Below are 54,989 nucleotides of genomic sequence, written 5' to 3'. Positions count from 1 at the left end.
TCCAGCGGGTGGGGGCCGTCGGGGAGTACGTGCGCGCCGGGACCGAGGGGTCCGACGCGATGTACGAGGCCGCGCGGCAGGCGGCCCACGACCTGGTGGGCTCGCTCGGCAGCTACGGCCATCCCGAGGGCAGCGTGCTGGCCGCACGCCTGGAGGAGCTGCTCGGCGACCGCCCGGGCGCGATGAGCGCCGCGGCCCGCAGCGAGGCGCAGACCCTGGTCGCGTCGCTCGAGCAGGAGGTCGGACGGTGAGCCCGGCACCGCGGGCCATCCCGTCGGTCGCCGGGGCCGCGGCCGACGCCCCGGGCCGGGCGGTCGGTCGCTACGCCGAGCTCGAGGGCTACCGCGGGCTCGCCGCGCTCGCGATCGTCGTCTTCCACGTCAACCAGTACGCCGTGACCGGGGTCCCGGAGCTCTTCGGTCCCCGGTCGGGCCTGACCCCCCGGCTGCTGCACGGCCTCGACGCGTTCGTCGAGCTCTTCTTCGTGCTCTCCGCCTTCCTCCTCACGCTCCCGTACGCGCGCAGCGCGCTCGCCGGTGAGCCGTCGCCGAGCGGACGCGCGTTCGCCGTGCGCCGCGCGGCACGGATCGTCCCGCTGTACCTCGTGGCCGTCCTGGTCGTGTGGGCGTGGCGCAACCCGGTGCTCCCCGGCGACCTGGTCGACCTGGTCGAGCACCTCACGTTCACCCAGGTGTTCGACCAGCAGCGAATCTTCTGGACCATCGGGCCGGCCTGGTCGCTGGCGGTGGAGGTCCACTTCTACCTCCTGCTCGCGCTGCTCGGGGCGCTGGCCTGCCGGCTGTGCCGACGCGTGGGTCCCCGCGCGCGCCCCGCGGTGCTGCTGGGCGGGACCGCGCTGCTGGCCGGGTCGAGCCTGGCCTGGAAGGGCGTCGCCTGGCACGTGCTGGACGTGCCCGAGACCTCGTGGCCGACCTGGTTCACGTTGCCGGCGAAGCTCGACGTGTTCGCCCTCGGCATGGCGCTGGCCGTGGTGGTCGCCCTGGGCAGGACGACCCTGGGGCGCGGTGCGGCGCTGGCGGTGCGCGCCGCGTCGGTCGGTGTGCTGGCGCTCGCCGTGGCCACCCGGCCGCCGCAGGGCGAGGGGGAGCACGTGTGGTTCCACTCCCTCGCCGCGTTGGGGTTCGGGCTGCTGCTGGCCTCGAGCGTGCTGGGCCCCCGGGACCGCTGGGTGAGGATGCTCGGGGGCCCGGTGCCGTCGTTCCTCGGTGTCGTCAGCTACAGCCTGTACCTGTGGCACGAGCCGATCCTGCTGTGGCTCTCCGGTGCGGGGCTGCTGCCGCCGCAGGACTCACCGCTGGTGTTCCCGGTCGGCGTGGCGGTGCTCGTCCCGGCGTCCGTGCTGGTCGCCTGGGTCAGCTATCTCGTCATCGAGCGGCCGGCGGCGACGCTGGGCGTGCTCGTGGACCGCTCCGGGAAGCCGCGGGACTACTACGACGGGAGCTGACGCCCCCCGCGGTCAGACCGGCGCCTCGACCTCGCGCCGACGGTCCCACGGCTCGGCCCAGCCCAGGGCGTCGAAGAGCCGGTCCAGCACGATCGCGGTGAACCCCCACACCAGGTGCGGCCCGGCGAGGAACGCGGGGCTGCGGTAGACCAGGCCGCCGCTCCGGTGCCGGGTGGTGCGCCGGTTCTCCGGGTCGAGCAGGTCCGCGACGGGCGCCCGGAAGACGACGGACGACTCGCCGACGTCCACCACACCGACCGGCGACGGTCGTGACCACCACGCCAGCACCGGCGTCACGCGGTGGTTGCTGACCGGCACCGCCAGCTCGCCGAGCGTGCCGAGCACCTCGACGCCCGACGGGTCCAGACCCGTCTCCTCCACCGCCTCCCGCACGGCCGCCGCCTCGGGGCCGGCGTCGCCGGGATCGACCCGGCCGCCCGGGAAGGCCACCTGCCCGGAGTGGTGCCGCAGGGTGGACGCCCGCCCGACCAGCAGGACGTCCAGGTCGGCCGGGACGGCACGAGCGGGGTGCACGCCGGGGAGCCCGTCGAGCACGCCGAGGAGCACCAGGACGGCCGCCGGCCGTGCGCCGGTCTGCGCGGCGCGCCCGATGTACCCCTCCCAGCTCACGCCCCGGGTCACCAGGGCGCTCAGCTGCTCGCGCGCGGTCGACGTCCGCGGGCCGGGGGCGTCCATCGGCGAGGTCACCAGCCGGCGGGCAGCGGCCGGCCCTCGTCGTACCCGGCGGCGGACTGGATGCCCACCACGGCGCGCTCGGCGAGCTGCTCGAGGGTGGCGGCGCCGACGTAGGTGCACGCCGACCGCAGGCCGGAGGTGATCCGGTCCAGCAGGTCCTCCACGCCGGGGCGCTCGGGGTCGAGGTACATCCGCGAGCTGGAGATCCCCTCCTCGTACAGGCCCTTGAGCGCGCGGTCGAACGCGGAGCCGCCGCGGGTCCGGGCGGCCACCGCGCGGGCCGACGCCATCCCGAAGCTCTCCTTGTACAGCCGGCCGGAGCCGTCGTCGTGCAGGTCGCCGGGGCTCTCGTGCGTCCCGGCGAACCACGACCCGACCATGACCTGCGACGCGCCGGCGGCCAGGGCGAGCGCGACGTCGCGGGGGTGCCGCACGCCGCCGTCGGCCCACACGTGCTTGCCCAGGCGGCGGGCCTCGGCCGCGCAGTCCAGCACCGCGGAGAACTGCGGGCGCCCGACGGCGGTCATCATCCGGGTGGTGCACATCGCGCCCGGTCCGACGCCGACCTTCACGATGTCGGCGCCGGCCTCGACCAGGTCGCGGGTGCCCTCGGCGGTCACCACGTTGCCGGCGACGACGGGGACGTCGGGGGACAGGCTGCGCACCGCGGCGACGGCGTCGAGCATCTTGCGCTGGTGGCCGTGCGCGGTGTCGACGACGAGCACGTCGACCCCCGCCTCCAGGAGGGCGGCGGCCTTGCCGCGGACGTCGCCGTTGATCCCGACCGCCGCCGCGATCCGCAGGCGGCCGTGGTCGTCCAGCGCCGGCGGGTAGACGGAGGAGCGCAGGGCGCCGATCCGGGTCAGGACCCCGACGAGCCGCTTGTCGTCGTCGACGACGGGCGAGAAGCGGCGGCGGGACACGTGCAGCCGCTCGAACGCCGCCTCCAGGCCCCCGGGGCCGGACAGCACGTCGACGTCGACGACGGTCGGGTCGGTGGTCATCACCTCGGACACCTGGGTGAACCGGTCCACGCCCTCGCAGTCCGCGGCGCTCACGACGCCGACCGGCCGGCCGTCCACGACGACCACGGCGGCCCCGTGCGACCGCTTGCCGATGAGCGTCAGCGCGGTGTGGACCGTGTCGCTGGGGTCCACGACGACCGCGCTCTCCACCACGGTGTGCCGCGCCTTCACCGACGACACGACGTCGGCGACGACGTCGCCCGGGATGTCCTGCGGGATGACGGCCAGACCCCCGCGCCGCGCGACCGTCTCGGCCATGCGGCGCCCGGACACCGCGGTCATGTTGGCCACGACGATCGGGATGGTGGTGCCGGTCCCGTCGACGGTCGACAGGTCGACGTCGAACCGAGAGGTCACCTCCGAGCGGGACGGGACGAGGAACACGTCGCCGTAGGTGAGGTCGGACGTCGGCACGTGGCCAGGCAGGAAACGCATGGCGCCCAGTCTACGAAAGGCCCGGCCCGCCCCCGACGGGCGTCCGGGACCGGGGACGTCAGGGGGCGTCAGGCGGTCGGGGCGTGCCCGTGACGCACCGGACGCCGTCCAGGACGGTGGTCCGGGTGTCGAAACCGGCGCGCTCGAGGGCGGCGGCGGTCAGACGGGCCGGACGGTCGTCGTCCACCCCGTCCGGCGTCCGGAACAGCAGGTGCACCCGGCCGTCCTCCGCGACCAGGTCGCGCAGGCGCGCGGTCGCCGCGTCCGCCGGGCCGGTCCAGAAGAGGTTGACGTCGACGGCGAAGACGACGTCGTAGGGCCGCCCGTCACCGTGGAACGCCGTCAGGTCGCGGTGCTGGAGGTCGGCGGTCCCGTCGTCCAGCCGGCGGCGCAGCCGCTTCTCGGCGCGCTCGATCGCCGTGGCGGACCGGTCCAGCCCCGTGACGTGCCCGTCCACCAGCCGGTCGCAGAGGAGCGCCATCGCGACGCCGGGGCCGCACCCGACCTCCAGCACCCGGGCGTCGGGCGCCGGGTCGACGAGGTCGACGGCGACCCGGATCCGTGCCGGTACGCGGTCGGCCACGTGCCCTCCCCAGTGCGTGTGGTCCCCGGTGCCGCGCTCCGCCGGGACCGGGGTCCGCTGACGACGCAGCGTACGGCCCGACGATGCCCGTCAGGTGGGCCGCCTCGACCGGTGCTGTCGCCGGTGTCGTCGTCGGTCCGGCCCGTCGAGGTCCACGACGCACGCCGCCCTCCGTGCTCAGGCGCCGTGCCCCGTGATCCAGTACCGCCGCTTGGGGACGCCGTCCTCGCCGCTGCGGACGTCCTCCAGGACGCCGCCGCACGCCTCGATGACGGCGGCGGAGCCGACGTTGTCGTCGTCGCACGTGACCAGCACGCGGTCGACGCCGAGGGCCGCGAGCCGTTCGACGGACAGCTGGAGCATCCGTGTCGCGTACCCGTGACGGCGGTGCTCCGGCGCGACGGCGTAGCCCACGTGCCCGCCGACCTCGAGCAGGGCGTCGGTCAGGGTGTGCCGGATGGAGACCCGCCCCACCGGGACGCCGTCGACCTCCGCGACGAGGAAGTCCGCCCGGACCCGGCCCGGAGGAAGGCCCTCGCCGTGCGCCTCGCGCCGGAAGGTCTCCAGCACCTCGTCCCAGTCGCCGTCGGCCAGCAGGAAGGAGAAGCCCTCCTGCCGCAGCTGCGCGTGGATCGCCCGCAGGGCCGTCTCGTCGTCGTGCCGGGGTGGGCGCAGGGTCAGCGGCATGCGGGTCATCGTCCCCCGTCCGAGCACCTCGCCGGCCGACGCGGGGACGTCGGCGCCTCCTGCCGGGGGACTACCGGGCGTCGTCCGCCCCGTTGCTGGTGGAGCGGCGCGTGCTGCCGCCGTGCCACTCGAGCAGCAGCACGGCCGCGTCGTCCTGGACGCCGTCCCCGACCGTCTCGAGGAAGGTGCGGGAGATGTCCTGCGCGACGTTGCGCGGGTGCAGGTCGGCGGTGTCGCGCAGGGCACCGGCCAGGTCGAAGGCGGCGGCGCTGCGCTCGAACATGCCGTCGGTCATCAGGAGCAGCCGGTCGCCCGGGTACAGCTCGATCTCCTGCGTCCGGAACTCGTGCTCGTGCACGCCGAGCAGGGGGTTGTTGGACGGCGCGACGTTGCTGACCTGGCCGTCGTGCAGCAGGAGGGCGCCCGGATGTCCCGCGTTGACGACCCGGGCCGTCGTGCGACCGCTGGAGCCGTGCTCGTCACCGGACGAGCGGAGGTCGATCTCCAGGAGGATCCCCGTGGCGAACTGGTCGGCCTCGCCGTGGGCGAGCAGAGCCGTGTTCGCCGCGTGCGCCTGCTCGGTCAGGTCCGCGCCCCGTCGTCGGGCGTTGCGCAGGGCGTTGACCGTCAGCGTGGCGAGCAGGGCGGCGTTCAGGTCGTGGCCGACCGCGTCGGTGATCGTGGCGGTGAGCGTGTCGGCGGAGGCGACGTAGTCGAACGTGTCGCCGGCAGCGCTGGCGGAGGGCTCGAGCCAGCCGGCGATCGTGAACGAGCCCCCTTCGCACACGAATCCCAGCGGCAGCAGGCGGCGCTGGATCTCCCGGGCCAGGCTGAACTCGGCCGACCGCATGGCCGTCTCGTAGGTGTCGGTGTGCCGCTGGTTGGCCACCACGATGTACCCCAGCGCGTGCGCCACGGCCGCGAGCAGCCCCGCGGTCGCCGGGTCCAGCTCGCCGTCGTCACCCCGGGGGGCGTCCCGCTCGGCGCCCGGGGGCAGCTCCACCGCAAGGATTCCCAGCGCGTCGCCTCGCACGGTCACCGGCGCGTACGCCCGCCCGTTCCCGTCGTGCACCGTCCGCTGCTCGCGCCAGGCGCGCCCCGGGTCCGTGCCGTCCAGCCGGAACCGGGACCCGGGGTCCTGGTGGTCGACGAGCGTGTTGCCGGCGGCGTCGGCGATGAGGAACGTCGCCCACTGCACACCCAGGCTGCGGCGGAGCATGTCCGCAGCGGCGGACATCGCCTCGGACGGGGAGACCTCCTCGGCGGCCGCGAGCAGGGCGGAGATGTCGACGTCGGCTCGCTTCACCCGGCCACGATGGCACGACCCCGGCACCAGCGCGTCGGGTCGGGTCGGCGACGCGCGACGGTCGGGACGACGACCAGCACAGCGTCGCGACGGGCGGGCGCGCGGACATCTCGGCGAAGTCGGCCGAGCAGGCGGATCGTCGGGGACCCGGGGGCAGGGGTCGCCGTGTGGCCCGGCTGCACGGCCCGGCCCGGCCAGGCACGGCCTGTCCCGGACCCGAGCCGGCTCCCGGATCCCCCATGTCCACGCCGCGCCGCCGCTACCGTCGTCCCCGTGCGTGCCCGACGGACGCCGTGCGCACCTCACCAGGGCGCTCGTCCCGAGCGCGACGGACGACGAGGACGGGGCCGGCCATGACCGCCAGGGGGCAAGGACTCGCCGACCGGGTGCGCGCGCTGCTGCCCGCCGACCGGCCGGTGCGCGAGGTGCGGATGTTCGGGAAGCTGTCGTTCATGGTGGACGACGCCCTGGTGGTCGCGGCCGGGCGAGACGGCGACCTGCTCGTGCGCACCGACCCCGGTCGGCACGGGGAGCTCCTCGGGGTCCGCGGAGCAGAGCCCGCCGCGATGGGGGCCGGTCGCACCATGGGACCCGGATGGATCACCGTCACGGACGACGGCCTCGCCACCGACGAGCAGATCGCCTTCTGGATCGGCGTCGGGCTCCAGGCCCGCCCGCGCTGAGTCCGCCGCTCGGCGTCACGGGAGCGTGCGCGACGTCAGGGTGACGTTGGCCTGCGGCGGCGCCGTCCGGGGCTTTTCACCCGCGCGTGCGAGTGGTCGTCCGCGGAGCGGCACCTGGCGTGCGCCGCGTGCTGCACGATGTGGCGGGCCGGCGCCCGCCGGCGCCCGAACCCTCGTGCAGGCTGCGCCCGCGGCCGTGAGGAGATGACCCGTGAGCACCTCGGTCCGCACCCGGCGGTCGACCCGCCGGTCCCGACTCGTCCCGATCGCGTCGGTCGCCGGCCTGCTGCTCACGCTCGCCGGCCCCGCCGCCGCCGCCGTCCCCGCCGCGGCCGTCCCCGACCCTGTGGACGTCACGGTGCCGACCGGCTCGCCGACCGCGCGCGTGTTCGACGAGCGGTGGGTGGCCATGGGGCTGGCGCCCGCCCGGGAGATCCCGGCCGACGCGTCGTCCGTCCGCTTCGTCTTCCCCTCGCGGGTCACGACCGGCACCGACGTCGATCCCCGGACGCTGGAGCTGCACGCGATCAAGGGCGGCACGGCGGACCTGTGCCCCGCCGACGCCCAGGCCGCTCTGCGGATGGACGGATGGGACCTCGTCCTCGACCCCGCCGCGCTCCGCACCTGCGCTGCGGCCGAGGACTGGTACGTCCTGCAGCTGCGGGGCGCCGGCAGCCGTGACCGGGTCGATCTCGCCGTCGAGCTGGCGCTCGTGCCCGGCGGCGGAGCCGCGGAGCTCCGCGCGACCCTGGACCACCCGATCAGCTTCAACTCGGACGAGTTCCGCACCGCGGCGGTGCCGGCGGCGCCCGAGGGCGTGCTGATCCTGCACGCCGACGCAGGCTTCTTCGAGGACCAGTCGAACTTTCCCCGCCTGGAGGTGCTCGACGCCTGCGGCTTCGCGCTCGGGACCCTCGACCCCCGCACCGCGGTCCTGGACCACGGCGCGGACGCGCGGTCGGTGACCCTGCAGCTGCCGGCGGACCTGCCCGAGGCCGCCGCCGGCCTGCGGGTGTCGGCCGGGCGGTTCGGCGGCACGCGGCACACGACGGTCGTGCCCTTCGCCGCCACCGCCGAGCGGCCCGGCTTCGCCGACGTGGCTCTCGGATCGCCCTTCTTCTGCGACATCGACTGGCTGCGCACCAGCGGCATCACGACGGGGACCCAGCGACCGGACGGCTCGGTGCTCTTCGACCCCGGCGCGCCGGTGCGGCGCGAGGCCATGGCCGCCTTCCTCTACCGGTCCGCCGGTCGTCCGCCCTACACCCCGCCGACCACACCGCGCTTCGTCGACGTCCCCGTCGGCGCGCCGTTCTACGCCGAGATCTCGTGGTTGGCCGACCAGGCCATCTCCACCGGGACCGACCTCGGTGGCGGGCGCACCGAGTTCCGCCCCGCCGAGCCGGTCAGCCGCGAGGCGATGGCCGCGTTCCTGTACCGGGCCCTGGGCCGGCCACCGGTCGCGACGGGGGCGACGCCCTTCGTCGACGTCGCGCCCGGGAGGCCGTTCGCGACGGAGATCGCCTGGCTGGCGGAGGCCGGCATCTCGACCGGGACGGACCTCGGCGGCGGGCGCCGGGAGTTCCGTCCCGCCGACCCGGTCCGCCGGGAGGCGATGGCGGCCTTCCTGCACCGGGCCAGCGCGCTCGACTGAGCGGGGGCGTCGCCACGGGCCCGGTGCGGCCCGGATCGCCGGTGACCGACGTGCCCCGGACGGGCTCAGGCGGTGGGCTCGTGCACGAGGCCCCAGATGGCCGCTGCCTGCGCAGGGTCGAGCTCGAAGAAGCCGAACCGCAGACGTGAGACGGGCAGGTGGTCGCGGACCCGCTCCAACGGCACCGGCTCGATCTCGCGCAGGGAGGCCGCACGACGGAAGCCGCCGGCGATCACGTCGCTCGGCTCGGGTGCCTCACCGGTCACCTCCCCGACGATCGTGACGGCACGCAGCGGGGCTCCGTCCGGGTAGCTCGTCGTCGGCGAGTAGATCAGCACGCGGTCCCCGCGTGACATCCGCGCCAGGGGCGCCCGCCTGCCGTGGTTGGCCATCACGAAACCGGCAGCGACCCCGCGCCGCGCATGGTCACGCGAGGCGACGATCACCCAGTCCCGTCCGGTGCCCATCCCCGAACCGTAGGTCAGGGCACCGACACGACGTGGTCGTCAGCTGGTCGTGCCCGGACGCTCGCTCAGAGCTCGCGGAGCATGGTGTCGGAGCCCCCGTCGCGGCCGACGGTGACGAAGCCGTGCCGGACGTACAGCGCCCGGGCCGCGGAGTTCCCGTCCTCGACGCTCAGGCTCACGGCCCGCCGACCCGTCGCGCGGGCCTGACGGAGGCAGCCGGCGAGCAGGGCGGAGCCCACGCCTCGTCCGCGGTGCGCGGGCGCGACCGCCATGCCGAGCTCCGGGACGTCGTCGGCCACGTACCCGTAGCCGGGCGTGGCGGCAGGGAGGGCACGCGCCCAGATCGCGCCCAGCGGCGTCCGGCCGTCCACGGCGACGAGACCGAGGTCGCCCGGGCGCCGCCAGCCGCCGAGGTAGCGCGCGGTGTGGTCCGCCGCGAGCACCTCCTCGCGGGTGAAGCGAGGTGTCCCGTCCCAGGTGAAGGCGAGGAGGAGCATGTCGTGGAGCAGGTCGAGGTCGTCGCTGCCGGCGTCCCTCAGCTCCACGTCGGTGATCCTGGGACGCCGGGACCGGCCGGTCGGACCGTCCGGTCCGGACAGCCGGCGGGTGGTCGGCCCGGGGCGCGGGGTGGCGTCGTCATCGCACCCGGGCGCCGTCCGCGCCGCCGGGACCCGTGGGGGCGCCCAGCGCCGCCTCGACCAGCACCTGCGCGGCCCGGCGGGCCTGGCGCGCGGCGTCCGGTCGGCCGGAGATCGCCGCGGTGGTCTGCGCGCCCTCGGCGAGCAGGACCAGCTGGGCGGCGAGGTCCGCGTCGCCGCCGGCCTCCTCGGCCAGCGCCGCCACGTAGACCTGGAACGACTCCTTGTGCGCGCGGGCGGCCTGCGCCACCCCGGGGGACGTCGCACCCAGCTCCCCGAACGCGTTGATGAAGCCGCAGCCGCGGAACGTGTCGTCGGTGAACCACCGCTCGAGGAAGTCGTAGACCGCCAGCAGGCGGTCGCGCGGGGCGGCGATCCCGGCCGCGGCCGCCGTCAGACCGTCCTGCCACTGCCGGTGGCGGGCGTCGAGCACCGCGAGCACGAGCTGCTCCTTGCCCGGGAACTGCGTGTACAACCGCTTGAGGGAGACGCCCGCCGCCGCGCGGACCTCGTCCATGCCGACCGCCTGGATCCCGCGCCCGTAGAACAGCGCGTCCGCCGCGGCCACGATGCGCTGCCGGACGTCGTCCGCGGGGGCCACGGTGCCGGTCGTCGTGCCCGTCGTCGTCACGCTCCCACCGTCCTCCCTGTCGTCACCCGATGCCCGCCGAAGGTTCACCGGCACGCCTGTTGCGCTGAGAACGCTCGTTCTCTAGCGTAGGGCCTCCAGGCAGAGAACGATCGTTCTCGCCACGGCGAAGGGACGGACCATGGGTCGGATCACGGTCGGCACGGAGAACTCGGTCGACATCGAGCTGCACTACGAGGACAAGGGGTCGGGCCAGCCGGTCGTCCTCATCCACGGCTTCCCGCTCGACGGCAACTCCTGGGAGGGCCAGACGTCGGCGCTGCTGGACGCCGGGTACCGGGTCGTCACCTACGACCGCCGCGGGTTCGGCCGGTCGAGCCAGCCGTCGGTCGGCTACGACTACGACACCTTCGCCGCCGACCTCCGGACGGTGCTGGAGACCCTGGACCTGCACGACGTCGTCCTGGTCGGCTTCTCGATGGGCACGGGCGAGGTCGCGCGCTACCTCGCCACCTACGGCTCGGAGAGGGTCGCCAAGGCCGCGTTCCTCGCGTCGCTCGAGCCCTACCTGGCGATCACCGACGACAACCCCGACGGGGCCGCGCCGCTGTCCTTCTTCGAGGACGTCGCCGCGCAGGTCACGAAGGACCGGTACGCCTACTTCACGGCCTTCTACCAGGACTTCTTCAACCTCGACGAGAACCTCGGCTCGCGCATCAGCGAGGAGCAGGTCCGGCACGCGTGGGACGTCGCCGCCGGCTCGGGCTCGATCGCGTCGGCCGCCGCGCCGCTGACGTGGCCCACGGACTTCCGCGCCGACATCGCGAAGATCGACGTGCCCGCGCTGATCCTGCACGGCACCGCCGACCGCATCCTGCCGATCGACGCGTCGGGCCGCCGGTTCGCCAAGGAGCTCTCGTCCGCCGAGTACGTCGAGGTCGAGGGTGCGCCGCACGGGCTGCTCACGACCCACACGGCGGAGGTCAACGAGGCCCTGCTGGCCTTCCTGGCCCGCTGAGACGACGGGCGGGGCGTCCGGCACGCACCGGACGCCCCGTCCGGCCCGGCACGACGGCGGCCGTGAGCGCGTCGTCACACGGGGCTCGGGCGCGTGCTCCGCACCCGGCGAACTAGACTTGCGGGCGCACTCCGCCGGTCGTCATCCGTGCGGCGACGTCGCCTGACCACGGAGGGACACGTCATGGGGCTCCTGGACCGGATCACCACGCCCGCCGACCTGCGCCGGCTCACCCCTGCACAGGTCGACGAGCTCGCCGACGAGGTCCGCGAGTTCCTCGTGCAGTCGGTCTCCCGGACCGGCGGGCACCTGGGCCCCAACCTCGGGGTCGTCGAGCTGACGATCGCGATGCACCGGGTGTTCGAGTCCCCACGCGACACGATGGTCTTCGACACCGGCCACCAGGCCTACGTGCACAAGCTGCTCACGGGTCGGCAGGACTTCTCCGCCCTGCGCAAGCGCGGCGGGCTGTCCGGCTACCCCAGCCGCGGGGAGTCCGAGCACGACGTCGTGGAGAACTCGCACGCGTCCACCGCACTGAGCTGGGCGGACGGCATCGCCAAGGCGAACGTCGTGCAGGGCCGCACCGACCGCCACGTCGTCGCCGTCATCGGTGACGGGGCGCTGACCGGCGGGATGGCCTGGGAGGCGCTGAACAACATCGCCGAGGGCCACGACCGCCGGCTGGTCATCGTCGTCAACGACAACGGCCGCTCCTACGCCCCGACCATGGGCGGGCTCGCGTTCCACCTCGACACCCTGCGGACCACCCGCGGGTACGAGAGCTTCCTGTCCTGGGGCAAGCGCGCGCTGCACCGCACCGGCATGCCCGGCCGGTTCGCCTACGAGTGGCTGCACGGGCTGAAGAAGGGCCTGAAGGACGTCGTCGCCCCGCAGGGGATGTTCGAGGACCTGGGGATCAAGTACACCGGCCCGATCGACGGGCACGACACCGCCGCGGTCGAGGTCGCGCTGCGCCGGGCGAAGGCGTTCGGCGGTCCGGTCATCGTGCACGTCATGACCGAGAAGGGCCGCGGGTACAGCCCCGCGGAGCAGGACGTCGCCGACCGGTTCCACGCCGTCGGGCAGATCCACCCGGAGACCGGCCTGCCGCTCGCGCCGTCCCGCTTCGGCTGGACGTCGGTGTTCGCCGACGAGATGGTCCGCATCGGCCGTCGTCGTCCCGATGTCGTCGCGATCACCGCCGCCATGCTCGCCCCGGTCGGGCTGGCGCCGTTCGCCGCCGAGTTCCCGACCCGCACGTTCGACGTCGGCATCGCCGAGCAGCACGCGGCGACGTCCGCGGCAGGCATGGCCTTCGCCGGGCTGCACCCGGTGGTGGCCGTCTACGCCACGTTCCTCAACCGTGCGTTCGACCAGGTCCTCATGGACGTCGCGCTGCACCGCGCCGGCGTCACCTTCGTGCTCGACCGGGCCGGCATCACCGGCGACGACGGCGCCAGCCACAACGGCATGTGGGACATGGCCATGCTCTCCGTCGTCCCGGGCCTGCGCCTGGCCGCGCCGCGTGACGAGCCGACCCTGCGCGAGGCGCTGCGGGCGGCCGTGGACGTCGACGACGCCCCCACCGTGGTGCGCTACCCCAAGGGCTCGCTGGTGGACCCGATCCCCGCGCTGGAGACCGTCGACGGCGTCGACGTGCTGGCGCGGGTGGGGGAGCCCGGGGACCCGGAGGTGCTGGTCGTCGGCGTGGGCTCGATGGTGCCCACCGCGCTGCAGACCGCCGACCTGCTCGCCGCGCACGGCCTGCGGGTGACGGTCGTGGACCCCCGTTGGGTCCTGCCCGTGCCGTCCGCGCTGGTCAAGCTCGCCGGGGAGCACGCCCACGTCGTCACGATCGAGGACGGCCTGGTCGACGGCGGCGTCGGCGCGATGCTCGCCCAGCGCTCGCGGGAGGCGGGCGTGGCGACGCCGGTCCAGTCCATCGGCATCCCGCTGGGGTTCCTCGACCACGCCAGCCGCGAGCAGATCGTCGACGGCCTGCGGCTGCGCCCGCAGGACATCGCGCGCGACGTGCTGACCGCGCTGGCCGGCGCCTCGCGCTGACCGCCGGGGCGGCGGGTTTGACGGCTGCTTCACGCGCGCCCGGCACGGTCCTGCCTGTGAGCCGCCCCGTCCCGACCGCGCGCCGGCCGCTGCGCCGCGTGCTCGCGGTGGCTGCGGTGCTGCTCGGCTCCGCCGTCGCGGCGCACGGCGCCGGTGGCGGACCGGCGCCGTCCCTGGGCGCGCTCGTCGTCCCCGCCGGGCTGATGGTGGCCGTCGCGGCGGTGCTGACCGGCGGACGACCTCCGCGCCGCGTCTCGCTCGGCCTGGTGAGCGCGAGCCAGTACGTCGTCCACCACCTGCTGACGGTCAGCGCGTCGCACGCGCACGACCTGGCCGGCGGGACGAGCGCGGCCACGGCGTCCGGTCCGGGCCTCGGGTCGGTGCAGTCGGACGCGGTGATGCTCACCATGCACCTGGCCGCGACGCTCGCGGCGGCGCTGCTCCTCGCGCAGGGCGACCGGGTGCTGGGGTGGCTCGTCGCCGCGGTCCGGCCGGCCTGGCAGCGCTGCGCGGTCACCGTCCACCCGGTGCGCCTGCCGCGCCGGGTCGTGGTCGCGGCGCCGGTCGCCGTCCGCCCGGGACGGTGGTGGGTGAGGGGCCGACCGCGACGCGGACCACCTCGCGGGGTCGGCGTCGCCCTCCTCGTCACCGCCTGACCGGCCCTCGCGCCGGTCACGGCGGTCGTGGCGACGCCTTGTGCCGGAGCCCCGTGCCCGGCCGACGCCGTCCCCCTCCTGTGACCGGAAGAGAGCTCTGCCATGTCCACGTCCCTGAACACCCGCACCCCCCGCACCGCCCGGCGGTTGCCGGCCCTCGCACTCACCGCAACGGCGACCGCCGCGCTGCTGCTCGCACCGGCGTCCGCGGCGTCGGCGCACGTGCGCGTGCTGCCCGACAACACCACCGCCGGCGGCTTCGCGCAGCTGACGTTCCGCGTGCCGACCGAGTCCGACACCGCCGCGACCGTCGGGGTGCGCGTGGAGCTGCCGACCGACACCCCGCTGACGTCCGTGCGGACCAAGCCCGTGCCCGGCTGGACCGCCGTCGTGGAGCGCGGCGCGCTGCCGGCGCCCGTCGACCGGGAAGGCACGACGATCACCGAGGCCCCGACGGCCGTGGTGTGGACGGCCCAGCCGGGTGCCGAGGTGGGCCCCGGCCAGTACCAGGAGTTCTCCATCTCGGTGGGTCCGCTGCCCGAGGCGGGCACCGAGGTGCTCCTGCCGGCGACCCAGAGCTACTCCGACGGGGAGACCGTCCTGTGGTCCGAGGCACCGATGCCCGACGGCTCGGAGCCCGAGCTCCCGGCGCCGGTGCTGGTGACCACCGCCGCGGAGGAGGAGGGCGGCGACCACCACGGCGCCGCACCCGCCGCTGACGGCGGCACGGACGCCGACGAGGCCACGACCGACGGCACGACGGCCGACGCCGCCGCCGGCACGGCGACTGGCACGGCGGCGGGGTCGTCCCGCGACGACACCGGCGCCCGGTGGCTCGGCGGGACCGGCCTCGCGCTCGGTGCGGCGGCCCTCGTGACGGCGGCCGTCCGGCGTCGCCCGGCCGCCCCCGGCACCGCGTCCTGACCGAGGGTCGGCCCGCGGGACGCACCGGCGTCCCGCGGGCCGACCTGCCCGGGCCACGGTCCGGGCCTGCGTCGCGGCGCCGGACGGGGCGCCGGCGTCATGACGGACCGGTCACTCCCACACGGCCACGCTGCGGCGGGTCGGCACCGCCTCCGCGTTGGAGGCGAACAGGTCCGGTGAGCGCTCCCGGACCCGCTGGATGTCGGCGAACACGCGCCGCAGGTGCCCCTGCATGAGGGTGCGGGCCTCCTCGCGCCGTCCGGCGAGCAGGGCGTCGAGGACGTCGGCGTGCTGGGTGATGAACACCTGGGTGGAGGTCTCGCCCAGCCCCAGACGCCGGGCGCGATCCAGGTGCCCCTTGGCGGCCACGACCGTGGGCCAGACGTTCTCGTGCCCGGCGAGCCGCAGCAGCCCGTGGTGGAACGCCTCGTCCAGGCGGAAGAACTCCTCCACGTCGTCGGCAGCGAGGTGCTGCAGGGCGAGGTTCTCGCGCAGGTCCGCCACCGCAGCCGGGTCGGGGTCGGACGGCACGTCCGCCAGGGACGCCAGCTCGACCGCCTCCCGGAGGAACTGCGCGTCCGCGACCCGGTCGGGGTCGACGCGCGAGACGAACGACCCGACCTTGGCGAACACCTGCACCAGCCCCTCCTGCGACAGCAGGATCAGGCTCTCCCGGACGGGGGTCCGGGAGACGCCCAGCGCCGCGGCCAGCTCGTTCTCCGAGAGCGCCGCGCCCGGCGGGAGCTCCAGCGACAGCACGCGGCGCCGCAGCTCGTCGTAGACGGCGCGGCGGCTCGTGCGGGCTGGGGTGGGTGGCACGCGCCCACTGTAGCCAGCGGCCCGGGGTGCGCCAGGGGTTGACGACGTCTTGTGTCATGGGCTTACATACAAGCGCTGTACCGCACCTGCGGGCGGCGCGACAGAGCCGTCCGGAGGAGCCATGACCACGATCGATCGCGCCGAGGTCCTGGTCGCCGGACCGGGGCGCAACTTCGTCACCCTGCGTCTGACGACGTCCGACGGCGTCACCGGGCTCGGCGACGCCACCCTCAACGGGCGCGAGCTCGCCGTCGCCAGCTACCTGCGGGACCACGTCGTCCCGCTGCTGATCGGCCGGGACCCCGCGCGCATCGAGGACATGTGGCAGTACCTCTACCGTGGCCCGTACTGGCGCCGCGGCCCGGTCACCATGACCGCGATCGCGGCGGTGGACACCGCGCTGTGGGACATCAAGGGCAAGGTCGCCGGACTGCCCGTCTACCAGCTCCTCGGCGGCCGGTCGCGCGACGGTGTCATGGTCTACGGCCACGCCAGCGGGGCGGACACGGCGGCGCTGCTGGACGACGTCGCCCGCTTCCAGGAGCTGGGCTACCGCGCCATCCGCGCGCAGGCCGCCGTCCCGGAGGTCGGTGGCACGTACGGGGTGCGCAAGGGCGCCATCTACGAGCCCGCCGCGAGCGCCCTTCCGGACGAGCAGCCCTGGTCCACCGAGGCGTACCTGCAGTTCGCGCCGACGTACCTGCGGGCCGTCCGGGAGAAGCTCGGGTTCGGCTTCCACCTGCTGCACGACGTCCACCACCGACTCAGCCCGCTGGAGGCCGCGCAGTTCGGCAAGAGCGTGGAGGACGTCCGGCTGTTCTGGATGGAGGACCCCACGCCGGCGGAGAACCAGGAGGCGTTCCGCCTCATCCGCCAGCACACCACCACGCCGATCGCGGTCGGCGAGGTGCTCAACAGCATCTGGGACGTGCAGCACCTCATCACGAACCAGCTGATCGACTACGTGCGCACCACGGTCGTGCACGCCGGCGGGATCACCCACCTGCGTCGCATCTTCGACCTCGCGGCGCTCTACGGGGTCCGGACCGGCTCGCACGGCGCCACGGACCTCTCACCGGTCACCCTTGCGGCGGCCGTCCACCTGGACCTCACCGTGCCGAACTTCGGCATCCAGGAGTACATGGAGCACGCGCCGGAGACCATGGAGGTCTTCCGGAGCGCGGTCCGCCTCACCGACGGCATGCTGGATGTCGGCGAGGTACCGGGGCTGGGCGTCGAGTACGACGAGAAGGCCGCCGAGCGCTTCCCGTACGAGCCCCGCTACCTGCCGGTCGCCCGTCGCCTCGACGGCTCCGTGCACGACTGGTAGCCACGCCGGGCCTCGCGCCCGAGCCGTCGTCCGTCCCGTCCACCCGGGTCCCGCGTGCGCACCCCTGTGCCCGCACCAGACCTGTCCTCCGCTCGCGGGCCCCGCGAGCGAGCCAACGCATCGTCCGCGAGCCGCGGAGCAAGGGAGCACACGATGACGCAGGACCACCTCACCGCCCCGACACCCGCACCACACCACGGTCCGGCCGAGCGCACGACCAGCGACCTGAGGAAGGCCGCCGTCTCCGGCTGGCTGGGCACGGCCATGGAGTTCATGGACTTCCAGCTGTACTCGCTGGCCGCGGCGATCGTCTTCAACGAGATCTTCTTCCCCGAGATCGACCCGGCCGTCGGGCTGATCGCGGCCATGGCCACCTACGGCGTCGGGTACGTGGCCCGCCTCGCCGGGGCGATCTACTTCGGACGCATGGGCGACCGCATCGGTCGCAAGAGGGTCCTCTTCCTCACCATCGCGCTCATGGGGGCGTCGACGACGCTGATCGGCGTCCTGCCCACCTACGCCCAGGTCGGGCTCCTCGCGCCGATCCTGCTCGTCGTCCTGCGCCTGCTCCAGGGCTTCGGGGCAGGAGCGGAGATCGCCGGCGCCACCACGATGCTCGCGGAGTACGCACCCGTCAGGAAGCGCGGCGTCATCGCGTCGCTGGTCAGCCTCGGGACGAACACCGGCACGCTCGCCGCCACCGGCCTGTGGGCGATCCTGCTCGCGGTGCTGACGGAGGACCAGCTGCTCTCGTGGGGCTGGCGCCTGCCGTTCCTGTTCAGCTTCGTCCTGATGATCTTCGCGATCTGGATCCGGACGCACCTGAAGGAGAGCCCGGTCTTCGAGAACCGTGCCGACGTCACGGACGAGGGCGTCGCCCTCACCCGGGCCCAGCTCGAGGCCGCCGCGGCCAAGGAGAAGGACGCGAGCGTCCTGGAGGCCGCGCTCAAGCAGCGCAAGGGTCGGTCCTTCTTCATCGCCCTGGGTCTGCGGTTCGGTCAGGCCGGCAACTCGGGCCTGATCCAGACCTTCCTGGTCGGCTACCTCGCCACCACGCTGCTGCTGGACCGCAGCATCGCCACCAACGCGATCCTCATCAGCTCGGTCGTCGGGTTCGCCACCGTGCCGATCGTCGGACTGCTCGGCGACCGGTTCGGACGCCGCCCGATCTACATGGCCCTCACCGCGATCTCGGCCGTGCTGGCCTTCCCCCTGATCAACCTCATCCAGCAGGGCAACACGGTCGCGCTGACGATCTCCATGATCCTGCTGCACAACCTGGCGGTCCTCGGCCTGTTCTCGCTGGAGAGCGTCACGATGGCCGAGCTGTTCGGCGCCCGGACGCGATTCACCCAGCTCGCGCTCTCCAAGGAGATCGGCGGCATCCTGGCGACCGCCATCGGTCCGATCGTCGCCGCGGGCCTGACCGCGGCGACCGGCTCCTGGTGGCCGATCGCCGCGATGCTCGTCGTGTACTCGCTCATCACGCTGGTCTCGGCCGCCGTGTCGCCCGAGGTCCGTGGCCGCGACCTGGTCCGGCTCGAGGACGCGGTATGAGAGCCGTCGTCGTCCACGGCGCGGACGACCTGCGCGTCGACGAGGTCCCCGACCCCACGCCGGGGTCGGGGGAGGTCGTGGTCGCCATGGAGTGGGGTGGGATCTGCGGGTCCGACCTGGCGTACTGGCGCCACGGCCGCTCGGGTACCGCGGTCCTGCGGCACCCGATGGTCCTCGGGCACGAGGTGGCCGGTCGGGTCGCGGTCCTCGGGACGGGCGTGCGAGGACTGGAGGTGGGGCAGCCGGTGACGTTCCAGCCGGCGCAGCTCGTGGGCGACGGCGTCCTGCCCGACCGCCTCGCCGGACGCTCCAACCTCTACCCGCAGGTCCGGTACTTCGGGTCCGCCGCCCTCGACCCGCACACCGACGGGGGCTTCAGCGAGCTCCGGGCGGTCCGGGCCGAGCAGGTCCGGCCGCTGCCGGACGGCGTCGACACCCGGCGCGGCGCGCTCGCCGAGCCGCTCGCGGTCGCCCTGCACGCCGTCGGCCGGGTCTCCGACCTGACGGGACGCACGGTGCTCGTGAACGGCGCGGGGCCGATCGGGTCGCTGGTCGTGGCGGCCGCCAAGTTCGCCGGCGCCGGCACCGTGATCGCGGCCGACGTCGCCTCGTCCTCGCTCCTCGTCGCCAAGGCGATGGGGGCCGACGACGTCGTGGACGCCTCGGTCGACCCGCTCCCGCAGGACGTCGAGCTCGTGTTCGAGGCGTCCGGGGCGCCGGCCGCGCTGGGTGCCGTGCTGCGTGCGACGGCCAAGGGCGGCACGGTCGTCCAGGTCGGCAACCTGCCCGGCACGGCCGCGTCCGCGGTGCTCGGGGACCTGGTCACGCGCGAGCTCACCTGGATCGGCTCGTACCGGTTCTCCGAGGAGGTGGACGACGCGATCGCCGCCCTCGCCGCCGGGCTCGACGTGGACCCGCTGATGACCCACACGTTCGACCTCGACGACGCCGCGGAGGCCATGCGGGTGGCGGGGGACCGGTCCACCGGCAGCAGCAAGGTGATGCTGCGGCTCGGGTCCGGTACCGCCTGACGTCACCGTCCGAGATCGCCCGGCCGACATCGCCCGGCCGGCGCCCCGGGCGGTGACGTCCGGGCAGGTGTGACGACGGCCCGCCGACCACCGGGGTCGACGGGCCGTCGGGCGAAGGTCAGCGGGGGACGTCCGCGACGCCCGGCGCCAGCAGCCGGCGCCCCAGGACGCGCTGGGAGTACCCGGAACGGTCCAGGTACGGCGTCAGGCCGCCCAGGTGCAGCGGCCACCCGGCGCCGAGGATCATCGCCAGGTCGATCTGGTCGGCGGACCCGACGACGCCCTCGTCGAGCATCAGCCCCACCTCCTCGGTCAGGCCGGCCAGGACCGCGTCCAGGACTCCGGCCCCGTCCAGCGCGCCGGGAGGGCCGGGCTCGCCGAACACGTCCTGGATCGCCGGGTCGACGCCGTGCTCCGCGCCCCGGCCGTCCGGCTCCGGGACGACCCGGCGACCCTCGCGCGCCAGGCGGTCGAGCCCGGGCGACAGCGGGTAGCGGTCACCGAGGTCCTCGTGCAGCGACCCCAGGACGTGCAGCGCGACCGGGAGCCCGACGAGCTGGATGAGCGCGAACGGGCCCATCGGGAGCCCGAGCGGGCGCAGGGCGACGTCCGCGACGGTGACCGGGGTCCCGCCCTCCACGGCCGCCGCGACCTCGGCGAGCATCCGCAGCAGGAGCCGGTTGACCACGAACCCGGGCCGGTCCGCGACCCCGACGGCGGTCTTGCCCAGTGCCTTGGCCACCGCGAACGCCGTCGCCACCGCCTCGTCACCGGACGCGGGCGTGCGGACCACCTCCACGAGCGGCATCTGTGCGACCGGGTTGAAGAAGTGCAGGCCGACGACCCGCTCGGGGTGGCGCAGGTGGGCCGACATCTGCGCGACGGACAGCGCCGAGGTGTTCGTCGCCAGGACCGCGCGCTCCGCGACGACGTCCTCCAGCTCGGCGAAGACGCGCTGCTTGACGGCGAGCACCTCGGTGACCGCCTCGACCACGAGGTCGGCGCCCGCCAGGGCGTGCAGGTCCGTGCTGACCGTGACGGACGCCAGGATGCGGTTGGCCTCGCTCGGCGAGATCCGCCCCTTCGCGGCCATGCCGTCCACGAGCGTCCTGATGCCGGCGAGCCCGGCCGCGACGCGCTCGTCGTCGAGGTCGCGCAGCGCGACGGGGACCCGCAGCCGCCGGGCGACGAGGACCGCCAGCTGACCGGCCATGAGTCCTGCGCCGACGATCCCGACCGACCGCACGGGGACCGCCAGCTCCTCCGCGGGTGCGCCGGCGGGCTTGCGGGCCCGGCGGGTGGTCAGGTCGAACGCGTAGAGCCCGGCGCGCAGCTCGTCGGACATGATCAGCTCGGTGAGCACGTCGTCCTCGGCCGCGAACGCGGTGTCACGGTCGGCGGTGCGGGCCGCGGCCACGAGCTCCAGCGCGCGGTACGGGGCCTGCCTGGCGCCGTGCAGGCGCGCGTCCAGCCGACGCCGGGCGCCCGCGACGGCCGCGTCCCAGGTCGCCTCGTCGTCCAGCGGCGCCCGGGGGACGACGAGGTGGCCGGCGAGGACGTCGGCGGTCCACACGATCGACTGCTCGAGGAAGTCCGCCGGCTCCAGGACGGCGTCCACCAGGCCCAGCTCCAGGGCCTCGGCGGCGGTGGTCATCCGGTTGTTGGCGAGCGGCCGGGTCACGATGAGCTCGAGCGCGCGCTGCACCCCGACGAGCCGGGGGAGCAGGTAGCACCCGCCCCACCCCGGGACCAGGCCAAGGAATGTCTCGGGCAGGGCGAGGGCGGTCACCGCGGCCGAGACGGTCCGGTAGGTGCAGCCGAGCGCGAGCTCGAGGCCGCCGCCGAGGGCGACGCCGTTGACGTAGGCGAACGTCGGGACGTCCATCTCCCCCAGCAGCCGGAACGTGGCGTGCCCGAGCTCGGCCAGCGCGCGGGCGTCCCGCGCGTCGGTCATCGTCGCGGTCGCGGTCAGGTCCGCCCCCGCGGCGAGGTAGACGGGCTTGCCGGTGACGGCGACCGCGGCGAGCTCCCCGCGGGCGGCGCGTGCCTGCAGGCCGAGCAGAGCCTCGCGGAGCCCGGCGAGGCCCGCCGGGCCGAGCGTCGTGGGCTTGGTGTGGTCCAGGCCGTTGTCGAGGGTGACCAGCGCCAGCGTCCCGGCGCCGCCGGGCAGCTCGACGTCGCGCACGAGCGCCCGGGTGACGCGCTCGGGGCGGGCGGCCTGGCCGGGGGCGGCCGCGTCGGCGGGCCGGGCGGTCGTCGTCATCGCTGCTGCTCCTGCGCGGTGGTGGGGGTGGCCGAGGTGGCGGGCGCGAGGCCGTCGTAGTCGCGGTGGTGCGGGTTCTCCCAGATCACGGTGCCCCCCTGGCCCAGCCCCACGCACATCGTCGTCAGCCCGTACCGGACGTCGGGACGCGCGGCGAAGTGGCGGGCGAGCTGGGTCATCAGCCGCACGCCGGACGACGCCAGCGGGTGCCCGACGGCGATCGCGCCGCCGTCGGGGTTCACGCGCGGGTCGTCGTCGGCGATGCCGAGGTCGTCCAGGAACGCCAGCACCTGCACCGCGAACGCCTCGTTGACCTCCAGCAGGCCGATGTCGTCGATGGTCAGCCCGGCCCGGTCGAGCGCCTTGCGGGTGGCGGGCACGGGCCCGAGCCCCATGACGGCCGGGTCGACGCCCGCGTAGGCGAACGTCACCATCCGCATCCGGGGCGCCAGGCCCAGCTCCTCGGCGGTGTCCTCCGCGGCGAGCAGGCAGCTCGCGGCGCCGTCGGTGAGCGGTGCGGACGTCGCCGCGGTGACCCGCCCGCCGGCGCGGAACGGCGTCGGCAGGCCCCGGACGGCGTCGAGCGTCGTGCCCGGGCGCGGCGGCTCGTCCGCGGTCGCCAGGCCCCAGCCGCGCTCGGGGTCGCGGGTGGCGACGGGGACCAGGTCCGCGGTGATCCGTCCGGCGGCGAGGGCGGCGGCGAACCGCGCCTGGCTGGTGACCCCGTAGGCGTCGGCCCGCTCACGGGTGAGGGCGGGGTAGCGGTCGTGCAGGTTCTCCGCGGTCCTGCCCATCGCCAGCGCGTCGGCGCCGACGAGGCGCTCGGAGGCGAACCGCGGGTTCGGGTCGGCGTCGAGACCCATCGGGTGCCGCCCCATGTGCTCGACCCCGCCGGCCAGGGCGACGTCCTGCGCGCCGAAGCCGATCGCGCCCGCGGTCGTGGTGACGGCGGTCATCGCGCCGGCGCACATGCGGTCGATCGCGAACCCCGGCACGGAGCGGGGCAGCCCGGCGAGCACGCCCACCGTGCGGCCGAGCGTCAGCCCCTGGTCGCCGGACTGCGTGGTGGCGGCGATCGCGACCTCGTCGACGCGCTCGGGCGGCAGCTGGGGGTGCCGGCGCAGCAGCTCGCGGACGGTCCTGACGGCGAGGTCGTCGGCGCGGGTGTGCGCGTACAGGCCGTCCGGACGGGCACGGCCGAACGGCGTGCGGACGCCGTCGACGAAGACGACGGGTCGGACGGTGGGGCGCGACGACGCGGAGGGCATCGGATCTCTCCTCGGGTGGACGACGGTGTCCTGCGCCCGCCGGAACCGCGGGCCGACCGCCGACGCTACCCGCGCTCGCGCGCGCCGTCAGCCGAAGTTACTGCTCGGTAACCCAAGTGGCGGCCAGAGCCGGCGCGACGAGGCCGACCTGCCAGGGCCGCGCCCCGCCGGCCGCGAGGAAGGCGGCGATCGAGTCGACGTCGAGCTCGCCGGGCGGCGTCCAGCACAGCCGGCGCAGCAGGTCGGGCTGGAGCAGGTTCTCCACCGGCACCGTGTGCTCGGCGGACAGGGCGGCGACGACCTCCCGCGCCGCGGCCAGCCGGGCGGCGGCGTCCGGGTCGCGCTCGGCCCAGGCCCGCGGCGGCGGCGGGGCGTCGCTGCGCGGCCCGCGGACCGACGGCAGCTCGCGGTCGGGGGTGGCCAGACCGCGCTGGATCGCGGCCTGCCACACTGTGATCCGGCGTCGGGCGCCCTTGCCGGAGAAGGCGGGCAGCGCGGTCAGCGCCTCGACCGACCGCGGCAGGGCCTGCGCGGCGGCGACGATCGCGGTGTCGGGCAGGACACGGCCGGGGGAGATGTCGCGCTCGCGCGCGTTGCGGTCGCGCGCCTCCCACAGCTCGCGGACGACGGCGAGGCGGCGGGCGTCGCGCAGCGCGTGCACGCCGGACACGCGGCGCCACGGCTCGACGCGCGGAGGCGCCGGCGGCGTGAGACGCACGGCCTCGAACTCCTGCGCCGCCCACTCCGCCTTGCCGGCGACGGCGAGCCGCTCGGCCATCACCTCGCGGAGCTCCACCAGCACCTCCACGTCGAGGGCGGCGTACCGCAGCCACTCGACGGGCAGCGGCCGGGTCGACCAGTCCACCGCGGAGTGCTCCTTGGCGAGGCCCAGGCCGAGCAGGTCCGCGACGACGGCCGCGAGGCCGACGCGCTCCAGCCCGAGCAGGCGGGCGCCCAGCTCGGTGTCGAAGACCCGGCTCGGGCGCATGCCCTGCTCCGCGAGGCCGGGCAGGTCCTGCGACGACGCGTGCAGGATCCACTCCACCCCGACGAGCGCCTCGGAGAGCCCGGACAGGTCGGGCAGCGCGATGGGGTCGATGAGGGCGGTCCCCGCGCCTTCCCGGCGCAGCTGGACCAGGTAGGTCCGCTGGCCGTACCGGTAGCCCGAGGCCCGCTCGGCGTCGACGGCCACGGGCCCCGTGCCGGCCGCGAACGCCTCGACGACCGCGGCGAGCTCCTCGGGGGTCTGGGTGACCGGCGGGACACCCCCGACCGGCTCCACGAGCGGCACCACCGGGGACGTCGGCGCCTGGGGCTCGAGCGTCTCGTCGGTGAGCTCGGTCGTGACGGTCGACTGATCGGGCTCCATGGGGCCACCGTATGGCGTCGGCAGACGCCCGTCCGCCGGACCCGCGCAGGGGTCACCCACGGCGTGACCGGGGTCACGCCGTGGGTGGACAGATCAGGCGATCTTGCCGGCCCGGATGACGATGGCGACCAGCTCGGCCCGGTCGCCCGTCCCCAGCTTGCGGGAGATCCGCGCGAGGTGGCTCTTCACGGTGAGCGCGGACAGGCCGAGCTCCTCACCGATGCGACGGTTGGTGCGTCCGGCGGCGACGAGCTCGAGGACGCCGATCTCGCGGGCGGTCAGGTCGGGCAGCTCCGGAGCCGGGGCGGCCTCGGGCTCGGGCTCCGGCGCCGGGGCCGCGGGCGCTGCCGCGGTGCGGGCCTGCAGCGCCGCCAGACGGCGCGGGTCGGCGGTGACGCCGCCGCGGACGCCGCCGGCGAGGAGCTGGACGAGGTCACGGCGTGCGGCGTGGCGGGCCAGCAGGATGACCCGGGTGGAGCCACGGCGACCGAGGTTGTTCACCAGGGTCTCCCCGCCACCCTCGGCGAGCTCGTTGACGACGATGCACATGGGTCCGGTCGACCCGGGCCGGCGCACGGGGGAGACCGGAGCGACCGTGCGCTCGGCATGGGCGGTGGTGCGCAGGGTCTCGATGGTCACGGCTGTTCACTTTCCGAAGGAAGGGGCGTTTCTCTCTCCGGTGATATCGGACCGAAACGGGTATTCCTTGAGGATTTCGCGGGAGGTCGTGTGCGGGTGAAGCCGAGCTGCGGCGCCGGCCCGCCCGGAGGCGCGACGACGCCCCTGATCGACGCCTGACCTACCCGCGATCGCTGCTCGCTACGAGGACGGCGCGCGCTGCGCGGTGCTCGCTCGGCCGCGACCGCGGCCGGGTGTCAGCGGCGTCGGCCCAGGACCGAGACGCCGTCGGGCATGGGCGGCAGGCCCGCTGTGGTGCACAGCAGGGTCCCCCAGGCGGTCAGGTGCGGCTCGAGGTCGGCGTCCTGCGGCGTCCACGACGCGCGCAGCTCCACCTCGACCTCGTCGGGCCTGTCGGCCAGCGCACCGAAGCTCTGCGACAGCACCCGTGTGACGGTGCCGCCGGCGGCGTGCGGGACGACGCCGTTGGCGCCCAGGGCGTCGGTGAACCAGGTCCAGGCGACCTCGGCCAGGAGGGCGTCGGCCGCGAGCTCGGCCTCGAGGTTCGCGCGGACCAGCGTGACGACCCGGAAGACGCCGTCCCAGGCCTCCTGCCCGGCCGGGTCGTGCAGGACGACGAAGCGTCCCGACGCCAGGCCCTCCTCGGCGCGCGGCAGGCGCACCTCGGCGGTCAGCGCGACCGAGAACGGGGCGATCCGGCCCGGCCCCGGGACCTCCTCCAGGTGCACCTCGGGACGCAGCCGTGCCGCACGCAGCGTGTGCAGGGCGCGCACGAAGTCCGCGGGGACGTCGCCCTGCCCGGTCGTCATCACGCACGCGAGCGTACGGGCGCCCGCGGTCCGTCCCGGGATGTGGCGCGCCGGTCGGGGGTGTGCGCCCGCCGATAGGCTCGCACCGACGAGTCCCCCCGACGAAGGAGCTGCGACCCATGCCCGGAACTGAACCCGGAACTGCACAGATCGGTGTGACGGGTCTGGCCGTCATGGGCCGCAACCTGGCTCGGAACTTCGCCCGGCACGGGTACACGGTCGCGGTGCACAACCGCTCGAACTCCAAGACCCAGTCGCTGGTCGCCGACCACGGCCACGAGGGCACGTTCGTGGCGTCGGAGTCCATGGCGGACTTCGTGGCGTCGCTCGAGCGCCCCCGCAAGGTCGTCATCATGGTGAAGGCCGGCGGCCCCACGGACGCGGTCATCCAGGAGCTCATCCCGCTGCTGGAGCAGGGCGACATCGTCATCGACGCCGGCAACGCCCACTTCCCCGACACCATCCGCCGCGAGAACGAGCTCAAGGCGCACGGCCTGCACTTCGTCGGCTCGGGCGTGTCCGGCGGCGAGGAGGGCGCGCTGAACGGGCCGTCGATCATGCCCGGCGGCTCGCGCGAGTCCTACACGACGCTCGGCCCGATCCTGGAGGACATCTCCGCCAAGGTCGACGGCGTGCCGTGCTGCACGTACATCGGCCCGGACGGCGCCGGCCACTTCGTCAAGATGGTGCACAACGGCATCGAGTACGCCGACATGCAGCTCATCGCCGAGGCGTACGACCTGCTCAAGCAGGGCCTCGGCGCGAGCGCGGCCGAGATCGGGCAGATCTTCGCCGACTGGAACACCGGGGACCTGGAGTCCTTCCTCATCGAGATCACCGCCGACGTGCTCGCCCACGTCGACGCGGCGACCGGGCAGGCGTTCGTCGACGTCATCGAGGACCGCGCGGAGCAGAAGGGCACGGGCCGCTGGACGGTGCAGAACGCCCTCGACCTCGGGGTGCCGATCACCGGCATCGCCGAGGCCACGTTCGCCCGTGCGCTGTCCGGGTCCGTGCCGCAGCGCACCGCCGCCGTCGGCGTGCTGCCGGCGCACACCGCCGACTGGGACGTCAAGGACCGGGACGCATTCATCGAGGACGTCCGGCTCGCGCTGTACGCGTCGAAGGTCGTCGCGTACTCCCAGGGCTTCGACCAGATCGCCGCGGCGTCGGCCGAGTTCGGCTGGGACATCGACCGTGGCGCGATGGCGCGCATCTGGCGCGGCGGCTGCATCATCCGGGCGCGGTTCCTCAACCGCATCACCGAGGCCTACGAGCGCAACCCCCAGCTGCCCCTGCTGCTGGCGGACGAGTACTTCACCGGCGCTGTCGGCAACGGCGTCGCGGCGTGGCGGCGGATCGTGGCCGGTGCGGCGCAGAACGGCGTCCCGGTCCCGGCGTTCTCCTCCTCGCTGGCGTACTACGACGGCGTCCGCGCCGAGCGGCTGCCGGCCAACCTCATCCAGGCGCAGCGCGACTTCTTCGGGGCGCACACCTACCGCCGGGTCGACCGGGCGGGCACCTTCCACACCGAGTGGACCGGCGACCGCACCGAGACCGCTCAGTGAGCTCGGCCGCACCCGGTCCGGCCTCCGCGGGCGCGGGCTCCGGACCGGGCGCGCCGCCGGACCTCCCGCTCCAGCCGGTCATGCTCGGCGCCGACATCGGCGTGTACGCCCTGGCGCGCGCCTTCCACGAGGCCTACGGCGTGCGGTCGATCGTCGTCAGCGGGGCCGCGCTGGGCCCGGTGGCGCGCTCGCGCATCATCGAGAACGTGCTGCTGGGACCGGGCGCGTCCCCGCAGGAGATGGTCGACCGGCTCGTCACGCTGGCGGGGGAGCACCCCGGCAGGCGCCTGGTGCTGATGGCGAACTCCGACTGGCTCGTGCGGGTCGTCGTCCGGCACCGCGAGCAGCTCGAGCCCCACTACGTCGTGCCGTTCCTGTCGCAGGACCTGCTCGACCGGATCTCGGACAAGGCCGTGTTCGCCGAGATGTGCGCCGAGATGGACATCTCGGTGCCCCGGACGATCGTCCAGGACTTCGCGCGCGCGGCCGACGCCGGCTGGGCCCCGGTCCCCGTGGACCTGCCGTACCCGCTGATCGCCAAGGCGGCCAGCAGCGCGGACTACCAGGACGTGCACTTCGAGGGCAAGAAGAAGGTGTTCGAGATCGGCACCCCGGCCGAGCTCGACGCGCTGTGGACGTCGCTGCGCGGGGCGGGGTTCCGCGGGCGGTTCGTCGCCCAGGAGCTCGTCCCGGGCGACGACACCCAGATGCGGTCCATCACCGCGTACGTCGACTCCGCCGGGACGATCACGCTCCTGTGCTCGGCGCACGTGCTGCTCGAGGAGCACACGCCGTCAGGTCTGGGGAACCCGGCCGCGATGGTGACCGGACGGTTCGACGAGATGCTCGAGCAGGCGCGCCGGTTCCTGACCCGGACCGGCTACGTCGGGTTCGCCAACTTCGACGTCAAGGTTGACCCGCGGGACGGGGCGTTCCGCTTCTTCGAGGTCAACCCGCGGATCGGCCGCAACAACTACTACGTGACGGCGGCCGGCGCGAACCCCGTGCGGTTCCTCGTCGAGGACCGGGTCCACGGGCGGGCGGTGGAGCCGGTGGTCGTCGACCGCGAGGTGCTGTACTCGATCCTCCCGCACCGCCTGCTGCTGCGGTACGTGCGCGAGCCGGCGCTGCGGGCGAAGGTCCAGGGGCTGATCCGGTCCGGCGCGGTGGCCCACCCGCTGCGGTACCCGGCGGACGGGTCCGTCCAGCGGCGGGCGTACGTCGCCGCGGCCCTGCTCAACCAGGTGCGCAAGTTCCGGACGTACTACCCCGAGCCGACCGCGACCGGGTTCTGAGCCGGCTGCGGGGGCGACCGTGGTCGCCCCCGCAGCCACGGTCCGACCGAGCACCGGGCCGCCTGTCCGGCCGGTCCCGCCGCGCCTCGGTGCGCAGGACCGCCGGACCCTACGTGTGGCGTGGCCTGACGACGATCGTCGTCGTGCTGTGGAGATCGAGCGGCGCGTCCAGGTACTCGCCGCGGCTGTGGATGACGATCTCGTGGGTACCCGGCTGCAGACCGCGGACCGTCGCCACCCAGCCGTGGCCCACCGCCAGGCCCCTTCGGGCGTCACCGGTGAGACCGAACACGTTCGCCGCGGGCAGTCCGATCCGGAGGGGTCGCGTGGTGACCTCGGTGAGAGGCAGCGGCGCTCCGTCCAGGGTCGCTTCGACGGTGACGCCGGCGTCGATCCTCGCCGCGCAGGCACGCAGGTCGGCCTTGTCGGCGCCGAAGTAGTCGGTCCCTGCTTCGAAGGTGCTGCACTCCGAGCTCCAGGCGGCGACGAAGATCTTCGTCCCCTCCTCGACCGTGCACGTGAGCTCCTCACGGAGGCCGCCGAACGGCGCGACCGTTCGCCCGCGCAGGTCGACGCACGGGTCACCCTCGAGGACCGGGTTCTGCGCCGCGCCGCCCGGCGTCTCGAGCACCGACGACCACAGCTCCGCCAACCGGCTCTCCAGCCCCCCGGTCGGCTGCGCCACTGCGGGCGCCGCTGCGAGGAACATCGCGAACGCGCCGGTCACGACAATGCGTAGAGCACGCCACATCGGACACCTCCCGGTCGGCCGCGGGAGCGGGACACGTACCGCTGATACCAGCGCCCGCGCGTGCGGGAGGTCCTCACCGTCGAGCCGGTTCCCCGCACCTGGCACCCTACGACCCGAGTCTCTGCACCGTCGATGCACAGGTCGGTGCGCGTGCGACGGGACTCACCACCGTAGCCACGGGTGCGGCAGGTCCGCGCCCGACCGGGAAGCCATCGCGGTAGCCGGACGAGCGACCCGACCGGATGCACACGGATCGTCGCCGGCGTCCATGTGCCGGCTTCGGCGTGGGTCGTGCGCTGCACGACGTCTCACGGACCGCTCCGCACCGCGTAGCGCACGCAGATGACGCCGTTGCCGAAGCGGCGCTGGTCCAGCAGCTCGAGCTCGAGCCGGAGGTTCCGCGGCAGCGCCGGCTTGCCGCCGCCCACGGTCACGGGGCACAGCAGCAGCACGCACTCGTCGACCAGCCCGTGCCGGAAGGCCTCGGCCGCGATGGTCGCACCGCCGATGCTCAGGTCGGAGCCGGACGTCTCCTTGAGCCGTCGGACCGCCTCGGGGTCGAAGCGCCGCTCGATCCGGGTCCGCGCCGTCGACACCTCCGGCAGCGTCGAGGAGTAGACGACCTTGTCGGCGTCGCGCCAGATCCCCGCGTACTCGCGGACGACGGCCGGTTCGGTCGTCAGCCAGTCGTCGCTCTCCCAGACGCGCATCGTCTCGTACATGCGGCGGCCGTAGAGGGACGTGCCGACCTGTCGCTCGTGCTCGTTCCAGAAGGCGTGCACCTCCTCGTCGGGCTCCGACCAGTCGAAGGAGCCGGCCTCGTCCTCGAGGTAGCCGTCGAGCGAGGTGTTGGCTGCGTAGACCAGCGTGCCCATGAGTGCCTCCGACCGGACGGGCCTCCAGGGTCCAGCGTCACGGCGGCATCCTCAAGAGGCACCGATCGGTGCTTGCGCTCAGCCGCTGGGTTCAGGAGCGTGTGGACCGTGGACCTCGACGCCTGGTGGCCCCTGCTCGCACAGGCATCCCGTGACTGGCTGGTCGCGCACGCCGGCGAGGCCCTGACCGAGGCGGTCCTGGACGACATCGCACGGGTGGCCGGCTCGGTGCCGTCCGATGCGTGGTGGGGCGTCGAGCGGGGACCGGACGGCCTGCACCTGTCCGACGCGGGCGTGGACTGGATCGAGGCGGTCGCCAACGGGGAGTCGCCACAGGCCCCACCCGATCGGTGAGGGCCCCGCGCACGGCGTGCGTGAGGTGTCGGGCCGGCCACGACCGCCGTCACGCTCGCGGACCTGCCACGATGTCGGCATGGCCGGACCGACCGACTGGGTCAGCGGGGAGCGTGTGTTCGCGCCGCCGAAGGGCGTCCTCGACGTCGACTGGCTCGTGCCCGCCCTGCTGGAGGCGCTGCCCGGCGTGACGCCCGCCGAGGCGAGGAGCGCTCTGGCCGCCGCGTGGACGGACCACCGCAGCGCCCGGGTCCCGGACCGCGGCGACCCCCTGCGCGCGCGAGCCGCCGACGTCGTCGCCGCCGCGGTGCAGGCCTTCGGGGCCTGAGGAGCCGACCGGCCGCGGGGGAGAGCCCCGCGGGCCGCCGGACGCTCCGTCAGCCGAGCTCGCTGGTCCCCGCGTAGAGGTGCAGCACCGGCACCCGGAGCCGGTCGCGCGCCCGGGACGCCCAGTCGCGGTGGAACGTGTCCTCGACGGCGTGCGGGTAGGTGACCACGACGATCTCCCGGACACCGCCACGAGCGACCTCGTCGGTCAGCACCGGGATGGGGTCGTCGCCCACCACGGAGCCGTCGGCGACCTCACCGGCCGCCCCGAACGCGGCCAGGCTGCCGGCGAGCTGGTCGGACGCCTGCGCCCTGGCCTCCGCCGGGTGCGGCTCGCGCCCGAGCACCTCGTCGAGCGCCTCGCGCAGCTCTCCCAGGCCGAGGTGGTCGACGACGGAGACGAGCAGGTTGCGCTCGGTGTCGGCCGGGACCAGGACGCGGTAGTCGACGTCGTCCTCGGCGTGCAGGGCGGTGATGTGCGCGACGTCCGCGGCGGTCAGGGTGTCCTCGGTGAGGACGACGACGGTGCGGTCCGTGAGCGGCGGCGGGGCGGGGGCCGACAGGGACGGGTCCGGGACGCCGGCGTCCGGCAGGGATGCGGTCACGCCCCGACCCTAACCGGCCTGCTCGGCGTGCCGCCCGACCAGCCATCGGCCCAGCAGGACGCCGTCCGCGTGCAGCAGGTGCGCCGGTCGAGCGGGGACGGGTGGGCTCAGCCAGCCCGTCCCGGCGACGACCCGCGGCCCGGGGTCGCCGGCGATCAGCGGGCTGGTCGTCAGGCACAGGTCGTCCACGAGCCCCGCCGCCAGCAGCCGGCCGAGCAGGTGCGGGCCGCCCTCGGTCAGCACCCGGGGCAGGCCCCGGGCCGCCAGCGCCGCGAGCGCCCGGGCCAGGTCGACGTCGCCGGTGCCGGCGACCACCACCCGCTCCGCGCCGATCCGCCGACGCAGCCCGTCGAGGTCGGGGCGGTCCCCGACCGTGACGACCAGGGGAGGGTGGGCGGAGTCGAGCAGCTCGTCGGGCACCGGACCGGAGCGGGTCACCACGGCCAGCTCCAGCGCGGGGCGGCTGCCGCGGGTCGCACGCGGACCCGCCAGGTCCGCCCGGATCGGCAGCTCGCGGTACCCCTCCGCGCGCACCGTGGCCGCGCCGACCAGGACGACGTCCGCGAGGGACCGCAGCAGCGCGAACACGCGGTGGTCGGCCGGACCGTTGATGGACCCCGAGCGCCCGTCCGGCCCGGTCGCGGCCCCGTCGAGCGTGGCGATCATGTTGGCCCGCACCCACGCCGCGCCGGCGCCCGGGTCGGGGTGCGCGTACAGCTCGGCGAGCGTCGCCTCGCCCGGCTCCGCCGGGATGCGTCCGCCGGGTCCCGCCGGACCGAGCAGCACGTCCAGGGTCGGGGCGGGCGGCGCCGTGGACGGCGACCGGGGCGGGTCGGGAGCCATCGGGGGAGGCTATCGGTGCGGTGGTCACCGGCCCGTCGCCCGGACCCGTCGCCCGGCCCGCCGCCCGGACCCGTCCGCCCACGGGCGGCGACCGGCGACGACCACCGGCCGGAACTAGGCTCGACGACCGTGACCGCGACCACCGCACCGAGCCTGACCGAGCGCCGTCCGCGGGTCCCCACCGAGCGGCTGCTGGACGAGCTGGTGCCGCCGCAGCACTTCGCGCGCGAGTCCTTCGACACCTACCGGCCGGACCCGTCGTACCCGAGCCAGGCCCGGACGGTCGAGCGGCTGCGCTCCGTGGCGACCGAGGTGGAGCGGGCCGGCACCGGGGGCGGGCTGTTCGGGTTCGGCCGCAAGGCGCGTCCGGCCGCGGTGTACCTCGACGGCGGCTTCGGCGTCGGCAAGACCCACCTGCTGACGTCCCTGGTGCGCGAGGTGGGCCGGGCCGACAGCGCGTACGGCACGTTCGTCGAGTTCACGAACCTGGTCGGCGCCCTCGGGTTCGGCCCGACGGTCGAGGCGCTGGGCGGCAAGCGCCTCGTGGCGATCGACGAGTTCGAGCTCGACGACCCTGGCGACACCGTGCTGATGTCGCGGCTGCTGCGCGAGCTCGCCGACCGGGACGTCTCCCTCGCGGCCACCTCGAACACGCTGCCCGGGTCGCTGGGGGAGGGACGGTTCGCCGCCGAGGACTTCCTCCGCGAGATCCAGGCGCTCGCGGACCGGTTCGAGGTGCTGCGGGTCGACGGCGAGGACTACCGGCACCGGGTGACGACCACCGACCTCGGCGGCCTGCCCGACGACGTCGTCCGCGCGAGCATCGCGGGCCGGGACGGCGCCACCCTGGACGAGTTCGGCGCGCTGCTGGACCACCTGGGCGAGATCCACCCCAGCCGCTACCGCGCCCTGCTCGACGACGTGGAGCTCGTCGGTCTGACCGGGGTGCGGCCCCTGGGGCACCAGAGCACCGCGCTGCGGTTCGTCGTGCTGGTGGACCGGCTCTACGACCGGGACGTCCCGGTCCTGCTCGGCGGCAGCGGCATCCACGGCCTCTTCCCGGCCGAGATGCTCGCCGGCGGGTACCGCAAGAAGTACTACCGGGCGCTGTCGCGCCTGGGGGCGCTCGCCGAGCAGGGGCGCTCGCTCGTCGCCTGACGACGAGCGCAGGTCGCGGCTGCGCGGCGCCCGACCCCCGACCCGCGCCGGCGTCCCGTCGACCTGGGGTCACGGCGCCGGCGAGGAGGCGACGCCCGGACCAGGGGAGCGCCATGCTGGGTGGCTCGCGACGACGTCGCCGTCGCACCACGGGGAGGGGGCACGGATGGACGTGCAGTTCGTCGCCGGGTTCGGTCCGATCGCCAGGTCCGGGGCCGAGTCGCTGGCGTTCTGGTCGGGGACGGCCGGCATCCGGTTCGAGGAGGTCGCGCCGGGCTACTTCGCGACCGACGACCTGCCGGGCACCAAGGCCTTCGCGATCTGGCCGCTGGAGCAGGCGGCCGAGTCCACCTTCGGGACCTCGACCTGGCCGCCGGAGCACCCCGTGCCCCAGGCGTGGATCGAGCTCGACGTCGCCGGCCCCGAGGCGGTGGCGGCGGCCGTCTCCGATCTCGAGGCCGCCGGCTGCACCGTGCTGCGGCGGGCGCGGGAGGAGCCGTGGGGGCAGACCACGGCGCGCCTGCGGAGCCCGGAGCACCTGCTGGTCGGCATCAGCCACACCCCGTGGATGCACACCTAGGGCGGGCGGCCCGTCCGCCGGAGGTGCCGCCCGGAGCACGCACCCGGGTGGCGACGCGCGCGGCGACGCGCGCGGCGATGTCGCTGCGCCGTGTGGGTGGTGCGGTCTACGGTGACGAGGGTCACATCGCGGCGCGACAGGACGGACCACCATGACGACTCTCGCCGACCGTCCGGCGACGGCCCTGCTGGTCGTCGACCTCCAGAACGGCGTCGTCGCCGGTGCGCACGAGCGCGACAGGGTCGTCGCGAACGTCGCCCACCTGGTCGAGGCGGCCCGCAGGCACGGGACCCCTGTCGTGTGGGTCCAGGACCACGAGACGCTCGAGCGGGGCAGCGAGCAGTGGCGCATCGTGCCCGAGCTGTCCCCGGAGGACCGGGAGCCCCGCGTGGAGAAGATCTACGGCGACGCGTTCGAGGCGACCGAGCTGGAGACGGTCCTGGCCGGGCTGGCCGTCGGGCGACTGCTGGTCGTGGGGGCGCAGACCGACGCGTGCATCCGGTCGACGCTCCACGGGGCGCTCGTGCGCGGGTACGACGCGACCCTCGTGAGCGACGCGCACACCACCGAGGACCAGTCGGCCTGGGGCGCGCCGCCCCCGGACCAGGTCATCGCGCACACCAATCTCTACTGGACGTACCAGTCGGCGCCCGGGCGCACGGCGGGCACGGTGGCGACGCAGGACGTGGACTTCGGCGCGAGGTAGGCGACGGTCCGGCGCGGAGCATGGGCGCCGGACGGCAGGACGGTCGACGGGACGGGCCGGCCGGTGACCAGCACAGGTGAGGGGGACGCGATGCGGGTGGGTCGCCTCCTGGTGTCCGTGGCGTGCGTGGGCGTGCTCGCCCTCATGGTGTGGTTCGCCCTCACGGAGAACCCGGCGGCCACGTGGATGGTCTACGGCCTGTACGGCGCCGGGGCGGCGACCTTCGTCGTCCGGGCCGTCCGCGCGCGCCGTCGCGGTGTGCCGGTCGCCCGGTCGGTCGCGCCTGCCCTGCGCGGGCTCGGGGAGGTCCAGGACATGTCGCTGGGCCGGCCCCCCGTACCGCCCGTGACGTACGCGTCGCCGGTGGGGACGGTGGCCGAGCTCGTCGTCGCGCCCCCGGAGCCGGCGGTCGGCGCCCTGGGGCACCTGCCGGCCCGCCCCCCGGACCGCCGGACGTGACCGGCGACCACCCCGACCCGCACGTCGACGACCCGCGCAGCACCGCACCGCACCGCACCGAGCAGAGAGCAGGAGCACCATGGCACAGACCTCGATCTGGCGACGGATGCCCGTGGACCAGGTGGACGAACCGGGCCACGGCGGCGGCGGCGTGCTGGCCAAGAGCCTGGGCCTGTGGCAGCTCACCGCGATCGGCGTCGGCGGCATCATCGGCGTCGGCATCTTCTCGTTGGCCGGGCTGGTCGCGCACGGTGACGCCGACAACCCCGCGGTCGGGCCCGGCGTCCTGTTCTCCTTCCTGGTCGCCGGCGTCGCGTCGGCGGCCGCCGCCCTGTCGTACGCCGAGTTCGCGGGGATGGTGCCGCGAGCCGGGTCGGCCTACACCTACGGCTACGTCGCGCTGGGTGAGGTGATCGGCTGGTTCATCGGCTGGGACCTGCTGCTCGAGTACATCGCCATCGTCGCCGTCGTCGCGATCGGCATCTCCGGGTACCTCGGTGCGTTCCTCGACGGGTTCGGCCTGTCCATCCCGGTCGCGCTCTCGGCCACCGCCGACGAGGCCGAGGGCGGCGTGGTGAACCTGCCCGCGGTCCTCATCTGCCTGCTCGTGACGTTCATCCTCAGCCGGGGCACGCGGACCTTCGGCCGGTTCGAGCTGATCGCCGTGGCGATCAAGATCCTGCTGATCCTGTTCATCATCGGGCTCGGCCTGTTCTACATCGACACGGGCAACTACAGCCCGTTCCTGCCCAACGGGTTCGGCCCGGTGCTCACCGGCGCGGCGACGGTCTTCTTCGCGGTGTTCGGGTACGACGCGATGTCCACCGCGGCGGAGGAGGCGCACGACGGCCGCAGGCACATGCCCAAGGCGATCATCCTGTCGCTGGTCATCGCGATGGTCCTCTACGTCGCGGCCACGCTCGTGCTGACGGGCCTGCAGAGCTACGAGGAGATCGACCCGACCGCCGGATTCGCGTCGGCGTTCTCCAACGTGGGGCTGCCCGTGATCGCGAGCATCATCTCGGTCTTCGCGGTGCTGTCCATCCTCACGGTGATGCTCACGTTCCTGCTGGGCGTCACGCGCGTGTGGTTCTCGATGAGCAGGGACGGGCTGCTGCCCCGGTGGTTCTCGGGGGTGGACCGGCACGGGACCCCGCAGCGGGTCACCTGGATCGCCGGGATCGGGTCCGCCCTGCTCGCCGGGGTCTTCCCGATCCGCACGGTCGCCGACCTGACCAACATCGGCATCCTGTCGGCGTTCGTGGTGGTGTGCGTCGCGGTCATCGTGTTCCGCCGGACCCGCCCCGACGCGGCGCGCACGTTCCGGCTGCCGTGGATGCCCGTGGTGCCGGCGATCGGCGTGCTGTTCTCGCTGTTCCTCATCAGCCGGCTGCACTGGGAGACCTGGCTGCGCTTCGGGGTGTGGCTGCTCCTCGGCCTGGTCATCTACTTCGCCTACGGACGACGGCACTCGCTGCTCAACCCGGACAGCCCGCACCACCGGCGGCTGGGGGAGCGCTCGTCCTGACCGCCTGGGGACGCGGTGACCGCCGCGCTCGCGTGGAGCCGCTCGGACGCGGCGCGGACCCGCCGGTAGGTTCGGGAGCGTGTCCCTCGACGAGACCCGCACCGACGACCCCTCCTGGCCGGGCGCGCCGGGTGCCGCCGCCTGGCTGAACCCGCCCGTGCAGGTGGAGCGGACCGGCGACGGCCTCGTGGTCACCGCGGCGGAGGGCAGCGACTTCTGGCGGACGACCGCCTACGGCTTCACGCACGACTCCGGCCATGCCCTGCTGGCGCCGTTCGCCGAGGGCACCGCCGTGGAGGTCACCTTCGTGCTCGACTACGGCGAGCAGTTCGACCAGGCCGGCGTGCTCGTGCGCCAGGACGAGCGGACCTGGACCAAGGCCGGCGTGGAGGTCAGCGACGGTGAGCCCCAGGTGGGCGCCGTGGTGACCCGCGAGCACTCCGACTGGTCGGTCGGGCCGGTGCCGGACTGGGCCGGCCGGGAGGTCACCGTGCGGGCCAGCCGCAGCGGGGACGCGCTCACGGTCCGGGCCCGCGCCGCGGGCTCCCCGTGGCGGCTGGTGCGCGTGTCCCCGCTCGACCCCGGCGCGGACCTGCTGGCCGGACCGTTCTGCTGCGCACCGACCCGGGCCGGCCTGCGGGTGCGGTTCACCCGCGTGGCGACCACGACTGCCGACGCCTCGCTGCACGCGGGGTGACCCGGAGGAGCGGGAGAGTTCCCGGTCGTAGTCCGATTGTCGGGGTCCCGACTCGTCCGGGCGCCGCCCTAGCGTCGACGCATGTCGGACGTCAGGGTGCCAGGGCTCTCGCAGGTGGATCTGCCGCCGGAGGGGGGCTGGGTCGCCTTCCGGGCGCAGCCCGGGCTGTACGTGCTGCGCGCCGACGGCGAGGGGACGTGGACGCTCCTGGGCCGGGCGGGCCAGACGCTCGGGACGGTCCGCCGCACGGGCGCGAAGTACCGGGCGTGGCGTGGCACGGCCCTGGGCCGGGCCGAGTCCGACTGGCGGGATGTCGTCAAGATCCTGTGGTGAGGGGCGGCGAGGGGCCCGACGGCCCCGCTGCCGAGCCTCGACCCGCGGGCGGAGCACCGGGGGCGCGGCTCCGCGGGCACGTCCCTAGGGACGCAGCGCCACGAGCTCGGACGACCCCACGGCGAGCACCGTGCCGTCCGGCAGCGGGACCAGCGCGGCGCCGGGGGTCGGCACCTGACTCGCCCACTCCCGCTCACCGGTCCGCACGTCGCGCGCGACCAGCTCCACGTCGGCGCCCTTCCGCTCGAGCACCAGGACGCGGCGGCCGTCGGTGACGAGGTCGGAGCCGGTGAACGACAGGTCGTCGACCGGGGACTCCCACCGGAGCTCGCCGGTGCCCGCGTCGAACGCGGTGATCCGTTCCGGTCCGGCCATCAGGACGACGCCGGAGAGGACGCCGCCCGTGCCGTGCACGTCGGTCACGGTCCAGCGGGGCTCGCCGGTGGCCAGGTCGACCAGGCTCAGCTCGGGTGTCCCGCCGCGGGTGTCGAAGTCCTGCACGGTGACGGCGTCGGGCACCGAGCCGTCGTCGACGCTCGGGGCGAGCACGAACCCGTCGACGGTGACCGGCTCCCCGCCGCCGGGCGGGTGCACGGTCGTGCGGACGCCGCCGGACAGGGCGAGGTGGTACTCCAGGGACCTGCCGTCGGGCAGGTCGACGCGCTGGGACATCGCCTCGATGTCGTCGTCGTCGAGCACGTCGGGCTCCGTCTCGGCACCGGTCTCCAGGTCCAGCGTCACGGAGAGGCCGCCGACCTCCAGACCGATCGTCCGCTCGCTCGTGGTGAACCCGCTGCCGTCCGACGGCCTCGGGGCGACCTCGGTGCCCTGGTACGCCCACCGCCGCTCGCCGGTCGTCAGCGACCAGCGGCCGGCCACCGCCCGGCCGTCGTGGTCCAGTCCGACGCTCACCACGTCGCCGGCGACGACGATCCAGCTGCCGCCCGCGAGCATCGCGAAGGTCTGACGGGTCTCGCCGGTGGCGAGGTCGACGACGCGGGCGGTGGTCTCCCGGGCGTCGAACGGCCCCCCACCGGCCCCGTCGTCGTCCAGGCACAGCAGGGCGTCCTGCGGACCGGCCCGGTAGGCCAGCCGGACCGAGACGAACGGTGGCGCTCCGTCCCCGTCCGTCGGCACCAGCCGGCACGAGCCGGGCACGCTGTAGCGGGTGGCGCCGTCGTCGAGGTCGGTCGCCACCACCCCGCCGGTGTCGGCGGACCAGTGCACGACGACGTCGTCCGTCGTGGTCACGAGCCCGGTGCCGGGGGCACGCCACGCCTCGCGCAGCGGCTCGGCCAGGGACGCGCTCAGCCCGTCCACCCCTGCCAGCTCGGCCGACCGCATCCGCTCGACCCCGAGGCGCCCGACGGCGACCCCGCTCGCGCCCACCGCGAGGGCCACGACCACGGTCGCCCAGAACTCGCGGGGCAGGTGCGGCATCGTCCACCGCGGCGCGCGACCCTCGTCCTGCGCCCGGCCGGGGTCCGTCACCTCGTCGTCCGCGTCGTCCTCGACGAGCTCGACCTCGACGAACCGGTCGCTGGAGCGCTGCACGGTGCGACGCTACCGGGCCCGTCACCCCTCCGCGTCGGGCGCCACGGTCGACTGCGAGGGGGTCGGCCGCCCGTCCGCGAGCATCGCCACGGCCTGCTCGATGCGCCGCGCCCGGGTCGCCGGACGCCGCGCCGTCGTGACGCCGAAGAGGATCGTGTACCGGCTCTGCCGGGAGAGGGTGTCGAACCGCGCCCGGGCGTCGGGGTGAGCGGCCAGGGCGGCGGTGAGGTCGTCGGGCACCTCGATCGTCGCCGATCCCGCGTACGCGGCCTCCCACCGGCCGTCCTTCCGGGCCCGCTCCACCTCGGCCAGCCCGGCCGGCTGCATGCGTCCCTCGAGCGTCAGTCGCTCCACGAGCCCGACGTTGCGACGCGACCACAGGCTGCGGGCGCGCCGTGGCGTGAAGCGCTGCCGGTACGTGCCCGCGTCGACGGACTGCACCTGACCGTCGATCCAGCCCTGGCACAGCGCCTCCTCGAGCGCGTCGGCGTAAACCAGGCTCGTGGGCTCGGTCGTGCCCTTCTTGGCCAGCACGAGCCAGACCCCCCGCTGGTCGTCGACGTGCTCGGCCAGCCACCCGCGCCAGGCGGCGACGTCGGGCACCGTCAGGACGGGGGGATCGGTCGGCACGCCGACGAGGATGGCACCGCGACCCCCGGCCGGGCGAGCACCGGACGCGTCGCCCCGGGCCCGGATCTGCACCAGGATGGGCGCGCACGCGTCCGGCGTGGACGCCGACGAGGAGGAGCACCGGGGATGACGACGAACGACAAGGCGCTGACGCTGAAGGCGCTGCACGAGGCGCCCGAGATCCTGCGCGTGGTCAACGTGTGGGACGCCGTCAGCGCGAAGGTCGTCGCGGACCTGCCCGGCACGCGCGCCGTCGCCACGGCCGGCCACTCCATCGCGGCGAGCCTCGGCTACCCGGACGGCGGCATGCCGCTCGACGTCGCGCTCGCCGCGGTGCGCACGGTCGTCGACGCGGTGGACCTGCCGGTCACGGCGGACCTCGACGACGGCTACGACGACCCGGCCGAGACCATCCGCCGCGCCATCGGCCTGGGCGTCGTCGGCGCGAACGTCGAGGACCGCCTGCGGCCGGTGGACGAGTCGGTCGCGCGCGTCCGGGCGATCACCGCGGCGGCGGAGGCCGAGGGGGTCGCGTTCCAGCTGAACGCGCGGACCGACGCCCTCGTCCGCGGGGGCGACCGTCCGATGGACGAGAAGGTGGCGGACGCCGTCGCCCGCGGGCGCGCCTTCCTCGACGAGGGCGCGGCGCTCGTCTTCGTTCCCGGGGCGGTGGAGCGGTCCGTGGTCGAACGGCTCGTCGAGGGACTCGGTCGCGGCCGGCTCTCCGTCATCGGGCTGCCCGGCGCCCTGCCCGCCGCCGAGTACGAGGCGCTCGGCGTCGCGCGGATCTCCTACGGTCCGCTCACCCAGCGCGTCGCCCTGCGGGCGCTGCGGGACCTGGCGACCGACCTCTACGACGGCGGCGTCATCCCGCCGGACACGCCGGCGCTCAACTGACCGCACGGTGCGGGCCGCACCGTGGCGGTCGTCGCGCCGACGCGCTCCACGCGACCGCCCGGGGCGGCGTCACGGGACGTCGACGGCGTGCCCGTCGGTCGTCCGCGGCGACCTCAGGACCCCTCGTGCGCCCGTCGCACCGGCTGACGCAGGATCGTCCGGAGCCGGTCCGGCGCGGTGCGACGCGGGTCGCTGAGGTAGATCTCGTGGTGCCGTCCGGTCAGCTCCAGGCCGTGCTCGGGGACGAACCGGTGGTGGAGGTCGGCCAGGACCGGGCCCTCGTCCTCGAACGAGCCGACGCGCAGCGTCTGGGCGCACAGGCCCTCGTCGAGCAGGTCGACCCGGACGAGCTGCACGGGCAGCGCCGGCTTCCTGGCGACCACCGCCGCCCGGGCCGCGGCGACGTGCTCGTCGGTCAGCCAGCCCGGCGTCATCAGCATCATCGTCCAGTCCCAGGCCGACTTGTCACGCCTCGTGGTGAACGCGGTCAGGTCCTCGGCCGACCAGAGACCTTCGAGCGGGGGGACGACGTAGTCCCGGCCGAGCCGGTCTCTGCTGGCGAACTTCAGCGCGTACGCGACCGGGTAGAGCACCCCGAGCGCCGTCGCGTACTCGGGGGCGCTGTTGGGGTCCCCGTGGCCATCGACCGCGAGGTACCGCAGGGGCGGGACCTCGACGAGCCGGATCTCGCCGCGTCGGGCACGGTACGAGTCGACCGTCCTCGTGAGGTCCGTCCTCGTCGTGCTCGTCGTCACCGTCACCTCCCGCGTCGGCATCGACCGCTCACCCTGTCCGGGCCGGTGGAGGGCGGTCAAGGACCCGGGCGCCGGCACCGTGGTCTCCTGTCCCGTGCGGGCGGCGACGGCCCGGGCGATGAGGTTCGCGCGGTGGGCAAGTCATTGCAGCGACGTGCCGCAGGCACGACCAGCTCCACGAGGGGAGACCGACCATGTCGTACCAGGCGTACCTCGACGCGATCGAGGCGAAGACGGGCAGGACGCCCCAGCAGCTGCTGGACGAGGCTGCGGACCGGGGGTACGGACCGAGCACGAAGGCCACGGTCGTCGTCGAGTGGCTCCAGCAGGAGCACGGGGTCGGGCGCGGCCACGCGATGGCGCTCGTCGGGGTGCTGAAGAACGGGCCGACGGTCCCCGAGAAGCACGTGGGCTCCACCGGCAGCCATCGTGACGAGTCGTCGACCCTGCGGCTCGACGGGGTGGCCTCGCGCTGACCGGCGTCCGGGCAGCGGGGGGCGTGTGGCCGGTGAGAACCAGGGTCCGGACGGGTCGACCACGGGGAGACCAGCAGCGGGACACACCGAGAGGAGCCTGACGATGAGCGACGACACGACCGAGGGCACGGCGAACGGCTCGACCCTGCAGGCCCCGCCCGGGCCGAGCGCGTCGGTCCGGGCGCTCGGCCGGCTCGTGGGCACCTGGCGGGTCACCGGCGGGGCCGCCGGGACGGTGCGGTACGAGTGGATGGACGGCGGGTACTTCCTGCTCCAGCACCTCGACCTGGAGCAGGACGGCGAGCCGATCCGCGGCCTGGAGGTCATCGGCCACCTGCGGTCCTACGGGCAGGGGCCCAGCGTCGACGTGCACTCGCGCTACTACGACTCCACGGGCGCCACCCTGGACTACGTGTACGAGATCGACGGCGACACCCTCCACATCTGGATGGGCGAGAAGGGGTCACCGGCCTCGTTCTCGGGCACCTTCGCCGACGGCGACACGGTCATGGTCGGCGCGTGGCAGTACCCGGGGGGCGGCGGGTACGACTCGACCATGGTCCGCCTGCAGCCCTGAGCCACCCCAGGGCCGCAGCGCACGCCGACGGTCGTGCCCGCCGACCTCGCCGGCGTCCTCGTCCACCCTCGGCACGACGGTGCAGGCGGGTCGGCCGACGCTCGGGCAGCAGCCTGGGGAGAATACGCGGATGACCGGTGACGGCACGGCGGACGCGGCGCTCTTCGTCGGCCTCGACCTCGGCTGGTCCACCGGCGCGACCGGGGTCGCCGCGGTCGACGACACCGGCCAACTGACCGCGTCCGGCCGCGTGACGAGCGACGACGAGATCGCCGACTGGCTGTCCGCCCAGCGCGGGCGGGTCGTGGTGGCCGCCGTGGACGCCCCGCTGATCGTCCCCAACGACACCGGGCAGCGGGTGGCCGAGCGCCTGATCGGGCAGACGTTCGGCGGCTTCGGGGCGTCGGCCCACACCTCCAACCGTGCCCGGTTGGGGGACGTGACCCGCGCGCTGCGCCTGGCCGGGCGCTTCGGCTGGGCGGTGGACCCACGAACGGCCACGGGCGGCGACGTCGCCGTGTGCCTGGAGGTCTACCCGCACCCCGCGATCGTCGGTCTGTTCCGGCTGCCGTACCGGCTCGACTACAAGAAGGGCGACGCGCGCGGACGCGCCCCGGGGTTCCGCCTGTTCGTGCAGCTCCTCGAGTCCGTCCCCGAGCTGCGCCTGGCGGAGTCGGCTCGGTGGCCCGAGCTGACCCGGACGATCGCGGCGCCGCGTCCGGGCGACCTCGACCGCGTCGAGGACGAGCTCGACGCGATCGTCTGCGCCCACCTCGCGTGGCTGTGGCACCACCGTCCCGGCTCGCTCCGGGTCTACGGCAGCGTGGAGGACGGCTACATCGTCGCGCCACCACCACCGCAGCACCGCCCGCAGCGCCCCCGGCCGCCGGCGCCCGGGGAGGCGCCGTCCGGTCAGCACCCGGACGGACCCGCGGCCGGCTAGCTGTCGCGCTCCGCCGCCTCGGCCTCGACCTGGGCCTCGGCAGCGGTGGGGATGTGCCCGAGGTCGCCACCGGAGAGGGTGGCGCGCAGCTCGTCCGGGGCGTCGTCGGGCAGGCCCGTGAGCGTCGGTCCGTCCTCGCGGATGCCGGTGCCCTGCGGGTGCGGACCGTCGGGCAGGGTGGCGGGGCTCTCGGTCACGGCGTCCTCCTGGCTCGGGGGCCGGCGCACGCGCGCCGACGACGACCCCCCGACCGTACGTCCCGACGGGGCCGCCCGCGCTCGTGGCGGGACGCCGCCGTCGCCTCGCCGGTCGACGGCCGACCGCTGGCCGGTCGACCGCTGGTCGCGGTCAGCCCTTCGACGCCGCGGGCGTCGCGGCGCCGACCGGCCCGCCGGTGTGGTGCCGGCCGATGGGCACCATGAGCGGCCGGCCGGAGACGGGGTCGTCGACGACCCGGCTCTCCAGGCCGAACACGGCGCGGACCGTCTCCTCGGTCAGCACGGCGGCCGGGTCGCCGGCGGCGTGGACGCGGCCGTCGACCAGCGCGATGAGGTGGTCGGCGTAGCGCGCCGCCATGTTGAGGTCGTGCAGCACCATGACGATGGTCGTGCCGCGCGCCTGGTTGAGGTCGGTCAGCAGGTCCAGCACCTCGACCTGGTGGCTGACGTCGAGGAAGGTCGTCGGCTCGTCCAGCAGCAGCACGTCGGTCTGCTGCGCCAGGGCCATCGCGATCCAGGCCCGCTGGCGCTGCCCGCCGGAGAGCTCGTCGACCGCGCGGTCGGCCAGGTCGACGGTGTCCGTCGCCTCGAGGGCCTCCGCGACGGCGACGTCGTCGGCGTGGCTCCATCGCGAGAACAGGCCCTGGTGCGGATGCCGGCCGCGCCCGACGACGTCGGCGACCGTGATGCCCTCGGGAGCGACCGGCGACTGGGGGAGCAGCCCCAGCGTGCGTGCGAGCGCCCGGGCCGGCAGGTGGTGGACCGCCCTGCCGTCCAGCAGGACGCTGCCCGAGCGGGGCGGCAGGAGGCGGGACATCGACCGCAGCAGCGTCGACTTGCCGCAGGCGTTCGGCCCGACGATCGCCGTGATGCGGCCCGGCGGAACCTCCAGGGACAGGTCCGTGAGGACGCTCCGGTCCGCGTAGCCGACGGTGAGCGCCTCGGCGGCCAGGGTGTGCGAGGTCGTCACAGGGAGTCTCCGGAGCGGTGCGAACGGACGATGAGGTACAGCAGGTACGGCGCCCCCAGGACACCCGTCACGACCCCCACCGGGAACCGGGTGCCCAGGGCGTACTGGCCGACCAGGTCGGCGACGAGGACCAGCAGGGCCCCGACCAGCGCCGCCGGCAGCAGCACCGAGCCGCGCCGACCGACCACGCGCGCGGCGATCGGGCCGGCGAGGAAGGCGACGAACGCGATCGGCCCGGTCGCGGCCGTGGCGAACGCGATGAGCCCGACCGCGGCGACGACGACGAGCAGCCGGCTGCGGCCGACCCGGACGCCGAGCGCGGCGGCGGTGTCGTCGCCGAGCTGCAGGGCGCCGAGCTGCCGGGTCAGGAGCAGGAGGACCGGGCCGAGCACGAGGAGGGCGACCAGGGTGGGCACCGTGGCCTCCCAGCTGCTGCCGTTGAGGCTGCCGGTGAGCCAGCGCATCGCCTCCTGCAGGTCCCACTGGCCCGCCAGGGACAGCACGTACAGCGTCACGCTCTCGAGCATCTTGGCGACGCCGATGCCGACGAGCACGAAGCGGGCGCCCGCGCTGCCGCCCCGGGCGGACAGCCCGTGGATCGCCAGGGCGACGGCGAGGCCGGCGACGATCGCCACGGCGGAGACCGCGCCGCCCGAGAGCCCCAGCACGACGATCGCGAAGGCCGCCGCAGCGCTGGCGCCCGCGCTGATGCCGATGATGTCCGGGCTGGCCAGCGGGTTGCGGAGCAGCGTCTGGAACGCGGCGCCGCCGAGCCCGAAGCACAGGCCGGTCGCCACCGCGAGCACCGCCCGCGGCAGCCGCAGCGTGCCGACGGTGAACGTCGCGCCGTCGACGTCCTGTCCGGCGACGACGCGCAGCACGTCCAGCGGCGGGTAGAAGGTCCGGCCGACCATGAGGCTGGCGGCGAAGGTCGCCAGGACGAGCACGACCAGGACGACGACCGCCGTGCGCCGTCGGGAGGCGTGCCGGCGGCGTGCGGACGCGACCAGGCGGACGGACGCCGGGGACGCCGGGGACGCCGGCGTCGCGGCGGTCCCGAGGGTCGCCGGATCGGTGCGGTTCTCGACGACGGTCACAGCGCGCGCACCCTCTGCCGGCGGACGACGTGGATGAAGAACGGCGCCCCGATCAGCGCGGTGACGATGCCGACGTCGATCTCGCTCGGTCGCGCCACGACGCGCCCGACCACGTCGGCGCCCACGACGAGGCACGCCCCGGTCAGCGCGGTGAACGGCAGCAGCCACCGGTGATCGACCCCGACCAGGAGCCGGCACAGGTGCGGGACGACGAGCCCGACGAAGCCGACCGGCCCGGCGAGGGCGGTGGCCGCGCCGCAGAGCAGCACCGCACCGAGCGCCGCGACCCCGCGTGCCAGGGCGACGCGCTCGCCGAGCCCGGCGGCGACGTCGTCCCCCAGCGCCAGCGAGTTCAGGCTCCGGGCGCACAGCAGGCTCACGGCGAACCCCACGGCGAGGAACGGCAGCGCCTGCTCGATCGTGGTGGACGACGCCCCGCCGACCCCGCCGATCTGCCACGACCGGACGGTGGCGGCGATGTCGCCGCGCGGCAGCGAGACGGCGGTGACGAAGGAGGCCAGTGCGGCCGACGTGGCCGCCCCGGCGAGCGCGAGCCTCAGCGGCGTGCCACCCCCGCGGCCGAGCGACCCGATGGTGTGGACGAGGACGGCGGCGGCCGCCGCGCCGAGGATGGCGACCCACACGTATCCCGTCGCCGTGGCCAGCCCGAACCACGCGATCCCCGTGACCACCGCCAGGGACGCGCCCATGGTGATGCCGAGGATCCCCGGGTCGGCCAGCGGGTTGCGGGTGACGCCCTGCATCACCGCTCCGGACAGGCCCAGGGCGGCGCCGACGACGACCGCCAGGACGGTGCGGGGGACCCGCTTCGCCACGGCGGCCTCGCCGAGCCCGTCGGTGCCGCCCCGGACGCCGGCGAGCACGTCCGCCCAGCCGACCGACCGGGACCCGACGGTCACGGAGAGCACGACCAGCACCAGCAGCACCGCGAGGACCGCGAGCAGCCACAGCGCGCGGACCCGGTTGCGACGCCGCACCGGCGCGGTGGACGGGGTCCCGGGACGCCGCGCCGCCCCGGGCACGGCGCCCCGGACGGCGCCCGGCACGGCGACCGGCGCCGCGACCGGCACGGCGACCGGCACCGCACCCGGCACGGCGGCCGTTGCCGCACCCGGCACGGCGGCCGTCGCCGCGCCCGGCACGACGTCAGTCCCGGCGGCTGTCACACCGGCTCCGGAGGTGGCAGCCGGGGTCACGACGACGCGTCGGCGGCCTGCGCGAGCAGCGCGAGGTAGTCGTCCAGGACCCAGGAGATCGCCAGCGGCGTCGGGTTCGCCGCCGTGCCGAGCGGGCTGGTGCCGGGCAGCGACACCACGGCGCCGGCTGCGACCGCGGGCATCTGCGAGAGCAGCGGGTCGCCCTCGAGCGTGGCCACGAGCTCCTCGTCGCCGTAGGTGACGACGATGTCGACGTCGGCGAACGTGTCGACCTGCTCGGCGCTGATCGTGCCGGAGAACTGGTCGTTCGCCGCCGACGCCTCCGCCACGCTCGCGGGCGTCGCCAGGCCCAGGTCCTCGAAGAACGCCGTCCGGGTGTCGTGCGTCGTGTAGAAGCTGACCTCGCTGAGGTCGGCCGGGTCGACGTGGGTGAGGAACATCGTCGACCTGCCCTCGAGCTGCGGGTACCTCGCGACGGCGTCGGCGATCTCGCCCTCGATGCTCGCGACCAGCTCCTCGCCCTCCTCCGCCATGCCCATGCCCCGGGCGTTGACCTCGATGACCTCACGCCACGGCGTCGACCACGCGGCCTCGGGGTAGGCGACGACCGGGGCGATCTCGCTGAGGGTGTCGTAGTCCTCCTGGGTCAGCCCGGAGTAGGCGGCCAGGATGACGTCGGGGTCGGTGTCCGAGACCGCCTCGAAGTCGATGCCGTCGGTCTCGTCGAACAGGACCGGGGTCTCGGCGTCAAGCTCCGCCAGCCGCTCCTCCACCCAGGGGAGCAGGCCGTCGCCGTCGTCGTCGCCGAAGTTGGCGGCAGCCATGCCGACCGGGACGACGCCGAGCGCGAGCGGGACCTCGTGGTTGGCCCAGTTGACCGTCGCGACCCGCTCGGGCCGGCCCTGCAGCGTGGTGGAGCCGAAGGCGTGCTCGATCGTGAGGGGGAAGCCCGCGGCCTCCGCCGGCGCTGCGGCGCCCTCGACGGCGGGTGCCGCGCCGGCGCTGCAGGCGCTGACGACGAGGGCGGTCGCGAGGAGGACGGCGGACGCGGACGTGGTCCGGCGTGCGGGCATGGGGGCTCCGGTCTGTGGGCGTGCGAGTGGGAGGGTCCGGGCCGGGCATCGAGGCCGCTGGCCGTGCTTCCTTAGGTAAGGCTTACCTGCGACGGACGGTAGGGGAGGGAGCGGTCCGGAAGCAAACGCGGTCCACGGGCGGGAGTGCCGACGGCGTGGCGTGGCTCTACGGTCGGACGACGCCCGCACCGCGCGGTCGACGAGCCATCGGGGGAGGCCAGCCGGTGACGGACGCTGCGCCGCTGATCCTCGCGCTGACGCTCGACGACGCGACCCAGCAGCGGCTCGACGGACTGCGGCGGGCGCACTTCCCGCCCGAGCGCAACCTGCTGTCCGCGCACGTCACGGCGTTCCACGCGCTGCCGGGCGAGCACCTGGACGAGCTCGTCGCCGACCTGCGCGAAACCGCGCCGGACGCGAGCATCGCGGTCGCGGTCACGGGGGTGCGCTCGCTCGGGCGCGGGGTCGCGTTCGACCTGAGCGCCCCGGAGGCGGAGTCGCTGCGCGCCGGCCTGGCGCGACGGTGGGCCGGTCGGCTGACCGCGCAGGACTCCCAGCGATGGCGTCCGCACGTGACGGTGCAGAACAAGGTCACGCCCGAGGCGGCGCGGGCCCTGCACCGGCAGCTGGCGGCGACCTTCGTGCCGTACGACGCCGAGGCGGTCGGCTGGGGGCTCTTCCGGTACCGCGGGGGTCCGTGGGAGCACGTGCTCGGCGTGCCGTTCGCCTGACGAGCCGCCCGCACGCGGTCGCCCGGGTGCGCCGCTCGGGTGGGCGGCCAGGGTGGTCGGCCCGGGTGGGCGGCCAGGCGGCGATGAGTTCGCCGGCGCACCCGGGTCCGCCCTGGCATGACTCGCATCGTCGCGGACATCTCGGTCTCCCTGGACGGGTTCGTCACCGGGCCGGAGCCCGGCCTCGAGAGCGGCCTGGGCACCGGGGGCGAGGCGCTGCACCTGTGGGCGTTCTCCGACGACGAGGACGACCGCCGCGTGCTGCGTGAGGCGACGAGCATCTCGGGCGCGGTGGTCCTCGGCCGCCACCTGTTCGACGTGGTCGACGGGCCGCACGGCTGGGACGACGAGACCGGCTACGGCGCCGGCGAGGTCGGCAAGCCGGCGTTCGTCGTGGTCACCAGCACGCCGCCGCCGTCGGTGCGGCTCGCCGACCTGGACTGGACGTTCGTCACCACCGGCCTCCCGGACGCCGTCGCCGCGGCCCGCGACCGCGCGGTGGCGGCGTCCGCGGTCCGGGGGCGGGACCTCGACGTGGTCCTCATGGGCGGTGGCGCCACCGTCCGGTCCGCGCTCGACACCGGACTGGTCGACGTCCTGCGGCTGCACCTGGCGCCCGTCGTGCTGGGCGACGGCACGCCGTTGTTCACCGGCGCGGCACCGCGCACGCTGGTGCAGCGGGACGTGGTCGCGACGTCGACGGCGACGCACCTGACCTACGACGTCCGGTGACGTCGGCGGCCCAGGACCAGCTCCCGTCGCCGGTGGGCGGGTCGGCGTGCGGCCGCGGCGTCGGGACGACTGACCGGCGCCGGGCCCGCCGGGCCCGCCAGACCCGCCGGGCCCGCTAAGCCGCCGCGAGGAGCGTGGGACGTCGCGCCATACTCGGCTCCCATGACCTGTCACCGGAGCGACGTCCGACCGTGCCCGCCGAGCAGCGCGGGGGCGCACCGATGAGCACCGTCGCGCTCGTCGCGGCTGCCGCCGGTGGTGTCGAGACGATCCGCGAGGGCCTGGTGGAGCCGCTGCTGCGGGAGGGGCACACGGTCGCGATCACGCTGACGCCCACCGCCGGTGCGTGGCTCCGCGAGATCGGGGAGCACCGGCGTCTGGAGGAGGCCACCGGCCTGCCGGTGCGCGACCAGCCCCGGCTCCCGGGCCGTCCGCGGCCGCACCCGCCGATCGACGTCTACGTCGCCGCGCCGCTGACGGCCGGCTCGACCGCCAAGCTGGCCCTGGGCCTCGGTGACAACCAGGCCATGACGGTCCTGACCGAGAGCGTCGGCACGGACGCGCCCATGGTGGTGTTCCCCCGCGTCAACGCCGCGCACGCCCGCCACCCGGCCTGGGCCGACCACCTCGCACGGCTGCGGACCGCCGGCGTCGACCTGGTCGGCGGCGACGACGTGTGGCCGCTGGCCGAACCGCGGGCGGCCGACGCCCGGGAGCTGCCGTGGGCGGCCATCCTCGACGCCGTCCGGCGGCACCTGACCTAGCGCACGCCCGTGCTCACCGCAGACCGACGACCTCGTCAGCGGTCACGGCCACGAGGGTGTGGTCCACCACCCGGAGGGAGACCGTGCCGGCGGGCGCTCGGGTGCGCCACACCTCGGTCCCGTCCGCGATCCGGCTGGCCACCAGCAGCAGCGCGCCGCCGTACGCCCGGACGGGGAGCACGACGACGTCCCCGTCGGTCACGGCCGCTCCGGCGGCCCCGGGATCCACGGGCGTGCGCCACCGGACGTCGCCGGTGCCGACGTCCAGCGCGGTGACGGCGGCGCCGTCGTCCAGCAGCATGACGCCCTCCACCTGGACCGTGGCGAGGAGCGTCGACGCCCCCGGCCACAGCCGGCTCCACCGCGTCCGGCCGGTGTGCAGGTCCAGCCCCCGGAGACGGTCCCCGCCGGTGGACCGGGTGACCAGGACGCGGGCGTCGGAGCCGTCCGTCACCGTCGGGCGCACCGGCGGGCCGGGCAGGACGACGGACCGCCCGGACGGGCCGCCGGACACCACCCCGCGGCCCGACGTGCCGTCGGGGCGCCAGGACCACGTCGCCCGCGCGCCGCCGGCGAGCGCGTGCTCCTCGGACGGGTACGGCTGCAGGCTCTCGCGCTCGGCGTCGAGTGCCTCGCCGCTCGACAGGTCGACGGCGAAGGACCCGACGGTGACGGAGTCGGGGCGCCGCTGCGCCACGGGCGCGACGCCGTCAGGCGCCACGGGTCCCGCGTCGGGCGCCACGGGTCCCGGGCTGACGACGTCCCACCGCGGCGTGCCGGTCGCGACGTCCCAGCGCGTGACCCGGACCCGGCCGCCCTCTGCGGCGGCCACCAGCAGGTCGCGGCCGACGGGTTCGGCCAGCAGGAGCGCGCCGACCGTGGTGACCGTGTGCCGGGTCCGACCCGTGGCGGAGTCCAGCACGACGAGCGTCGTCCTCGCCTCCGCGGCGCCGGCAGCGCCCCCGGCGTCCGCGCCAGTCCCAGCCCCCCCGGCACCGCCGGCATCCCCGGCATCCCCGGTGCTCTCCGCGACGCATGCCACCACGCCGCGCGGACCGGTGTCGCCCCCGAGCGGTGCCCGGCCCGGCCGGAGGCCCTCGTCGACGGCGAAGCACCGGCCGGCCGACGCCGCACGACCCGCCGCCGCGGACGCCGTCCACGTCACCTCACCCGTCCCGGGGTCGACCGCCCGCAGCGACGCGCCGTCGGTCACCATCAGGCGGTCGTCGTGCTCGGTGGCCGCCCGTCCGCGGACGCGCCAGGCCTCGGCGGGGGGAGCCGCGGCGTCGGCGAGGACCGAGGGCGTGGCGGCGAGCGCGGCGGCGCGCGCAGCGGTCTGGCGTGCGTCGACCACCCCGGTCGTCGCGGCGACGCCCAGGGCCAGGACGGCTGCCGTCACCGCGCGGCGGCGGTACCGCAGGGCGACCCGGCGTGCCCAGCCGGGGCGCGGCGGCGCCGGGGTCTCGTCGTCGTCGTGCAGGGGACGTGACTCCCCGGGCCAGGTCGCGCGCCAGGCCATCGACTCGACGGCGAGCTCGTGCAGCACGGCGCGGACGTGGTCGGCGGCGACGCGCTCGTCCGCGTCGTCGTCCTCGACGAGGAGGACGTCGACCGCCTCGACGTCTCGAGGGGACCGCGGCCGGCTCCGGCGCATGCTGCCAGGGTAGGTCGCCGGACGGCGTCCGGGACGTGCGCGAGCGGCGGGCCGTCCGGCGGGGTCGCTAGCGTTCCTTGCGCCAGTAGGCGGCCTCGGCGTCGGTCACCAGCGTGACGGCCTCGTCCGTGGTGGCGAGGTAGTCGTGGACCGCGGCGCGGCACTCCTCGGTGAAGTCGTAGTCGTCGACGATGACGTAGCCGCCGGGGGAGACCTTGGGGTACAGCGCCTCGAGCGCGTCCCGGGTCGAGTCGTAGAGGTCGCCGTCGAGGCGCAGCAGCGCGAGCCGCTCGATCGGGGCGCCCGGGAGGGTGTGGTGGAACCAGCCGGGCAGGAAGCGGACCTGCTCGTCGAGCAGGCCGTAGCGCTCGAAGTTGCCCCGGACGTCGTCGAGCGAGATTCCGGTCATCACGGCCTCGCCCTGGGGCTCCGGCTCCGCGGACATCGACGTCCACGACCGCTCGGTCACGCCCTGCTCCGGCGTGGTGGGGAACCCCTGGAACGAGTCGGCCGCCCAGACGACGCGGTCGCGGACCTGGAGCGCCTCCAGGAGCCCGCGCATGAAGATCACCGAGCCGCCCCTCCACACACCGGTCTCGATGAGGTCGCCCGGGACGCCGTCGGCGACGAGCTCGGTGACGAAGCGCTCCACCTGGTCCAGCCGGCGGACGCCGATCATCGTGTGCGCCTGGCTCGGCCAGTCCCGGGCCTCGACGCGCCGCTGCCGCTCGAACGGCACGTACATCTGCGTGCTCGAGTGGTCCCAGGGGTAGCGGATGCCCGGGTCCTCGTAGATCAGGTTGGTGACGCACCGCTTGAGCAGGTCGATGTACCGCAGCGCCACGCGGTCGGTCATGGCCGTCGCCCCCCACCATCCTCGGGACTGCCACGGTCCTCCCGGGGTCGTGCGGGGGTCAATGACGACGGCAGGCGGCCGGCGCGCGGTCGCGGTGTACAGCCGCACGGGTCGCCGCGAGGATGCGGGCGACGGCACCCTCGCGGTCACACCTCGCCCGGCTCGCACGTCAGTGGAGTGACCCGACAGCGCAGAGGAGGGGAGCGACCGTGGACCGGACGGACGTCTTCGAGGCGGAGCGACCGCGCCTGGTGGCGCTGGCGGGCCGGGTGCTCGGCGACCACGCCGAGGCCCAGGACGTCGTGCAGCAGGCCTGGCTGCGGCTGCACGGGTCCGACGCCGAGATCCAGAGCCTGCCCGCCTGGCTGACGACGGTGGTCACCCGGCTGTGCCTCGACCGGCTGCGCTCGCGCACCCCGGTCCCCGTCGAGGAGGTCATGCCCCGGGGGACCGCAGACGACCCGGCCGACGACGTCGCGCTCGCCGACACCGTCGGCCTCGCCCTGCAGGTGGTGCTGGACCGGCTCTCCCCGGGCGAGCGGGTCGCGTTCGTGCTCCACGACAGCTTCGGGTTCGACTTCCCGACGATCGCGGCAGTCCTGGACACCACGCCGACGGCGGCGCGCAAGCTGGCCTCGCGCGCCCGGGCCAAGGTGACCCAGCCCCGTCCCGAGGACCGCCTCGCCGACTGGGAGGTGGTCGACGCCTTCATGGCGGCGGCCCGCAACGGCGACTTCGACCGGCTGCTCCGGCTGCTCGCCCCCGACGCCGTGGTGACCGCCGACGACGCCGCCGTCCGGGTCGGCACCCCGCGACGGATCGAGGGTCGCGACGCGGTGGCCACGTTCTTCGACGGCAGCGCCCACTCGGCGTTCCCGGTCCTCGTCGGCGACCGGGCGGGTGCCGCCTGGTACCACCGCGGCGCGGCCCGGGTCGTCTTCGACTTCACCGTCGAGGGCGGCCGGGTGCGCGCCATCACCTTCCGCGCGGAGCCGGACGTGCTCGCGCAGGTCGTGCGCCGCGACGGCGACCGCCCGCGCGGCTGAGCCGGTCACACCGCACCCGTCCCGATCGTCAGCACAGCACAGCACCAACCCACCACCGCCAGGAGACGACCATGAAGACCATGACCTGCCGCGACCTCGGAGGACCGTGCGACCTCGAGCACCACGGCGAGACGGCCGACGACGTCATCAACGCCCAGGACCGCCACCTGAAGGAGGCGGAGAAGGCCGGCGACGCGACCCACCAGGAGGCGCGCGACGCGATGAAGAACCGCTGGCGCCACCCGAAGCAGTCGTTGGGCTGGTACCGCGGCACCCAGGCGGCGTTCGCCGCTTTGCCAGACCGCTGACCTGGCCTGGGGGCGGAGGGGTCCGACGGGGCTCGTGGGGCCGAGGGGCGCTGATGCGGCGGTGCGCCGGTCGCCGCACACCGGGTCGCGCGGTCGGATGTCTTCCGCATCACCCGGCGCCTCGACCGGTGCGCGCCGGCGCTGTGGGAGGCCCTTCCTGGTGTTCCGCCGGCAGGCCTGGGATCGGGCGCTATTCGACTCACCTCGTCCTCGGGCGCCCCTCGCGAGAAAGTCGGACGAGCTGTCCGCCCGACCTCCGGCCGCCCTCCGAGGGCCTTGTCCACAATGCTCGGCGGCGGCCCGGTGAATGTCAGTGGCCCGCCGTAGAATCGAGGTCAGAACAAGCAGGACGACGGCGCCGCCGGAATTCACCGGGCGCTGGAGGAGGTGGGTGTCGTGGCCGACGACGTCCCGCCTGCCGGCACCTCCGCGAGCGTGGGTGCGGCCGAGCTGTCGCGGGTGCCGGGGCGTCT

General features: G+C 75.1%; 59 protein-coding genes (1 of these 59 running past the window's edge). 31 read left to right on the top strand and 28 right to left on the bottom strand.

The genetic code is table 11. From position 1 onward, the window contains the following. On the top strand, window positions 1–251 hold the 3' portion of the coding sequence (locus tag CAE01nite_RS06965; protein WP_186816451.1) for an Hpt domain-containing protein. Its footprint begins 58 nt before the window's first position; only the last 251 of its 309 coding nucleotides appear in the window; its start codon lies off the left edge, out of view; its stop codon occupies window positions 249–251. Continuing rightward, window positions 248–1,465 (top strand): acyltransferase family protein, encoded by a 1,218-nt coding sequence (locus tag CAE01nite_RS06960; protein WP_146901993.1) that lies wholly within the window; start codon window positions 248–250, stop codon window positions 1,463–1,465. The genes CAE01nite_RS06965 and CAE01nite_RS06960 overlap by 4 nt, the downstream gene beginning before the upstream one ends. Before the next feature lie 12 nt (window positions 1,466–1,477). Here the strand turns inward: CAE01nite_RS06960 and CAE01nite_RS06955 are convergent, their stop codons facing one another. The 5 genes from CAE01nite_RS06955 to CAE01nite_RS06935 form a co-directional block, all read right to left on the bottom strand. Further along, a complete protein-coding gene (locus tag CAE01nite_RS06955) occupies window positions 1,478–2,161 on the bottom strand; it encodes an NUDIX hydrolase (RefSeq protein WP_146901991.1) in 684 nt (227 codons plus the stop codon). Between the two features lie 8 nt (window positions 2,162–2,169). Beyond that, a complete protein-coding gene (locus CAE01nite_RS06950; protein WP_146901988.1) occupies window positions 2,170–3,621 on the bottom strand; it encodes a GuaB1 family IMP dehydrogenase-related protein in 1,452 nt (483 codons plus the stop codon). 58 nt (window positions 3,622–3,679) lie between these two features. After that, window positions 3,680–4,204 carry an SAM-dependent methyltransferase gene (locus CAE01nite_RS06945; RefSeq protein ID WP_186816450.1) on the bottom strand — a complete coding sequence of 175 codons (525 nt, stop codon included), beginning with the start codon at window positions 4,202–4,204 and terminating at the stop codon, window positions 3,680–3,682. Window positions 4,205–4,381: 177 nt separating this feature from the next. Next, window positions 4,382–4,891, bottom strand: coding sequence for a GNAT family N-acetyltransferase (locus CAE01nite_RS06940; RefSeq protein WP_146901982.1), 510 nt, complete (start codon window positions 4,889–4,891; stop codon window positions 4,382–4,384). A 70-nt stretch (window positions 4,892–4,961) separates the two neighbouring features. Further along, on the bottom strand, window positions 4,962–6,197 hold the full coding sequence (locus CAE01nite_RS06935) for a PP2C family protein-serine/threonine phosphatase (RefSeq protein WP_146901979.1): 1,236 nt from the start codon (window positions 6,195–6,197) through the stop codon (window positions 4,962–4,964). A gap of 353 nt (window positions 6,198–6,550) precedes the next feature. Between CAE01nite_RS06935 and CAE01nite_RS06930 the strand changes: the two genes are divergently transcribed. Next, the gene (locus tag CAE01nite_RS06930; protein ID WP_146901976.1) at window positions 6,551–6,880 is read left to right on the top strand and encodes a TfoX/Sxy family protein; all 330 of its coding nucleotides are present in this window, start codon (window positions 6,551–6,553) and stop codon (window positions 6,878–6,880) included. Between the two features lie 211 nt (window positions 6,881–7,091). Continuing rightward, complete coding sequence (locus CAE01nite_RS06925) at window positions 7,092–8,534, top strand: S-layer homology domain-containing protein (RefSeq protein WP_146901973.1); 1,443 nt, start codon at window positions 7,092–7,094, stop codon at window positions 8,532–8,534. A gap of 65 nt (window positions 8,535–8,599) precedes the next feature. On the opposite strand, the gene CAE01nite_RS06920 is transcribed toward CAE01nite_RS06925, so the two are convergent. From CAE01nite_RS06920 to CAE01nite_RS06910, 3 genes are all read right to left on the bottom strand, one after another. Beyond that, window positions 8,600–9,001: an EVE domain-containing protein gene (locus tag CAE01nite_RS06920; protein ID WP_146901970.1), complete on the bottom strand. Its 402-nt coding sequence runs from the start codon at window positions 8,999–9,001 to the stop codon at window positions 8,600–8,602. Window positions 9,002–9,066: 65 nt separating this feature from the next. Further along, window positions 9,067–9,546: a GNAT family N-acetyltransferase gene (locus CAE01nite_RS06915; RefSeq protein WP_146901966.1), complete on the bottom strand. Its 480-nt coding sequence runs from the start codon at window positions 9,544–9,546 to the stop codon at window positions 9,067–9,069. A 91-nt stretch (window positions 9,547–9,637) separates the two neighbouring features. After that, window positions 9,638–10,270 (bottom strand): TetR/AcrR family transcriptional regulator, encoded by a 633-nt coding sequence (locus CAE01nite_RS06910; RefSeq protein ID WP_246131052.1) that lies wholly within the window; start codon window positions 10,268–10,270, stop codon window positions 9,638–9,640. Window positions 10,271–10,409: 139 nt separating this feature from the next. Here CAE01nite_RS06910 and CAE01nite_RS06905 point away from each other — a divergent pair, with 139 nt between their 5' ends. From CAE01nite_RS06905 to CAE01nite_RS06890, 4 genes are all read left to right on the top strand, one after another. Next, the gene (locus CAE01nite_RS06905) at window positions 10,410–11,246 is read left to right on the top strand and encodes an alpha/beta fold hydrolase (RefSeq protein ID WP_146901963.1); all 837 of its coding nucleotides are present in this window, start codon (window positions 10,410–10,412) and stop codon (window positions 11,244–11,246) included. 183 nt (window positions 11,247–11,429) lie between these two features. Then, window positions 11,430–13,313: a 1-deoxy-D-xylulose-5-phosphate synthase gene (gene dxs, locus CAE01nite_RS06900; protein ID WP_146901960.1), complete on the top strand. Its 1,884-nt coding sequence runs from the start codon at window positions 11,430–11,432 to the stop codon at window positions 13,311–13,313. A gap of 56 nt (window positions 13,314–13,369) precedes the next feature. Then, entirely contained in the window at window positions 13,370–13,969 is a 600-nt protein-coding gene (locus CAE01nite_RS06895) for a hypothetical protein (RefSeq protein WP_146901957.1), read from the top strand. Window positions 13,970–14,071: 102 nt separating this feature from the next. Then, a complete protein-coding gene (locus CAE01nite_RS06890; protein ID WP_146901954.1) occupies window positions 14,072–14,893 on the top strand; it encodes a YcnI family copper-binding membrane protein in 822 nt (273 codons plus the stop codon). A gap of 111 nt (window positions 14,894–15,004) precedes the next feature. Here CAE01nite_RS06890 and CAE01nite_RS06885 read toward each other — a convergent pair whose 3' ends face one another. Next, window positions 15,005–15,712 carry a GntR family transcriptional regulator gene (locus CAE01nite_RS06885; RefSeq protein ID WP_146901951.1) on the bottom strand — a complete coding sequence of 236 codons (708 nt, stop codon included), beginning with the start codon at window positions 15,710–15,712 and terminating at the stop codon, window positions 15,005–15,007. Window positions 15,713–15,833: 121 nt separating this feature from the next. Here CAE01nite_RS06885 and manD point away from each other — a divergent pair, with 121 nt between their 5' ends. From manD to CAE01nite_RS06870, 3 genes are all read left to right on the top strand, one after another. Next, window positions 15,834–17,042, top strand: coding sequence for a D-mannonate dehydratase ManD (manD, locus tag CAE01nite_RS06880; RefSeq protein WP_146901948.1), 1,209 nt, complete (start codon window positions 15,834–15,836; stop codon window positions 17,040–17,042). A gap of 153 nt (window positions 17,043–17,195) precedes the next feature. Then, the gene (locus CAE01nite_RS06875) at window positions 17,196–18,599 is read left to right on the top strand and encodes an MFS transporter (protein WP_146901945.1); all 1,404 of its coding nucleotides are present in this window, start codon (window positions 17,196–17,198) and stop codon (window positions 18,597–18,599) included. After that, window positions 18,596–19,630, top strand: a complete 1,035-nt coding sequence (locus CAE01nite_RS06870; RefSeq protein ID WP_146901942.1) for an L-idonate 5-dehydrogenase — start codon at window positions 18,596–18,598, stop codon at window positions 19,628–19,630. The genes CAE01nite_RS06875 and CAE01nite_RS06870 overlap by 4 nt, the downstream gene beginning before the upstream one ends. Before the next feature lie 118 nt (window positions 19,631–19,748). Here CAE01nite_RS06870 and CAE01nite_RS06865 read toward each other — a convergent pair whose 3' ends face one another. The 5 genes from CAE01nite_RS06865 to CAE01nite_RS06845 form a co-directional block, all read right to left on the bottom strand. Next, window positions 19,749–21,893, bottom strand: a complete 2,145-nt coding sequence (locus CAE01nite_RS06865; RefSeq protein ID WP_146901939.1) for a 3-hydroxyacyl-CoA dehydrogenase NAD-binding domain-containing protein — start codon at window positions 21,891–21,893, stop codon at window positions 19,749–19,751. Then, complete coding sequence (locus CAE01nite_RS06860; protein ID WP_146901936.1) at window positions 21,890–23,161, bottom strand: thiolase family protein; 1,272 nt, start codon at window positions 23,159–23,161, stop codon at window positions 21,890–21,892. Before CAE01nite_RS06860 ends, CAE01nite_RS06865 begins: the two co-directional genes overlap by 4 nt. Window positions 23,162–23,258: 97 nt before the next feature. Then, window positions 23,259–24,530, bottom strand: a complete 1,272-nt coding sequence (locus tag CAE01nite_RS06855; RefSeq protein ID WP_146901933.1) for an HRDC domain-containing protein — start codon at window positions 24,528–24,530, stop codon at window positions 23,259–23,261. A 93-nt stretch (window positions 24,531–24,623) separates the two neighbouring features. After that, a complete protein-coding gene (locus CAE01nite_RS18915; RefSeq protein ID WP_246131051.1) occupies window positions 24,624–25,169 on the bottom strand; it encodes a helix-turn-helix transcriptional regulator in 546 nt (181 codons plus the stop codon). 236 nt (window positions 25,170–25,405) lie between these two features. Beyond that, complete coding sequence (locus CAE01nite_RS06845) at window positions 25,406–25,978, bottom strand: DUF3000 domain-containing protein (protein ID WP_146902012.1); 573 nt, start codon at window positions 25,976–25,978, stop codon at window positions 25,406–25,408. 119 nt (window positions 25,979–26,097) lie between these two features. On the opposite strand from CAE01nite_RS06845, the gene gnd reads away from it, so the two are divergent. Continuing rightward, complete coding sequence (gene gnd / locus CAE01nite_RS06840; RefSeq protein WP_146901930.1) at window positions 26,098–27,546, top strand: NADP-dependent phosphogluconate dehydrogenase; 1,449 nt, start codon at window positions 26,098–26,100, stop codon at window positions 27,544–27,546. Continuing rightward, window positions 27,543–28,841, top strand: coding sequence for a carboxylate--amine ligase (locus CAE01nite_RS06835; RefSeq protein WP_371862889.1), 1,299 nt, complete (start codon window positions 27,543–27,545; stop codon window positions 28,839–28,841). The genes gnd and CAE01nite_RS06835 overlap by 4 nt, the downstream gene beginning before the upstream one ends. Window positions 28,842–28,950: 109 nt before the next feature. Here CAE01nite_RS06835 and CAE01nite_RS06830 read toward each other — a convergent pair whose 3' ends face one another. Both CAE01nite_RS06830 and CAE01nite_RS06825 read right to left on the bottom strand, forming a co-directional pair. Then, entirely contained in the window at window positions 28,951–29,568 is a 618-nt protein-coding gene (locus tag CAE01nite_RS06830; RefSeq protein ID WP_146901927.1) for a hypothetical protein, read from the bottom strand. 332 nt (window positions 29,569–29,900) lie between these two features. Further along, window positions 29,901–30,467, bottom strand: a complete 567-nt coding sequence (locus tag CAE01nite_RS06825) for a dihydrofolate reductase family protein (protein ID WP_146901924.1) — start codon at window positions 30,465–30,467, stop codon at window positions 29,901–29,903. Window positions 30,468–30,575: 108 nt separating this feature from the next. On the opposite strand from CAE01nite_RS06825, the gene CAE01nite_RS06820 reads away from it, so the two are divergent. Both CAE01nite_RS06820 and CAE01nite_RS06815 read left to right on the top strand, forming a co-directional pair. After that, window positions 30,576–30,821 (top strand): hypothetical protein, encoded by a 246-nt coding sequence (locus CAE01nite_RS06820; RefSeq protein WP_146901921.1) that lies wholly within the window; start codon window positions 30,576–30,578, stop codon window positions 30,819–30,821. Between the two features lie 79 nt (window positions 30,822–30,900). Next, the gene (locus CAE01nite_RS06815) at window positions 30,901–31,149 is read left to right on the top strand and encodes a hypothetical protein (protein ID WP_146901918.1); all 249 of its coding nucleotides are present in this window, start codon (window positions 30,901–30,903) and stop codon (window positions 31,147–31,149) included. A 49-nt stretch (window positions 31,150–31,198) separates the two neighbouring features. Here CAE01nite_RS06815 and CAE01nite_RS06810 read toward each other — a convergent pair whose 3' ends face one another. Together CAE01nite_RS06810 and CAE01nite_RS06805 are read right to left on the bottom strand one after the other, a co-directional pair. Then, window positions 31,199–31,711, bottom strand: a complete 513-nt coding sequence (locus CAE01nite_RS06810; RefSeq protein ID WP_146902007.1) for a hypothetical protein — start codon at window positions 31,709–31,711, stop codon at window positions 31,199–31,201. 51 nt (window positions 31,712–31,762) lie between these two features. Then, a complete protein-coding gene (locus tag CAE01nite_RS06805) occupies window positions 31,763–32,596 on the bottom strand; it encodes a dihydrofolate reductase family protein (RefSeq protein ID WP_146901915.1) in 834 nt (277 codons plus the stop codon). A 129-nt stretch (window positions 32,597–32,725) separates the two neighbouring features. Between CAE01nite_RS06805 and zapE the strand changes: the two genes are divergently transcribed. The 7 genes from zapE (at window position 32,726) to CAE01nite_RS06770 (ending at window position 38,057) form a co-directional block, all read left to right on the top strand. Beyond that, window positions 32,726–33,754 (top strand): cell division protein ZapE, encoded by a 1,029-nt coding sequence (gene zapE, locus CAE01nite_RS06800; RefSeq protein WP_146901912.1) that lies wholly within the window; start codon window positions 32,726–32,728, stop codon window positions 33,752–33,754. Window positions 33,755–33,920: 166 nt separating this feature from the next. Then, window positions 33,921–34,334: a VOC family protein gene (locus tag CAE01nite_RS06795; RefSeq protein WP_146901909.1), complete on the top strand. Its 414-nt coding sequence runs from the start codon at window positions 33,921–33,923 to the stop codon at window positions 34,332–34,334. 151 nt (window positions 34,335–34,485) lie between these two features. After that, complete coding sequence (locus CAE01nite_RS06790; protein WP_146901906.1) at window positions 34,486–35,040, top strand: isochorismatase family protein; 555 nt, start codon at window positions 34,486–34,488, stop codon at window positions 35,038–35,040. A 63-nt stretch (window positions 35,041–35,103) separates the two neighbouring features. Continuing rightward, complete coding sequence (locus tag CAE01nite_RS06785) at window positions 35,104–35,499, top strand: hypothetical protein (protein ID WP_146901903.1); 396 nt, start codon at window positions 35,104–35,106, stop codon at window positions 35,497–35,499. 79 nt (window positions 35,500–35,578) lie between these two features. Continuing rightward, entirely contained in the window at window positions 35,579–37,027 is a 1,449-nt protein-coding gene (locus tag CAE01nite_RS06780) for an amino acid permease (protein ID WP_146901900.1), read from the top strand. Window positions 37,028–37,172: 145 nt separating this feature from the next. Beyond that, a complete protein-coding gene (locus tag CAE01nite_RS06775; RefSeq protein ID WP_222595848.1) occupies window positions 37,173–37,724 on the top strand; it encodes a DUF1349 domain-containing protein in 552 nt (183 codons plus the stop codon). An 81-nt stretch (window positions 37,725–37,805) separates the two neighbouring features. Next, a complete protein-coding gene (locus CAE01nite_RS06770) occupies window positions 37,806–38,057 on the top strand; it encodes a hypothetical protein (protein ID WP_146901893.1) in 252 nt (83 codons plus the stop codon). An 84-nt stretch (window positions 38,058–38,141) separates the two neighbouring features. On the opposite strand, the gene CAE01nite_RS06765 is transcribed toward CAE01nite_RS06770, so the two are convergent. After that, on the bottom strand, window positions 38,142–39,611 hold the full coding sequence (locus CAE01nite_RS06765; protein WP_146901890.1) for an outer membrane protein assembly factor BamB family protein: 1,470 nt from the start codon (window positions 39,609–39,611) through the stop codon (window positions 38,142–38,144). A gap of 21 nt (window positions 39,612–39,632) precedes the next feature. Continuing rightward, window positions 39,633–40,241: a YdeI/OmpD-associated family protein gene (locus CAE01nite_RS06760; protein ID WP_146901887.1), complete on the bottom strand. Its 609-nt coding sequence runs from the start codon at window positions 40,239–40,241 to the stop codon at window positions 39,633–39,635. Window positions 40,242–40,367: 126 nt separating this feature from the next. Between CAE01nite_RS06760 and CAE01nite_RS06755 the strand changes: the two genes are divergently transcribed. Continuing rightward, window positions 40,368–41,138, top strand: a complete 771-nt coding sequence (locus CAE01nite_RS06755) for an isocitrate lyase/PEP mutase family protein (protein WP_146901884.1) — start codon at window positions 40,368–40,370, stop codon at window positions 41,136–41,138. Between the two features lie 113 nt (window positions 41,139–41,251). Here CAE01nite_RS06755 and CAE01nite_RS06750 read toward each other — a convergent pair whose 3' ends face one another. Beyond that, window positions 41,252–41,914, bottom strand: a complete 663-nt coding sequence (locus CAE01nite_RS06750) for a GyrI-like domain-containing protein (RefSeq protein WP_146901881.1) — start codon at window positions 41,912–41,914, stop codon at window positions 41,252–41,254. A 173-nt stretch (window positions 41,915–42,087) separates the two neighbouring features. Between CAE01nite_RS06750 and CAE01nite_RS06745 the strand changes: the two genes are divergently transcribed. The 3 genes from CAE01nite_RS06745 (at window position 42,088) to CAE01nite_RS06735 (ending at window position 43,889) form a co-directional block, all read left to right on the top strand. Then, window positions 42,088–42,369, top strand: coding sequence for a DUF4287 domain-containing protein (locus CAE01nite_RS06745; protein ID WP_146901878.1), 282 nt, complete (start codon window positions 42,088–42,090; stop codon window positions 42,367–42,369). Window positions 42,370–42,472: 103 nt separating this feature from the next. Continuing rightward, window positions 42,473–42,946 carry a hypothetical protein gene (locus tag CAE01nite_RS06740; protein ID WP_146901875.1) on the top strand — a complete coding sequence of 158 codons (474 nt, stop codon included), beginning with the start codon at window positions 42,473–42,475 and terminating at the stop codon, window positions 42,944–42,946. A 130-nt stretch (window positions 42,947–43,076) separates the two neighbouring features. Continuing rightward, complete coding sequence (locus CAE01nite_RS06735) at window positions 43,077–43,889, top strand: DUF429 domain-containing protein (RefSeq protein WP_146901872.1); 813 nt, start codon at window positions 43,077–43,079, stop codon at window positions 43,887–43,889. Here CAE01nite_RS06735 and CAE01nite_RS06730 read toward each other — a convergent pair. The 5 genes from CAE01nite_RS06730 to CAE01nite_RS06710 form a co-directional block, all read right to left on the bottom strand. Next, entirely contained in the window at window positions 43,886–44,086 is a 201-nt protein-coding gene (locus tag CAE01nite_RS06730) for a hypothetical protein (protein ID WP_146901869.1), read from the bottom strand. The genes CAE01nite_RS06735 and CAE01nite_RS06730 overlap by 4 nt on opposite strands. A gap of 151 nt (window positions 44,087–44,237) precedes the next feature. Continuing rightward, window positions 44,238–45,077 carry an ABC transporter ATP-binding protein gene (locus tag CAE01nite_RS06725; RefSeq protein ID WP_146901866.1) on the bottom strand — a complete coding sequence of 280 codons (840 nt, stop codon included), beginning with the start codon at window positions 45,075–45,077 and terminating at the stop codon, window positions 44,238–44,240. Beyond that, the gene (locus CAE01nite_RS06720; protein WP_146901863.1) at window positions 45,074–46,174 is read right to left on the bottom strand and encodes a FecCD family ABC transporter permease; all 1,101 of its coding nucleotides are present in this window, start codon (window positions 46,172–46,174) and stop codon (window positions 45,074–45,076) included. Before CAE01nite_RS06720 ends, CAE01nite_RS06725 begins: the two co-directional genes overlap by 4 nt. After that, window positions 46,171–47,217 carry a FecCD family ABC transporter permease gene (locus CAE01nite_RS06715; protein WP_146902004.1) on the bottom strand — a complete coding sequence of 349 codons (1,047 nt, stop codon included), beginning with the start codon at window positions 47,215–47,217 and terminating at the stop codon, window positions 46,171–46,173. The genes CAE01nite_RS06720 and CAE01nite_RS06715 overlap by 4 nt, the downstream gene beginning before the upstream one ends. A 170-nt stretch (window positions 47,218–47,387) precedes the next feature. Continuing rightward, on the bottom strand, window positions 47,388–48,425 hold the full coding sequence (locus tag CAE01nite_RS06710; protein ID WP_146901860.1) for an iron-siderophore ABC transporter substrate-binding protein: 1,038 nt from the start codon (window positions 48,423–48,425) through the stop codon (window positions 47,388–47,390). 224 nt (window positions 48,426–48,649) lie between these two features. Here CAE01nite_RS06710 and CAE01nite_RS06705 point away from each other — a divergent pair, with 224 nt between their 5' ends. The 3 genes from CAE01nite_RS06705 (at window position 48,650) to CAE01nite_RS06695 (ending at window position 50,652) form a co-directional block, all read left to right on the top strand. Next, window positions 48,650–49,156 (top strand): 2'-5' RNA ligase family protein, encoded by a 507-nt coding sequence (locus tag CAE01nite_RS06705; protein ID WP_146901857.1) that lies wholly within the window; start codon window positions 48,650–48,652, stop codon window positions 49,154–49,156. A 117-nt stretch (window positions 49,157–49,273) separates the two neighbouring features. Then, window positions 49,274–49,888 carry a dihydrofolate reductase family protein gene (locus CAE01nite_RS06700; protein ID WP_146901854.1) on the top strand — a complete coding sequence of 205 codons (615 nt, stop codon included), beginning with the start codon at window positions 49,274–49,276 and terminating at the stop codon, window positions 49,886–49,888. A gap of 221 nt (window positions 49,889–50,109) precedes the next feature. Continuing rightward, a complete protein-coding gene (locus tag CAE01nite_RS06695; protein WP_146901851.1) occupies window positions 50,110–50,652 on the top strand; it encodes a flavoprotein in 543 nt (180 codons plus the stop codon). Between the two features lie 13 nt (window positions 50,653–50,665). Here the strand turns inward: CAE01nite_RS06695 and CAE01nite_RS06690 are convergent, their stop codons facing one another. Then, window positions 50,666–52,306 (bottom strand): outer membrane protein assembly factor BamB family protein, encoded by a 1,641-nt coding sequence (locus CAE01nite_RS06690; RefSeq protein ID WP_146901848.1) that lies wholly within the window; start codon window positions 52,304–52,306, stop codon window positions 50,666–50,668. Between the two features lie 67 nt (window positions 52,307–52,373). After that, complete coding sequence (locus CAE01nite_RS06685) at window positions 52,374–53,162, bottom strand: TylF/MycF/NovP-related O-methyltransferase (RefSeq protein WP_146901845.1); 789 nt, start codon at window positions 53,160–53,162, stop codon at window positions 52,374–52,376. Window positions 53,163–53,371: 209 nt separating this feature from the next. Between CAE01nite_RS06685 and CAE01nite_RS06680 the strand changes: the two genes are divergently transcribed. Beyond that, complete coding sequence (locus CAE01nite_RS06680) at window positions 53,372–54,208, top strand: sigma-70 family RNA polymerase sigma factor (RefSeq protein ID WP_246131050.1); 837 nt, start codon at window positions 53,372–53,374, stop codon at window positions 54,206–54,208. Between the two features lie 71 nt (window positions 54,209–54,279). Then, complete coding sequence (locus CAE01nite_RS06675) at window positions 54,280–54,516, top strand: DUF1059 domain-containing protein (protein WP_146901839.1); 237 nt, start codon at window positions 54,280–54,282, stop codon at window positions 54,514–54,516. Window positions 54,517–54,989 lie beyond the last annotated feature (473 nt).

This window comes from Cellulomonas aerilata (assembly GCF_007991755.1).
GTDB lineage: Bacteria > Actinomycetota > Actinomycetes > Actinomycetales > Cellulomonadaceae > Pengzhenrongella > Pengzhenrongella aerilata.
Note: the sequence above shows the minus strand (reverse complement) of the source record. Positions and strands in the feature narration are given on the sequence as shown.

Coding starts and splice junctions, on each gene's coding strand:
- CAE01nite_RS06905 (WP_146901963.1), top strand. CDS start 10,410: ATGGGTCGGATCACGGTCGGCACGGAGAACTCGGTCGACATCGAGCTG.
- CAE01nite_RS06755 (WP_146901884.1), top strand. CDS start 40,368: ATGACGACGAACGACAAGGCGCTGACGCTGAAGGCGCTGCACGAGGCG.
- CAE01nite_RS06805 (WP_146901915.1), bottom strand. CDS start 32,596: ATGGCTCCCGACCCGCCCCGGTCGCCGTCCACGGCGCCGCCCGCCCCG.
- CAE01nite_RS06870 (WP_146901942.1), top strand. CDS start 18,596: ATGAGAGCCGTCGTCGTCCACGGCGCGGACGACCTGCGCGTCGACGAG.
- CAE01nite_RS06890 (WP_146901954.1), top strand. CDS start 14,072: ATGTCCACGTCCCTGAACACCCGCACCCCCCGCACCGCCCGGCGGTTG.
- CAE01nite_RS06825 (WP_146901924.1), bottom strand. CDS start 30,467: ATGGGCACGCTGGTCTACGCAGCCAACACCTCGCTCGACGGCTACCTC.
- CAE01nite_RS06955 (WP_146901991.1), bottom strand. CDS start 2,161: ATGGACGCCCCCGGCCCGCGGACGTCGACCGCGCGCGAGCAGCTGAGC.
- CAE01nite_RS06860 (WP_146901936.1), bottom strand. CDS start 23,161: ATGCCCTCCGCGTCGTCGCGCCCCACCGTCCGACCCGTCGTCTTCGTC.
- CAE01nite_RS06695 (WP_146901851.1), top strand. CDS start 50,110: ATGAGCACCGTCGCGCTCGTCGCGGCTGCCGCCGGTGGTGTCGAGACG.
- CAE01nite_RS06845 (WP_146902012.1), bottom strand. CDS start 25,978: ATGACGACCGGGCAGGGCGACGTCCCCGCGGACTTCGTGCGCGCCCTG.
- CAE01nite_RS06795 (WP_146901909.1), top strand. CDS start 33,921: ATGGACGTGCAGTTCGTCGCCGGGTTCGGTCCGATCGCCAGGTCCGGG.
- CAE01nite_RS06735 (WP_146901872.1), top strand. CDS start 43,077: ATGACCGGTGACGGCACGGCGGACGCGGCGCTCTTCGTCGGCCTCGAC.
- CAE01nite_RS06710 (WP_146901860.1), bottom strand. CDS start 48,425: ATGCCCGCACGCCGGACCACGTCCGCGTCCGCCGTCCTCCTCGCGACC.
- CAE01nite_RS06745 (WP_146901878.1), top strand. CDS start 42,088: ATGTCGTACCAGGCGTACCTCGACGCGATCGAGGCGAAGACGGGCAGG.
- CAE01nite_RS06740 (WP_146901875.1), top strand. CDS start 42,473: ATGAGCGACGACACGACCGAGGGCACGGCGAACGGCTCGACCCTGCAG.
- CAE01nite_RS06865 (WP_146901939.1), bottom strand. CDS start 21,893: ATGACGACGACCGCCCGGCCCGCCGACGCGGCCGCCCCCGGCCAGGCC.
- CAE01nite_RS06855 (WP_146901933.1), bottom strand. CDS start 24,530: ATGGAGCCCGATCAGTCGACCGTCACGACCGAGCTCACCGACGAGACG.
- gnd (WP_146901930.1), top strand. CDS start 26,098: ATGCCCGGAACTGAACCCGGAACTGCACAGATCGGTGTGACGGGTCTG.
- dxs (WP_146901960.1), top strand. CDS start 11,430: ATGGGGCTCCTGGACCGGATCACCACGCCCGCCGACCTGCGCCGGCTC.
- CAE01nite_RS06950 (WP_146901988.1), bottom strand. CDS start 3,621: ATGCGTTTCCTGCCTGGCCACGTGCCGACGTCCGACCTCACCTACGGC.
- CAE01nite_RS06750 (WP_146901881.1), bottom strand. CDS start 41,914: ATGCCGACGCGGGAGGTGACGGTGACGACGAGCACGACGAGGACGGAC.
- CAE01nite_RS06875 (WP_146901945.1), top strand. CDS start 17,196: ATGACGCAGGACCACCTCACCGCCCCGACACCCGCACCACACCACGGT.
- CAE01nite_RS06790 (WP_146901906.1), top strand. CDS start 34,486: ATGACGACTCTCGCCGACCGTCCGGCGACGGCCCTGCTGGTCGTCGAC.
- CAE01nite_RS06930 (WP_146901976.1), top strand. CDS start 6,551: ATGACCGCCAGGGGGCAAGGACTCGCCGACCGGGTGCGCGCGCTGCTG.
- CAE01nite_RS06780 (WP_146901900.1), top strand. CDS start 35,579: ATGGCACAGACCTCGATCTGGCGACGGATGCCCGTGGACCAGGTGGAC.
- CAE01nite_RS06815 (WP_146901918.1), top strand. CDS start 30,901: ATGGCCGGACCGACCGACTGGGTCAGCGGGGAGCGTGTGTTCGCGCCG.
- CAE01nite_RS06920 (WP_146901970.1), bottom strand. CDS start 9,001: ATGGGCACCGGACGGGACTGGGTGATCGTCGCCTCGCGTGACCATGCG.
- CAE01nite_RS06675 (WP_146901839.1), top strand. CDS start 54,280: ATGAAGACCATGACCTGCCGCGACCTCGGAGGACCGTGCGACCTCGAG.
- CAE01nite_RS06940 (WP_146901982.1), bottom strand. CDS start 4,891: ATGCCGCTGACCCTGCGCCCACCCCGGCACGACGACGAGACGGCCCTG.
- CAE01nite_RS06685 (WP_146901845.1), bottom strand. CDS start 53,162: ATGACCGACCGCGTGGCGCTGCGGTACATCGACCTGCTCAAGCGGTGC.
- CAE01nite_RS06770 (WP_146901893.1), top strand. CDS start 37,806: ATGTCGGACGTCAGGGTGCCAGGGCTCTCGCAGGTGGATCTGCCGCCG.
- CAE01nite_RS06690 (WP_146901848.1), bottom strand. CDS start 52,306: ATGCGCCGGAGCCGGCCGCGGTCCCCTCGAGACGTCGAGGCGGTCGAC.
- manD (WP_146901948.1), top strand. CDS start 15,834: ATGACCACGATCGATCGCGCCGAGGTCCTGGTCGCCGGACCGGGGCGC.
- CAE01nite_RS06700 (WP_146901854.1), top strand. CDS start 49,274: ATGACTCGCATCGTCGCGGACATCTCGGTCTCCCTGGACGGGTTCGTC.